55 protein-coding genes and 1 pseudogene (2 of these 56 running past the window's edge) are annotated in these 56,192 nt (G+C 71.9%); 23 read left to right on the top strand and 33 right to left on the bottom strand.

Translation table 11 applies throughout. The features are described from left to right. The 3 genes in view from RB608_RS13245 to RB608_RS13235 are tightly spaced (at most 11 nt apart) and all read right to left on the bottom strand, a layout consistent with a single transcriptional unit that may run on beyond the window. On the bottom strand, window positions 1-493 hold the 5' portion of the coding sequence (locus tag RB608_RS13245) for an ABC transporter ATP-binding protein (protein ID WP_308088422.1). It extends 317 nt beyond the left edge of the window; only the first 493 of its 810 coding nucleotides appear in the window; the start codon lies at window positions 491-493; its stop codon lies off the left edge, out of view. A gap of 9 nt (window positions 494-502) precedes the next feature. Further along, entirely contained in the window at window positions 503-1,366 is an 864-nt protein-coding gene (locus RB608_RS13240; RefSeq protein WP_308088421.1) for an ABC transporter permease, read from the bottom strand. A gap of 11 nt (window positions 1,367-1,377) precedes the next feature. Beyond that, window positions 1,378-2,193, bottom strand: coding sequence for an ABC transporter permease (locus tag RB608_RS13235; RefSeq protein WP_308088420.1), 816 nt, complete (start codon window positions 2,191-2,193; stop codon window positions 1,378-1,380). A gap of 238 nt (window positions 2,194-2,431) precedes the next feature. On the opposite strand from RB608_RS13235, the gene RB608_RS13230 reads away from it, so the two are divergent. Genes RB608_RS13230 through RB608_RS13220 form a run of 3 tightly spaced genes read left to right on the top strand, consistent with a single transcriptional unit; the run spans window position 2,432 to window position 4,763 of the window. Beyond that, entirely contained in the window at window positions 2,432-2,815 is a 384-nt protein-coding gene (locus RB608_RS13230) for a hypothetical protein (protein WP_308088418.1), read from the top strand. 17 nt (window positions 2,816-2,832) lie between these two features. After that, a complete protein-coding gene (locus RB608_RS13225) occupies window positions 2,833-4,146 on the top strand; it encodes a deoxyribodipyrimidine photo-lyase (RefSeq protein ID WP_308088417.1) in 1,314 nt (437 codons plus the stop codon). Continuing rightward, window positions 4,143-4,763: a serine aminopeptidase domain-containing protein gene (locus RB608_RS13220; protein WP_308088416.1), complete on the top strand. Its 621-nt coding sequence runs from the start codon at window positions 4,143-4,145 to the stop codon at window positions 4,761-4,763. Before RB608_RS13225 ends, RB608_RS13220 begins: the two co-directional genes overlap by 4 nt. Before the next feature lie 76 nt (window positions 4,764-4,839). Here RB608_RS13220 and RB608_RS13215 read toward each other — a convergent pair whose 3' ends face one another. Both RB608_RS13215 and RB608_RS13210 read right to left on the bottom strand, forming a co-directional pair. After that, window positions 4,840-5,100: a metal-sensitive transcriptional regulator gene (locus RB608_RS13215; RefSeq protein ID WP_308088415.1), complete on the bottom strand. Its 261-nt coding sequence runs from the start codon at window positions 5,098-5,100 to the stop codon at window positions 4,840-4,842. Then, the gene (locus RB608_RS13210) at window positions 5,097-5,525 is read right to left on the bottom strand and encodes a DUF302 domain-containing protein (RefSeq protein ID WP_308088414.1); all 429 of its coding nucleotides are present in this window, start codon (window positions 5,523-5,525) and stop codon (window positions 5,097-5,099) included. The genes RB608_RS13215 and RB608_RS13210 overlap by 4 nt, the downstream gene beginning before the upstream one ends. Before the next feature lie 96 nt (window positions 5,526-5,621). On the opposite strand from RB608_RS13210, the gene RB608_RS13205 reads away from it, so the two are divergent. Beyond that, window positions 5,622-7,778: an MMPL family transporter gene (locus RB608_RS13205; RefSeq protein WP_308088413.1), complete on the top strand. Its 2,157-nt coding sequence runs from the start codon at window positions 5,622-5,624 to the stop codon at window positions 7,776-7,778. Window positions 7,779-7,941: 163 nt separating this feature from the next. On the opposite strand, the gene RB608_RS13200 is transcribed toward RB608_RS13205, so the two are convergent. The 6 genes and pseudogenes from RB608_RS13200 to pcaH all read right to left on the bottom strand — a co-directional run bounded on the left by RB608_RS13200 (window position 7,942) and on the right by pcaH (window position 12,768). Further along, complete coding sequence (locus RB608_RS13200) at window positions 7,942-9,123, bottom strand: 4-hydroxybenzoate 3-monooxygenase (protein ID WP_308088412.1); 1,182 nt, start codon at window positions 9,121-9,123, stop codon at window positions 7,942-7,944. Continuing rightward, window positions 9,120-9,500, bottom strand: coding sequence for a 4-carboxymuconolactone decarboxylase (gene pcaC / locus RB608_RS13195; RefSeq protein WP_308088411.1), 381 nt, complete (start codon window positions 9,498-9,500; stop codon window positions 9,120-9,122). Before pcaC ends, RB608_RS13200 begins: the two co-directional genes overlap by 4 nt. Continuing rightward, window positions 9,500-10,345, bottom strand: a pseudogene (locus RB608_RS13190) (alpha/beta fold hydrolase); the annotation flags it as partial. The pseudogene RB608_RS13190 and the gene pcaC, both read right to left, overlap by 1 nt. After that, window positions 10,242-11,408, bottom strand: a complete 1,167-nt coding sequence (locus RB608_RS13185; RefSeq protein ID WP_308088409.1) for a lyase family protein — start codon at window positions 11,406-11,408, stop codon at window positions 10,242-10,244. The gene RB608_RS13185 and the pseudogene RB608_RS13190, both read right to left, overlap by 104 nt. Then, entirely contained in the window at window positions 11,405-11,977 is a 573-nt protein-coding gene (gene pcaG, locus RB608_RS13180; RefSeq protein WP_308088408.1) for a protocatechuate 3,4-dioxygenase subunit alpha, read from the bottom strand. Before pcaG ends, RB608_RS13185 begins: the two co-directional genes overlap by 4 nt. Then, window positions 11,974-12,768 carry a protocatechuate 3,4-dioxygenase subunit beta gene (gene pcaH, locus RB608_RS13175; RefSeq protein WP_308088407.1) on the bottom strand — a complete coding sequence of 265 codons (795 nt, stop codon included), beginning with the start codon at window positions 12,766-12,768 and terminating at the stop codon, window positions 11,974-11,976. The genes pcaG and pcaH overlap by 4 nt, the downstream gene beginning before the upstream one ends. 67 nt (window positions 12,769-12,835) lie before the next feature. On the opposite strand from pcaH, the gene RB608_RS13170 reads away from it, so the two are divergent. Next, window positions 12,836-13,582: an IclR family transcriptional regulator gene (locus RB608_RS13170; protein WP_308088406.1), complete on the top strand. Its 747-nt coding sequence runs from the start codon at window positions 12,836-12,838 to the stop codon at window positions 13,580-13,582. 21 nt (window positions 13,583-13,603) lie between these two features. Here the strand turns inward: RB608_RS13170 and RB608_RS13165 are convergent, their stop codons facing one another. From RB608_RS13165 to RB608_RS13155, 3 genes are read right to left on the bottom strand one after another with little or no spacing between them, the layout of a single operon-like run. Then, complete coding sequence (locus tag RB608_RS13165) at window positions 13,604-14,002, bottom strand: low affinity iron permease family protein (RefSeq protein ID WP_308088405.1); 399 nt, start codon at window positions 14,000-14,002, stop codon at window positions 13,604-13,606. 40 nt (window positions 14,003-14,042) lie between these two features. Beyond that, a complete protein-coding gene (locus RB608_RS13160) occupies window positions 14,043-14,546 on the bottom strand; it encodes an RDD family protein (protein WP_308088404.1) in 504 nt (167 codons plus the stop codon). Next, window positions 14,543-14,950, bottom strand: coding sequence for a hypothetical protein (locus RB608_RS13155; protein WP_308088403.1), 408 nt, complete (start codon window positions 14,948-14,950; stop codon window positions 14,543-14,545). The genes RB608_RS13160 and RB608_RS13155 overlap by 4 nt, the downstream gene beginning before the upstream one ends. 123 nt (window positions 14,951-15,073) lie before the next feature. On the opposite strand from RB608_RS13155, the gene cls reads away from it, so the two are divergent. From cls to RB608_RS13130, 5 genes are all read left to right on the top strand, one after another. Continuing rightward, a complete protein-coding gene (gene cls, locus RB608_RS13150) occupies window positions 15,074-16,546 on the top strand; it encodes a cardiolipin synthase (RefSeq protein ID WP_308088401.1) in 1,473 nt (490 codons plus the stop codon). 75 nt (window positions 16,547-16,621) lie between these two features. After that, complete coding sequence (locus RB608_RS13145; RefSeq protein WP_308088400.1) at window positions 16,622-17,113, top strand: hypothetical protein; 492 nt, start codon at window positions 16,622-16,624, stop codon at window positions 17,111-17,113. 150 nt (window positions 17,114-17,263) lie between these two features. Continuing rightward, window positions 17,264-17,470, top strand: coding sequence for a hypothetical protein (locus RB608_RS13140; RefSeq protein ID WP_308088399.1), 207 nt, complete (start codon window positions 17,264-17,266; stop codon window positions 17,468-17,470). A 70-nt stretch (window positions 17,471-17,540) separates the two neighbouring features. Beyond that, window positions 17,541-17,747, top strand: a complete 207-nt coding sequence (locus tag RB608_RS13135) for a DUF6458 family protein (RefSeq protein WP_308088398.1) — start codon at window positions 17,541-17,543, stop codon at window positions 17,745-17,747. 16 nt (window positions 17,748-17,763) lie between these two features. Next, window positions 17,764-18,147, top strand: coding sequence for a VOC family protein (locus RB608_RS13130; RefSeq protein ID WP_308088397.1), 384 nt, complete (start codon window positions 17,764-17,766; stop codon window positions 18,145-18,147). A gap of 620 nt (window positions 18,148-18,767) precedes the next feature. On the opposite strand, the gene RB608_RS13125 is transcribed toward RB608_RS13130, so the two are convergent. From RB608_RS13125 to RB608_RS13075, 11 genes are all read right to left on the bottom strand, one after another. Further along, window positions 18,768-19,511: a prepilin peptidase gene (locus RB608_RS13125; RefSeq protein WP_308088487.1), complete on the bottom strand. Its 744-nt coding sequence runs from the start codon at window positions 19,509-19,511 to the stop codon at window positions 18,768-18,770. A gap of 53 nt (window positions 19,512-19,564) precedes the next feature. Continuing rightward, complete coding sequence (locus RB608_RS13120) at window positions 19,565-21,811, bottom strand: hypothetical protein (RefSeq protein ID WP_308088396.1); 2,247 nt, start codon at window positions 21,809-21,811, stop codon at window positions 19,565-19,567. Continuing rightward, window positions 21,808-22,443, bottom strand: a complete 636-nt coding sequence (locus tag RB608_RS13115) for a prepilin-type N-terminal cleavage/methylation domain-containing protein (protein ID WP_308088395.1) — start codon at window positions 22,441-22,443, stop codon at window positions 21,808-21,810. Before RB608_RS13115 ends, RB608_RS13120 begins: the two co-directional genes overlap by 4 nt. Further along, complete coding sequence (locus RB608_RS13110) at window positions 22,437-22,907, bottom strand: type II secretion system protein (RefSeq protein WP_308088394.1); 471 nt, start codon at window positions 22,905-22,907, stop codon at window positions 22,437-22,439. Before RB608_RS13110 ends, RB608_RS13115 begins: the two co-directional genes overlap by 7 nt. Then, on the bottom strand, window positions 22,907-24,112 hold the full coding sequence (locus RB608_RS13105; protein ID WP_308088393.1) for a type II secretion system F family protein: 1,206 nt from the start codon (window positions 24,110-24,112) through the stop codon (window positions 22,907-22,909). The genes RB608_RS13110 and RB608_RS13105 overlap by 1 nt, the downstream gene beginning before the upstream one ends. Before the next feature lies 1 nt (window position 24,113). Beyond that, on the bottom strand, window positions 24,114-25,859 hold the full coding sequence (locus RB608_RS13100) for an ATPase, T2SS/T4P/T4SS family (RefSeq protein ID WP_308088392.1): 1,746 nt from the start codon (window positions 25,857-25,859) through the stop codon (window positions 24,114-24,116). Between the two features lie 13 nt (window positions 25,860-25,872). Next, window positions 25,873-26,973, bottom strand: a complete 1,101-nt coding sequence (locus tag RB608_RS13095) for a type IV pilus twitching motility protein PilT (RefSeq protein ID WP_308088391.1) — start codon at window positions 26,971-26,973, stop codon at window positions 25,873-25,875. A gap of 86 nt (window positions 26,974-27,059) precedes the next feature. Next, entirely contained in the window at window positions 27,060-27,422 is a 363-nt protein-coding gene (locus RB608_RS13090) for a prepilin-type N-terminal cleavage/methylation domain-containing protein (RefSeq protein WP_308088389.1), read from the bottom strand. A gap of 324 nt (window positions 27,423-27,746) precedes the next feature. After that, a complete protein-coding gene (locus RB608_RS13085) occupies window positions 27,747-28,382 on the bottom strand; it encodes a hypothetical protein (RefSeq protein ID WP_308088388.1) in 636 nt (211 codons plus the stop codon). Next, on the bottom strand, window positions 28,375-28,623 hold the full coding sequence (locus tag RB608_RS13080) for a type II toxin-antitoxin system HicA family toxin (RefSeq protein WP_308088387.1): 249 nt from the start codon (window positions 28,621-28,623) through the stop codon (window positions 28,375-28,377). The genes RB608_RS13085 and RB608_RS13080 overlap by 8 nt, the downstream gene beginning before the upstream one ends. A gap of 167 nt (window positions 28,624-28,790) precedes the next feature. After that, a complete protein-coding gene (locus RB608_RS13075; RefSeq protein WP_308088385.1) occupies window positions 28,791-29,222 on the bottom strand; it encodes an Lrp/AsnC family transcriptional regulator in 432 nt (143 codons plus the stop codon). Between the two features lie 90 nt (window positions 29,223-29,312). Between RB608_RS13075 and RB608_RS13070 the strand changes: the two genes are divergently transcribed. Further along, window positions 29,313-30,209: a phenylalanine 4-monooxygenase gene (locus tag RB608_RS13070; RefSeq protein ID WP_308088384.1), complete on the top strand. Its 897-nt coding sequence runs from the start codon at window positions 29,313-29,315 to the stop codon at window positions 30,207-30,209. Window positions 30,210-30,282: 73 nt separating this feature from the next. On the opposite strand, the gene RB608_RS13065 is transcribed toward RB608_RS13070, so the two are convergent. After that, on the bottom strand, window positions 30,283-31,203 hold the full coding sequence (locus RB608_RS13065; protein ID WP_308088383.1) for a LysR family transcriptional regulator: 921 nt from the start codon (window positions 31,201-31,203) through the stop codon (window positions 30,283-30,285). A gap of 76 nt (window positions 31,204-31,279) precedes the next feature. On the opposite strand from RB608_RS13065, the gene RB608_RS13060 reads away from it, so the two are divergent. Both RB608_RS13060 and RB608_RS13055 read left to right on the top strand, forming a co-directional pair. Beyond that, window positions 31,280-32,656, top strand: coding sequence for an FAD-dependent oxidoreductase (locus RB608_RS13060; protein ID WP_308088381.1), 1,377 nt, complete (start codon window positions 31,280-31,282; stop codon window positions 32,654-32,656). Window positions 32,657-32,818: 162 nt separating this feature from the next. Continuing rightward, on the top strand, window positions 32,819-37,249 hold the full coding sequence (locus RB608_RS13055; protein WP_308088380.1) for a hypothetical protein: 4,431 nt from the start codon (window positions 32,819-32,821) through the stop codon (window positions 37,247-37,249). On the opposite strand, the gene RB608_RS13050 is transcribed toward RB608_RS13055, so the two are convergent. Next, window positions 37,234-40,083 carry an AAA family ATPase gene (locus RB608_RS13050; protein WP_308088379.1) on the bottom strand — a complete coding sequence of 950 codons (2,850 nt, stop codon included), beginning with the start codon at window positions 40,081-40,083 and terminating at the stop codon, window positions 37,234-37,236. The genes RB608_RS13055 and RB608_RS13050 overlap by 16 nt on opposite strands. Window positions 40,084-40,166: 83 nt before the next feature. On the opposite strand from RB608_RS13050, the gene RB608_RS13045 reads away from it, so the two are divergent. Continuing rightward, window positions 40,167-41,126: a 2-hydroxyacid dehydrogenase gene (locus RB608_RS13045; protein WP_308088378.1), complete on the top strand. Its 960-nt coding sequence runs from the start codon at window positions 40,167-40,169 to the stop codon at window positions 41,124-41,126. Here the strand turns inward: RB608_RS13045 and RB608_RS13040 are convergent. The 3 genes from RB608_RS13040 to RB608_RS13030 all read right to left on the bottom strand — a co-directional run bounded on the left by RB608_RS13040 (window position 41,120) and on the right by RB608_RS13030 (window position 43,354). Beyond that, window positions 41,120-41,485: a DsrE family protein gene (locus RB608_RS13040; RefSeq protein WP_308088376.1), complete on the bottom strand. Its 366-nt coding sequence runs from the start codon at window positions 41,483-41,485 to the stop codon at window positions 41,120-41,122. The genes RB608_RS13045 and RB608_RS13040 overlap by 7 nt on opposite strands. 148 nt (window positions 41,486-41,633) lie before the next feature. Then, entirely contained in the window at window positions 41,634-42,692 is a 1,059-nt protein-coding gene (locus RB608_RS13035) for an alpha/beta fold hydrolase (RefSeq protein WP_308088374.1), read from the bottom strand. A 32-nt stretch (window positions 42,693-42,724) separates the two neighbouring features. Next, on the bottom strand, window positions 42,725-43,354 hold the full coding sequence (locus RB608_RS13030) for a TetR family transcriptional regulator (RefSeq protein ID WP_308088372.1): 630 nt from the start codon (window positions 43,352-43,354) through the stop codon (window positions 42,725-42,727). Window positions 43,355-43,438: 84 nt separating this feature from the next. Between RB608_RS13030 and RB608_RS13025 the strand changes: the two genes are divergently transcribed. Continuing rightward, on the top strand, window positions 43,439-44,857 hold the full coding sequence (locus tag RB608_RS13025) for a DHA2 family efflux MFS transporter permease subunit (RefSeq protein WP_308088371.1): 1,419 nt from the start codon (window positions 43,439-43,441) through the stop codon (window positions 44,855-44,857). A gap of 2 nt (window positions 44,858-44,859) precedes the next feature. Further along, complete coding sequence (locus RB608_RS13020) at window positions 44,860-45,237, top strand: VOC family protein (RefSeq protein WP_308088370.1); 378 nt, start codon at window positions 44,860-44,862, stop codon at window positions 45,235-45,237. On the opposite strand, the gene RB608_RS13015 is transcribed toward RB608_RS13020, so the two are convergent. Then, complete coding sequence (locus RB608_RS13015) at window positions 45,215-46,432, bottom strand: alpha/beta hydrolase (protein ID WP_308088368.1); 1,218 nt, start codon at window positions 46,430-46,432, stop codon at window positions 45,215-45,217. The genes RB608_RS13020 and RB608_RS13015 overlap by 23 nt on opposite strands. A 76-nt stretch (window positions 46,433-46,508) precedes the next feature. On the opposite strand from RB608_RS13015, the gene RB608_RS13010 reads away from it, so the two are divergent. Then, window positions 46,509-47,114 (top strand): helix-turn-helix domain-containing protein, encoded by a 606-nt coding sequence (locus tag RB608_RS13010; protein ID WP_308088367.1) that lies wholly within the window; start codon window positions 46,509-46,511, stop codon window positions 47,112-47,114. 18 nt (window positions 47,115-47,132) lie between these two features. Here RB608_RS13010 and pruA read toward each other — a convergent pair whose 3' ends face one another. Together pruA and RB608_RS13000 are read right to left on the bottom strand one after the other, a co-directional pair. After that, window positions 47,133-48,770 carry an L-glutamate gamma-semialdehyde dehydrogenase gene (gene pruA, locus RB608_RS13005; RefSeq protein WP_308088366.1) on the bottom strand — a complete coding sequence of 546 codons (1,638 nt, stop codon included), beginning with the start codon at window positions 48,768-48,770 and terminating at the stop codon, window positions 47,133-47,135. Window positions 48,771-48,799: 29 nt separating this feature from the next. After that, the gene (locus RB608_RS13000) at window positions 48,800-49,741 is read right to left on the bottom strand and encodes a proline dehydrogenase family protein (protein ID WP_308088365.1); all 942 of its coding nucleotides are present in this window, start codon (window positions 49,739-49,741) and stop codon (window positions 48,800-48,802) included. An 82-nt stretch (window positions 49,742-49,823) separates the two neighbouring features. Between RB608_RS13000 and RB608_RS12995 the strand changes: the two genes are divergently transcribed. The 6 genes from RB608_RS12995 to RB608_RS12970 all read left to right on the top strand — a co-directional run. Further along, window positions 49,824-50,987 (top strand): helix-turn-helix domain-containing protein, encoded by a 1,164-nt coding sequence (locus RB608_RS12995; protein ID WP_308088363.1) that lies wholly within the window; start codon window positions 49,824-49,826, stop codon window positions 50,985-50,987. A gap of 119 nt (window positions 50,988-51,106) precedes the next feature. Continuing rightward, window positions 51,107-51,580 carry an HNH endonuclease gene (locus RB608_RS12990; RefSeq protein ID WP_308088362.1) on the top strand — a complete coding sequence of 158 codons (474 nt, stop codon included), beginning with the start codon at window positions 51,107-51,109 and terminating at the stop codon, window positions 51,578-51,580. Window positions 51,581-51,622: 42 nt separating this feature from the next. Next, on the top strand, window positions 51,623-52,327 hold the full coding sequence (locus RB608_RS12985; RefSeq protein WP_308088360.1) for a lysoplasmalogenase: 705 nt from the start codon (window positions 51,623-51,625) through the stop codon (window positions 52,325-52,327). A 77-nt stretch (window positions 52,328-52,404) separates the two neighbouring features. Continuing rightward, window positions 52,405-52,992, top strand: coding sequence for a HutD family protein (locus tag RB608_RS12980; protein ID WP_308088359.1), 588 nt, complete (start codon window positions 52,405-52,407; stop codon window positions 52,990-52,992). A gap of 67 nt (window positions 52,993-53,059) precedes the next feature. Then, the gene (locus RB608_RS12975) at window positions 53,060-54,685 is read left to right on the top strand and encodes a GMC oxidoreductase (protein ID WP_308088358.1); all 1,626 of its coding nucleotides are present in this window, start codon (window positions 53,060-53,062) and stop codon (window positions 54,683-54,685) included. 52 nt (window positions 54,686-54,737) lie between these two features. Then, window positions 54,738-56,192: the 5' portion of a DNA polymerase ligase N-terminal domain-containing protein gene (locus RB608_RS12970; protein WP_308088357.1), read on the top strand. It continues 111 nt past the right edge of the window; 1,455 of the gene's 1,566 nt are visible here — the first part of the coding sequence; its start codon is at window positions 54,738-54,740; its stop codon lies off the right edge, out of view.

The following is a 56,192-nucleotide window of genomic DNA, read 5'->3' as shown; positions in this document are numbered from 1 at the left end:
TGCGCATGCCGCCGGACACCTCGCTGGGCAGCTTCGCCGCGGCACCCTCCAGGCCGACCTCCTGGAGCCGGTCCATGACGAGGTCGCGGATCTCGTGCTCCGTCATGTCGGTGTGCTTGCGCAGCGGGAAGCAGACGTTGTCGAAGATGTTCATCGAGCCGAACAGCGCGCCGTCCTGGAAGAGGACGCCGAACCGCTTGCGCAGCTCGTAGCGCTCCTGCTTGCTGATCTTCCAGATGTCCTGGCCGAAGATCAGCACCTCCCCCTCGTCCGGCTCCAGCAGGCCGACCAGGTGCTTGATGAGCACACTCTTGCCGGTGCCCGACGGTCCGAGGATCGTCGTGATGGCGTTGTCGACGAAGTTGAGGTTCATCCCGGTCAAGATGTCGTAGGGCCCGAAGCTCTTGTGGACGTTGCGGACCTCCATCGAGTGCTGGTCGCCGGGCAGGTCGGGACCGCGGTGGGCGGCACCCGTGGGAGCAAGGGTGGTCATGCGATGTCCTTAGTTGCCGATGGGCGCGTTGGGTGAGAGGCCCCAGAAGAGCTGGGTCCCGAGGGCGCCGATCAGGTGGATGAGCACCATGTTGAGGACCATGGATCTGGCGGTGTTCTTGCCGACCTCGACGGATCCGCCTCTCACCGTGTAGCCGTAGTAGCAGGCGACGAACACGATCGCGGTCCCCATCGCCATGCCCTTGGACAGCGAGAAGAGGAAGTCCATCGGGTTCTGGTAGAGCCAGAAGACGTACATGTGGCCGCCGGGTGAGACGCCGCCGACGTAGTAGACCGTCACGAGGATCTCGCCGAGCGACATCATGCCGAGGCTGACGGCGTACAGGAACGGCATGGACAGCCAGGCCGCGACGATCCGGGTGCCGACGAGGTAGCTGCGCGAGTCGACGCCCATCACCTCGAGGGCGTCGACCTCCTCCGCGATCCGCATCGAGCCGATCTCGGCGACCAGGCCACAGCCGATCTTCGCCGCGAGGATGTAGCCCCACATGTAGGGCACGAGCTCGCGGACCGCGCACCAGGCGTTGAAGATGCCGGAGTAGATCGGCGCTCCGACCTGCTTGAGCGTGTAGATCGCCTCGGTGCCGCACATCGTCCCCATGACGAACTGCATCGCCCAGATGATCAGCGCGCTCGACAGCACCAGGATGCCGGCCTGTCGCACGATCTCGGTCCAGTGCACCCGGACCTCGGGCAGGCTGCGCGTGACCTGCCACGAGAAGCGCAGGATCTCGCCGCCCGTGGTCAGCGCGGCCCGGACCGAGCCCATCGCGCTGGCCACGGACAGCTCGCTGTCGCTGGGGGTCGGCGCGCTCGGCCGGGTGCCGGCGTCGCGGTCGGGAGTCGTCGTCACGTCGCGCCGCCCTACTTGAAGACCTGGATCTCGGGATTGAGCCCGAGCAGGATGTTGGTGAAGACGACGTTGACGACCCAGATCAGCGCGAAGGCGATGACGACGGCCTGGTTGACGGCCCGGCCGACGCCGATCGCACCGCCCTTCGCGTACATGCCCTTGTAGCAGCAGACGACGCCGATGATCAGGCCGAAGAGCGTGGTCTTCACGACGCTGCCCCAGATGTCCGGCGTGGTGAGGTTCGCGAACAGGCTGTTGTAGAACGCCCACGGATTCGCGCCGAGCAGCGGTACGGCGGCGATGAACCCGCCGAGGAGGCCGAAGCACAGTGCGACGATGTCGAGCAGGCCGGTGATCAGCGTGCAGGCGACGATCCGCGGCAGGGCGAGCGCCCGCACCGGGTCGACGCCGAGCACCTCCATGGCGTCGATCTCGTCCCGGATCCGCCGGGCTCCGAGGTCGGCGGTGATCGCCGAGCCGACCACGCCCGCGACGACCATCGCGTTCACCCACGGCGCGAACTCGCGGATGCTGGCCATGATGAAGAACGAGCCGAGCCGCTCCGGCATCCCGAAGAGGGCGTAGATGTTGCCGCCCTGCAGGCCTGGGGCGCCGAGACCGAAGAAGGTGCACGACACCGCCATCGGGATCCAGCACTGCTTGAGGATCAGGAACATCTGGTCGACGGTGTCGCGCCCGTAGTCCCAGGGTCCCCGGATCGCCATCCAGGTCACCGTGCCGCCGAGCCTGGTCATCTCGCCGAGCTCGGACACGCCGGCTGCCAGGCTGCCCGGCCGGGGCGCAGCCCTGCGTGTGGAAGTCCCCATGACATTCCCCATGAATCGTCACCGCCTGCTTCGGGTGGGAGTCCGGTCAACCTCTCAGCGTTGCGTGGGGAGCGTCATAGTCGTGGGCCACAAAATCCGCAGGGGTCTTTGTCGGTGGTGGGCAAGGCCCCCTCGGAGACCCGGCGCGCCCGGTTGTCGGCGACGACCAAAGTGCGCGGGAGTCCTTGTGCGCGGGCGTGATACCGGGGCCCGGCGGGCGCGACCTAGCGTGGGCGGCGTGCCTCCCACCGCCGCTACCGCCACGTCCACGGGCCGGATCGACGTACCCGGTGCCGTCCGGGGGGCCTCGACCGGCTTCAGCGTGCTGATCCTCGGCGGATTGCTCGCCCCCTTCCTCACGCTCGCCTCGACGGCGCTCGCCGCGGGCTGGCTCGCCGCGGTCGCGATCGTCGCCTTCGCGGTCGCGGCCCGGCACAGCCGGCGCGCCGGCAGCCCCGGCCTGCACGGCGCGGTGGCGGCTCTGATCGCCTATGCACTGGTGCTGCCGCTCATCCTGCCGTTCGAGCAGGGCCGGGAGCCGCTGCAGATCGCACTGACAGTGCTCACCGCGCTGGTCGTCGGCTCGCTCGCCGGCACCGTGTTCGCCCGTCGCGCCCACTGACCTGCCAGCATGGCGGGGTGAGTTCGAGCATCCTGTGGTTCCGGCGGGACCTGCGGCTCGGCGACCACCCGGCGCTGCTGGCCGCCGCCGCGGACGGCGCGGTGCTGCCGCTGTTCGTGCTCGACCCCGCGCTGTGGGGACCGGCCGGTGACGTCCGGCGGGCCTACCTGCTGCGGACCCTGCGAGCGCTCGACGCCGACCTGCGACAGCACGGCCGCGGCCTCGTGGTCCGGTCGGGGCGGCCGGAGTCGGTCGTGCCCGCGGTGGCCGCGGAGACCGGTGGCCGCGCGGTCCACGTCAGCGCCGACTTCGGCCCGTACGGCGCCGCACGCGACGAGCGGGTCGCCGTAGCTCTCGGTGAGGTTCCGCTGGTGCGGACCGGCTCGCCGTACGCCGTCGCGCCCGGGCGGGTGCTGACCCGCGACGGACGGCCCTACCAGGTCTTCACGCCCTTCCACCGTGCGTGGATCGACCACGGCTGGCGCGCGCCGGCCGACTCCGACCCGGCCGCCGTGGCGTGGGCGGGCGCGCCGTCCGACGACCTCCCTCCCGAGCCGGACCTGCGGGACGTCGACCTGCCCGAGGCGGGCGAGGCGGCGGCGCTCGCCCGCTGGGAGGCCTGGCGCGGGACGCCGTACGACGACGTGCGGGACCGCCCCGACCTCGACGCCACCTCCCGGCTCTCCCCCGACCTGCGCTGGGGGACGATCCACCCACGCACGGTGCTCGCGGGCATCGATGCCGACGATCCGCACACAGCCACCTTCCGCAAGGAGCTGGCGTGGCGGGAGTTCTACGCCCACGTGCTGCACCACTGGCCGGACTCGGCGCGTGCGTACTTCCGGCCCGAGCTGCGCGACCTGCCCTATGTCACCGGCGCCGAGCTGGACCGCCGCCTGGACGCGTGGGCGCGGGGCCGCACCGGCTACCCGATCGTGGACGCCGGGATGCGCCAGCTGCTCGCCGAGGGCTGGATGCACAACCGGGTGCGGATGATCGTCGCGTCCTTCCTGGTCAAGGACCTGCACGTCGAGTGGCAGCACGGCGCCCGCCACTTCATGGCCCACCTCGTCGACGGGGACCTCGCGAGCAACCAGCACAACTGGCAGTGGGTCGCGGGCTGCGGCACCGACGCGGCGCCGTACTTCCGGATCTTCAACCCGACTACCCAGGGCCGGAGGTTCGACCCGGACGGCAGCTACGTGCGCCGTTGGGTGCCCGAGCTCGCCGACCCGACGCTCGGCGCCTACCCCGAGCCGATCGTCGACCACGCCGAGCAGCGCGCGGCGACGCTGGAGGCCTACCAGCTGCTCAGGAGGCACGGCCGATGACCACTCCGTCGTTCACGGACAGCTGGGTTCCCGATCGGGCCCGGGCGATCGCACTGGTGCTGCACGGCGGTGCCGAGCACGGCACCGACCCGGTCGACGCGCGCAGCCTGTCGTGGCGTCGCGGCCGGGCGCTGGCCCGGCACCTCGCCGCGGTCGTGACCCACGACGATGTCGGCGTCCTGCTGCTCCGCTACCAGGTCAAGGGCTGGAACGCCGCCGGCGGCGAGATCCCCGCCCCCGTGGCCGACGCCCGCTGGGCCCTCGACGAGATCGCCCGCACCCACGACCTCCCGGTCGCCGTCCTCGGGCACTCGATGGGCGCCCGCACGGGCGTCGCCGTCGCCGATCACCCGTCCGTGCGGGGCGTGGTCGCCCTCGCCCCCTGGCTGCCGCCCGGCGACCCGGTCGCCCCGCTCGCCGGCAAGGTGCTGCGCGCCGCGCACGGACGCCTGGACCGGATCACCTCGTCGCGCGCCACCCGCGCCTACGTCGCCCGGGCCGCCGACGTCGCCGACGCCGAGTTCACCGACATGGGCGCGGTCGGGCACTATCTGCTGCGGCGGGTCCCGCTGTGGAACGCGTACGCCGCCGCGGGGGTCCGCGAGGTGCTGGCCTGACGCAGCGGTTCACCTACCGAGTTCGTCGTCATCCGGGCCGGTCGACGACGAATTCGGTAGGTGAACCGCACCCACCTCAGGCCAGCGCCAGGAAGAGCTTCTCCATCTTCTTGGCGTCGACGCTGTCGGGACCGCCTTCCACGAGGCACTTCTGCAGCCCGGCGGCGACCAGCGCGTAGCCGCCCCGGCCGACGGCCTTGTTGACGGCCGCGAGCTGCATCAGGGCGTCCTCGCACTCGGCGCCGTCCTCGAGCATCCGGATCACCGACGCGAGGTGACCGTTGGCCCGCTTGAGGCGGGTGATGATCGCCTTGATCTCCTCAGGCTCCAGCTTCATGCGGTCGCTCCCGTCTCTCCGGTCGGCGCGGTCAGGGCCTCCATCATCCCGGTCAGGCGGGCGCGGGCGTCCGCGGCCACCTCGGCCAGCTCGGGATCGGGCACCAGGGACGCCAGCAGCCCGGGATCCATCACGTCGACGCGGGTGCGGCCCTCCCCCGCGTCCGCGACCACCACATTGCACGGCATCAGCGCGGCGACGCGCGGCTCGACCTCCAGGGCGCGGTGCGCGAGCTGGGGCCGGCAGGCGCCCAGGATCAGCTGCGCCGGCACCTCCACCCCCAGCCTGGCCCGGAGCGTGGCCCGGATGTCGATCTCGGTGAGTACGCCGAACCCGGCGTCACCGAGCAGGTCGCGGATCCGCGCCACCGTGTCGTCGTACGACGCCGCGAGGGTGGTGCTCAGCGTGAAGTCGGTCGTGTCCATCGGGCTCTCCTTGTCGATTCGTTATCCCCCCTGGGGGATCTGCTACGGTCTTCAGCATAACCCCCCGGGGGGATAATCTGGAAAGGAGGCGCCACCGTGGCGCAGACGACACCGGCCGCACCCGAGGCGGCCTCACCCGCCTGGCGTCCAGGGCCGCTCGGCCGCCTCGGCATCTGGGTGACCGAGCACCGCCGCACCGTGGGCATCGCGTGGGTCGCGCTCGTGATCGGGCTCGGCATCTTCGCGCCGGCGGTCGAGAAGAACCTGTCCGGCGCGGGCTGGCAGGCGAACGGCTCGGAGTCCGTGGCCGTGCGTGACCTCGCGCAGGAGCACTTCGGCGGCAACGCCAGTCACGCGATCCAGGTCGTCGTGCACAGCACCGACGGGCCGCTGGACCGGGGCGACCGCGCGCAGGTGCTCGCCGAGGTGACCCAGGTGCTCGAGGACGAGCCGCGGATCGCCGAGGTGATCGCGCCGATGCCCGGCGCCAGCCTCTCCCCCGACGGTCGCACCGCGGTCGTGCTGGGCGGCGCGGGCGCGGACACCAACGAGATGGTCCGGGTCGCGACCGACCTCAAGGAGGAGCTGCAGCACCTGTCGACCGACACGGTCCAGGTGAACCCGACCGGCTCGTCCCTGCTCTGGTCGGACTTCAACGAGGCCAACCTCGAGGCGATGCTGACCTCGGAGATGGTCTCCTGGCCGGTGACGCTGGCGATCCTGGTGCTGGCCTTCGGTGCGCTCGTCGCCGCCGGCCTGCCGCTGCTGCTCACCCTCGCGGGGCTGGTCGCCTCGGCCGGCTCGCTGGTGCTGATCAACGAGCTGGTGCCCGTCTCGATCTGGGCGATGAACTTCGCGATGATGTTCGCCCTGGCGCTGGGTATCGACTACGCGCTCTTCCTCGTGGTCCGCTACCGCGCGGCCCGGATGGGCCGGCACGGCTCCGTCCAGCAGGCCGTCGCCGAGACGATGGACACCGCCGGGAAGGCGGTCCTGCTCTCGGGCGCGACCGTGCTCGTCTCCCTGTCCGCGGTGCTGCTGGTGCCGTCGCCGTCGTTCCGCTCGATGGCCGGCGGGATCATGATCTCGGTCGTCTTCGTACTCGCCGCGACGCTGACCCTGCTGCCGCTGGTGCTGTTCAAGCTCGACGACCGGATCAACCGGTTCGCCCTGCCCTGGGTCGAGGTCGGCGAGCACCGCTCCCCCGCCTTCGCCCGCTGGGGCGCGCACCTGTGGCGCCGTCCGGTGGCCTGGGGCGTGGGCGCGACCGTCGTCCTGTTGATCCTCGCCGCCCCGATCGTCGGTCTGAAGACCGGGATGCCGTCGATCAAGGTGCTGCCCGACGACGCCAGCGCGCGGGTCGGCTACGCCCAGGTCAAGGAGGCCTTCGGTCCCGGTGCGCCGGGGATGCTGCAGGTCGTCGTTGACGAGGCGGACGCGAGTACGGCGACCGCCGTGCTCGACGACGACGCCGGCATCCAGGCCGTCCTCCCGCCCATGCCCGCGGCCGACGACAGCGGTCTCGCGATGATCCAGGCGGTCCCGACCGTCGACCCGTCCGACCCGGCCCTGCCGGGGACGATCGACCGGCTGCGCACCGACCTGCCGTCGTCCGCCCTCGTGGGCGGTGCTGCGGTCGAGAACATCGACCTGACCGACCAGCTGCAGCGCTCCACCCCGCTGGTGATCGGTGTCGTACTGCTGCTCGGCTTCCTGCTCCTGCTCGTCGCCCTGCAGGCACCGCTGATCTCGCTGCTCGGCACCCTGGCCAGCCTGCTGTCCACCGCCGCGGCGTTCGGCGTCGCGCGACTGCTGTTCCAAGACGGCCACGGCTCGGGCCTGCTCGGCTTCGAGCACCAGGGCTTCCTCGACGCCTGGGCCCCGGTGTTCTTCTTCGCGATGATCTTCGCGATCGCGATGGACTACACCGTGTTCCTGCTCGCCTCGGCCAAGGAGCACTGGGAGAAGTCGGGCGACCCCCGCGAGGCCATGGTCGGGGCGGTCGCCCACTCCGGCCGGGTGATCTTCGCGGCCGGCGGCGTGATGGTCGCGGTCTTCTTCACCTTCGCCCTGTCCGGGCCGCTGCCACCCAAGGAGATGGGCGTGATCCTCGGCATCGCGGTCCTGCTCGACGCCTTCCTGATCCGCCTGGTCCTGCTGCCCGTCCTGCTCCGGCTCTCCGGCCGCGCCGCCTGGGCCACGCCCACCTGGCTGCGCCGGATCCTGCCCACCATCACCTTCGCCCACGACTGATCCGCCCCGACGAACCGAGAGGAAACACCATGACCGCCTTCTGCGCCGCCTCCTCGGGCGCTGACCCGGGCTCTCGTCGTACCCGGCATCCGGGCTCCCGATCCGCCGGATCCGCGACCCGAATGCCGGGTACGACGCCCTGGCCGGCGGACGGGGAGCAGCCTCAGGAGGGCCAGCCGGTGTAGCCCTCGGCGAGGTAGGTCGACCCGGCGGTCGAGGACACGATCGAGGTCAGCTCCCCGACCTGGCGGCGTACGTCGAAGTCGCTCGCGTCGGGCAGGCGGTGCAGCATCGTGGTCATCCAGTAGGAGAAGTGCTGGGCCCTCCAGACCCGCCGCAGGGCCCGCTCGGCGTAACGGTCGAGGGCGCCGTCGTCGCCCGCCAGGTGGAGCTCGAGCTCCTCGGCGAGCACGCGCACGTCGGCCAGCGCGAGATTGAGGCCCTTCGCCCCGGTCGGCGGGACGGTGTGCGCGGCGTCGCCGGCGAGGACGAGGTTGCCGTGCCGCATCGGCTCCTGGACGAAGCTGCGGAACGGCAGCACCGTCGTGGAGGTGATCGGCCCTTCCTTCAGCACGTAGCCGTTGGCGCCGACCCGGGCCTGCAGCTCCTCCCAGATCCGGTCGTCGGACCAGTCGGCGACGTCCTCGGCCGGGTCGCACTGGGAGTACATCCGCTGCAGGCTCTCGGTGCGCTGGCTGATCAGCGCGAAGCCCCGCTCGGAGTGGCTGTAGATCAGCTCCTCACTGCTCGGGGGCGCCTCGCAGAGGATGCCGAACCAGGCGAAGGGGTACTCGCGGAAGAACTGTCGCCGCCGCGCCTCGGGGAACTCGTGGCGGCAGATGCTGCGCGACCCGTCGGCACCGACGAGGATCCGCGCGCCGACCTCGTTCGGTACGCCGTCGGCGTCGGTGAACCGCAGCAGCGGCCGGTCGGTGGTCAGGTCGGCGACGGAGACGTCACCCACGCCGAACCGCACGTCGCCGCCGTCGCGCGCCCGGGCGTCGGCGAGATCGACGAACACGTCGGTCTGCGGGTACAGCTGGACCGACGCGCCGACGAGCGCCTCGAAGTCGATCCGGTGCCCGCCGCCGCCGAACGCGAGGTCGATGCCCGCGTGCCGGTAGCCGTCGCGCAACACCCGCTCGGAGACACCGGACTCGACCAACAGCCGGACACTGTCCTGCTCCAGGATGCCGGCCCGGTGGGTGCTCTCGATCGCCGCCCGGTCGCGGATGTCGATCGCGATCGAGTCGATCCCGGCCCGCTGCAGCAGGTGGGCGAGCATCAGGCCCGCGGGCCCGGCGCCGACGATGGCGACCTCGGTGGTCGTCGTCGTGGGACTCATGGATCCAGCTCCTCGAGGACGCTCTTCGCGACGGCGAAGGCGTGGTTGGCGGCGGGGACGCCGCAGTAGATCGCGGCCTGCAGGATCACCTCGCCGATCTCGTCCTCGCTCAGCCCGTTGGTGCGAGCGGCACGCACGTGCATCGCGAGCTCCTCCCAGTGCCCGAGCGCGATGAGGGCGGTGAGCACCGCGACCGAGCGGGACCGGCGGTCCAGGCCCGGCCGGGTCCAGACGCCGCCCCACGCGTAGCGGGTGATCAGCTCCTGGAAGTCGTGCGTGAACGGGGTCTTCGCGGCCTCGGCCCGGTCGACGTGCGCGTCGCCGAGCACCTCGCGCCGGACCTCCATCCCCGCGTCGAAGGGGTCGTCGTAGGTCATCGGGAGGCCTCCAGGAAACGGGTGATCAGGTCGGCGGTGGCGGCGGGGTCCTCGGCGGGCGGCAGGTGGGCGACGCCCGGCAGCACGACGTCGACCTGGTCGGCGGTGACGACGACGTCCGCGGCGCCCCCGGCGACCAGCAGTGGCACGCCGGTCGCGTCCCGCACGGCGATGCGGTCGCGCACGTCGTACCCGGCCAGGGCCTCGCAGGCCAGCGCGTAGGACTCGTCGTCGACGTCCCGCAGCGCGAGGAGCAGTCCGCTGCCGGTGGCGGGGTCGCGGTCGAGGAAGCCGGGTGCGAACCAGCGGGCCGCGGAACCCTCGACCAGCGCGGCGGTGCCGGCCCTGCGGACGTACGCCGCCCGCTCGTGCCAGCCCTTCGGCGTACCGATCCGGGGAGCGGAGGCGAGGGTGACGACCGCGCCGAACGGGCCCGGATCGGCGGCGATCGTGAAGCCGACCGCGCCCCCGAGGGAGACGCCGGCGTAGGCGAGTGGCCGACCGGCCGCTGTCGCCCCCGCGCGCTCGCGGACCGCGGCGGCGAGGTCGTCGACCGTGAACGCCGTGGTGGTGGGCGCTGCGGCGCCGTGGCCGGGGAGGTCCCAGCCGACGACCTGCCAGGACGGCGGGAGCAGCGCGGCGCAGCGACGCCACAGGTCGGCGACGCCGGTGCCGAGGGACGGGCCGACCACGAGGACACCACCGGCCTCCGTGCCGCCGGACAGCCGGGTCAGGGTCAGCTCAGCCACGGATCCGCGCCCAGCGGGTGATCGCGAGGTCGACGAGCCGGCCGGCGTCGCCGGTGTGGCCGCGGCCGTCCAGCAGGCCCCTCGCCGTGGCCGCATCGACGCGCACCGCCATCGCGGCGGTGTCGACCTGCAGGCCGGCGACCAGCTCGGCCGCCTGGCCGGCCGCGGTGGTGGCGAGCTCCAGGAGCAGCGCCAGGACGGGCCATTCGGCGTGCCAGGCGCCGTCCGGGCGCTCGTCGACGGCACCCGCGGCAGCCAGGTGGAGCTGGGCGGCGAGACCCGGCGCCTGCCGTGCGGCCGCCTGGACGAGGACGGCGAGGACCGGGTTCTGCTTGTGCGGCATCGTCGAGGAGCCGCCGCGCCCCGCGACCGCGCCCTCGTGCACCTCGGCGATCTCGGGACGGCCGAGCAGCAGCACGTCCGCGGCGACGACCCCCAGGGCGTCGGTGACCGTGGTGAGCGCGTCGCCGATCGCGGTGACCACGCCGCGGCGGGTGTGCCAGGGCAGGTCGCTCTCGCCGAGGCCGAGCGCGGCGGCCAGGGCGGCCGGCGCCGCGGCGGCACCCGGTCCGGCGAGATCCGCGAGCAGGGCACGGGTGCCCGCGGCGCCGCCGTACTGGACCGGGAGGTCGAGACCGTCCAACCGGGCGGTGGCCTCGCCCACCCCCGCCAGCCACTGGGCGGCGCGCAGGCCGAAGGTGGTCGGGACGGCCCACTGGGTCAGGGTCCGCGCGACGGCGACATCGTCGCGGTGGGTCCGGGCGAGGACCGCGAGGGCGTCGCCGGTGGCCACCAGGTCGGCGCGCACCCGCGCGACGGCGTCGCGGGCGAGCAGGACGAGCGCGGTGTCGAGGACGTCCTGGCTGGTCAGGCCGTGGTGTACGGCGCCCGCCGCCTCGCCGGCCGCGTCGCGCAGCAGCGCCACCAGGGGTACGACGGGGCTGCCGGCCGCCTCGGCCGCGACGGCCAGTGCCGGCAGGTCCACGTCGAGCCCGGCCGCGGCGTCGGCGACCCTCGCGGCCTCGGCGTCGGTGGCGACCCCGGCGGCGACGAGCGCGCGTGCCCAGGCCGCCTCCACGCGGAGCAGGGCGGCCAGGACGGCCGTGTCGTCGGCGACGCCGGTGGCCCGGTGCGCGCCGGGGCGGAGCAGGCCGCTCACTGCCCGCTCCTCGGACCGTCGTGCCGCGGGTAGCGCAGGAACACCGTCTCCCGGTCGCCCTGCAGGTGGAGGTCGAAGCGCAGGTCACCCTCCTCGTCGCGGACGACCCGCAGGGTCGCGGCGTCGGCGGCGGGCAGGCTCGCGAGGAAGGTGTCGGACTCGCCCGGCAGGTAGGCGCGGGTGAACAGCCGGTCCAGCAGGCCGCGGGCGAAGACGACCACCGCGAAGAACGCGGCTCCCCCGCCGACCCCGCCGGGCACGACGGTCGTGAACGCGTAGCGTCCCGACGCGTCGGTCGCCGCCCTGCCCCAGCCGGTGAAGCGGCCGTCGCGACGCAGCGAGCCCTCGCGGCGCGGCGGCCGGCCCGCCGGATCGGCCTGGCGGATCTCGACCAGCGCGTCGGGCACCGGAGCCCCGCTGCCGTCGTACACGGTGCCGTGGAGGCGGACCGCTCCCGCGGAGCCGGGTGGCACGAGGAGACTGTCGCCGGCGTACGGCAGGGCGTCGTGGAAGAACGGGCCGATCGTCTGCCCGGGCGTGGGTGCGAGGGCCTCCCTGGGGATCGTCACTGCTCGTCACGCTCCAACGGGGTCGCGTGAGCGCCGGTCAGCACGATGTCCCACCGGTAGCCGGTCGCCCACTCGTGGGTCGTCAGATCGTGGTCGTAGGTCGCGACCAGCCGGTCGCGGACGGCCTGGTCGGTGATCGACTGGTAGATCGGGTCGAGCGCGAACAGCGGGTCGCCGGGGAAGTACATCTGGGTGATCAGCCGCTGGGTGAACTCGGTGCCGAACAGCGAGAAGTGGATGTGTGCCGGTCGCCAGGCGTTGAGATGGTTGCGCCAGGGGTACGGGCCGGGCTTGATGGTGGTGAACCGGTAGACGCCGGCGCCGTCGGTCAGACAGCGTCCGACGCCGGTGAAGTGGGGGTCGACGGGCGCGGGGTGCTGGTCGCGCTTGTGGAGGTAGCGCCCGCCCGCGTTGGCCTGCCAGATCTCGACCAGCTGGTGGCGCACCGGGCGACCGTCTCCGTCGAGGACCCGGCCGGTGAGCAGCATCCGCTCGCCGATCGGGTCGCCACCGCGCTGGACGGTCAGGTCCGCCTCGACCGGGTCGATGTCAGAGTGCCCGAAGACCGGTGCGACCAGCTCGATCCCCTCGGGGTCGGCGTGACGCAGGTCCTTGGTGGGGTGACGCAGCGCGGAGCTGCGGTACGGCGCGAAGTCGATCCGCGGCTGCGCGCCCGTCGCCGCGGCGGCCTGCGCCTCGGCGATCTCGGCGGTGATCCGCTCCTGCGTGTCGGGGGCCTCGGGCGGGTCGGGCGCCGGCGGTGGGACGATGCTGGTCGCGGTCGTGGGCACGTCCCCACGCTAGGTGCGCGGGTCCGCTCCACGCGATAACGTCCTTCCACTGAGCGAAAGGATGGGCATGGCCGGCAACACCTCCGTCCCCGGCGCGACCGTCGTGTCGCGCGGCCTGGCCCTGCTCTTCGCCTTCGACGACGCCCACCGCCGGCTCACCCTCTCCGAGCTCGCCCGCCGCGCCGACCTCCCGCTCCCCACCGCACACCGCCTGGTCGGCGAGCTGGTCGCCGGCGGCGCCCTGGTGCGACGCACCGGCGGCGAGTACGTCATCGCCCGCCGGCTGTGGCAGGTCGGCCTCCTCGCTCCCGTCGAGACCGGGCTGCGTGAGGTCGCTGCACCCTTCATGAACGACCTCCATGCCACCACCCGCGCAACCGTCCACCTCGCCGTGCGTGAGGGCACCGAGGTGCTCTACCTCGAACGCCTGTCCGGTCGCGCCTCCGTCCCCGTCGTCAGCACCGTCGGCTCCCGGCTGCCGCTCCACGCGACGGGCGTCGGCAAGGTGCTGCTGGCCCACGCCCCCGACGAGGTCGTGACGCAGGCGCTGGCGCGGTTGACCCGGATCACGCCGTACACGATCACCCAGCCGGCTCGGCTGCGCGAGCAGCTCGACCGGGTCCGCCGCGACGGCTACGCCACCACCGTCGAGGAGATGACCCTCGGCGCCTGCTCGGTCGCCGTCGCCGTGCCGGCCGGCAGCCACGTCGTCGCGGCGCTCGGCGTCGTCGTACCGTCGCTCAAGCGGGACCGGGCCCGCCTCGTCGCCGGCCTCCAGGTCGCCGCCCGGGGCATCGGGCGGTCGCTGGCCTGAGCCCCGACGGCGCCAGGAGCGTCAGTGCCGGCCCTCCAGACCCACGGCCTGACGCAGCCTGCGCACGGACTCCTCCAGGCCCTCGTCGTCCCGGGCACGGGAGGCCATCAGGTCCGAGAGCGCCTCGGCGATCACGTTGAGCTTCTCCTGCGACGCCTCCTCCGAGCGCCGGCCGGCGTTCTGGAGCAGCACCAGCAGGAGCAGCGACAGCACCGACGAGCCCGTGTGCAGGGCGAGCTCCCACTTGGTCGCGCTCGACCACAACGGCAGGCTCGCCACCCAGACCACCAGCACCCCGACGATGACGTAGAAGAACGGGGCAGCGCTCACCAGCCGATGGACGACCTCGACGAACCGCTCGAACCACCCCCGCCCGTCACCCTCGCGGCGAGATTGCGCCGCCTCACTCCGCCCGCTCATAGGGCTCAACCTACGTGCCCGGCGCCGGCCTTGCCCGCGGTCAGCCGGCATCGTGCGCCCGCAGGTACGCCGCCAACGGCCCCGGTAGCTGTGCCGGGCGGTCGCCCCAGTCGTAGACCACGGCGGTCCGCGCGAGCAGGTCGTGCAGCGCGCGGTGGTCGCGGCGCAGCACGATGAGCAGTGCGCCGACACCGAGGAAGGACGTGCTCAGCGGGAAGAGCAGGGTCCGGACCACGCAGGCACCCGGACCGACCGGCCGCCCGTCGCGGGTCACGATCTTGAGGCCGACGATCGCCTTGCCCACGGTCCGCCCGCTCACGGCGATGCCGACGACGACGTACGCCGCCGCCCAGGTCAGCAGCGCGACCGTCGCGACGGCGCCGGTGCCCTCCTCGATCGAGACGTCCAGGAGGGCCTGGAGGAGGAAGCCGAGGATCGCCACCCCGATCGAGTACGACGCCAGCACGACGCCCACGTCGATGGCCACTGCCGCGGCCCGGCTCACCGGTCCGGCGTACTGGCCGGTGACCGTCGCGCGGTTCACCGCTCGCCCACCAGCAGGGCGGGACCGACCGGCGCCGGGCCGCGCCGGCGCAGCAGGCGGTCGACGAACCCGCTGACGACCCGGTCCAGGCCGACCACCTGGCTGCGGGCGACGTCGAGGGTGCGCCCGGCGAGGTCACCGGTCGTCTCGGCGACGATGTCGGAGATCCCGGCGCGCTGGACGAGCGCCTCGACGTCGGCGCGCGCGAGCAGCCGCTCGACGTCGACCCGGTCCAGGAGCCGGTTCACGTCGACCCGGTCCAGCAGGTGGTTGACGTCCACCTGGTCGAGCACGGCGTCGATATCGATGTGCTCGAGGATCTCCTCGACGGGCATCGCGTCGACGACCTTGCCGGTCACCGCGCCGGCGACACGACCGAGCAATCCGGGTTCTGGGGGTGTCATGCGGTCAGGATTCCATGGTCGTGCCCGGAAGCTCGCCCTCGAGCGACGCCGACCCCGACAGGTCGGATGCGAATCGTCGCCCGGCAGGCGAGGAGTTCCCGGGCGCGGCCATAGGGTTCAGCCATGAATTGGCTGGTTCCGACGTCGACACTCGGCTGGATCGTCTTCGGACTCGACATGGCGCTGCGGCTCGCGGCGCTCGGCATCATCCCCGGCAACCGCAAGCCGTCGACGGGCATGGCGTGGCTGCTGCTGATCCTGATCGAGCCGATCATCGGGTTCTCGATCTTCCTGCTGTTCGGGCGGATCAGGCTCGGCACCCGCCGGATCAACCGCCAGCGCACGGCGATCGCCGCCATCCGCGAACGCAGCGACGCACTGCCACTGGCCCTCGACACGACGCGCCTGTCACCGTCGATGTCGGGCGTCACCACGTTGAACCAGCGCCTCGGCGCCCTCCCGATCACCGGTGGCAACGAGGTCGAGCTGTGGTCCGACTATCGCGCCCTGATGACCGAGATGGCCCGCGAGATCGACCGGGCGCGCAGCCACGTGCACGTGCAGTTCTACATCACGGCCTGGGACGACGTGACCGACCCGGTCTTCCAGGCGATGATCCGCGCGACCGCCCGCGGCGTCGACGTACGCCTCCTCTTCGACCACATCGGCTCCCGCCGCATCCCCGGCTACCGCGGGATGGTCAAGCGGCTGCGCGGTACGAAGATCGCGTGGCACCCGATGCTGCCGATCAAGCCGCTGCGGGGCCGTTTCCGCCGCCCCGACCTGCGCAACCACCGCAAGATCCTCGTCGTCGACGGCAGCGTCGGCTTCACCGGATCGCTCAACCTCACCGAGCCCAGCTACAACAAGCCCGCCAACCAGAGGCTCGGCCGCGAGTGGGTGGAGCTGATGGTGCGGCTGGAGGGCCCGGTCGTCGGCGCGCTCAACGCCGTCTTCGCCTCCGACTGGTACGTCGAGACCGGCCAGGTGGTCGATCTGGTCGCCGTCCACGGCGAGCAGGACCGCCGTCCCGAGGAGGTCTTCGACGTCCCGTGCCAGGTGGTGCCGAGCGGCCCCGGCCTGGTCGCCGAGAACAACCTGCGGATGTTCACCACGCTGCTCTACGCCGCGCGGGAGCGGATCTCGCTGACCTCGCCGTACTTCGTGCCCGACGAGTCGCTGCTCTACGCCGTCACGACCGCCGCCGAGCGCGGGATCGACGTCGAGCTGTTCGTCAGCGAGGTGTCCGACCAGTTCCTCGTCGGGCACGCCCAGGCGTCGTACTACAAGGCGCTGCTCGAGGCCGGTGTGCGGATCTACCTGTACCCGGCGCCGTACATCCTCCACTCGAAGCACTTCACGATCGACGATCAGGTCGCCGTGGTCGGCTCCAGCAACATGGACATGCGCTCGTTCGCCCTCAACTACGAGGTGTCGCTGATGATGCCGGATCCTGCCGTGGTGGCGAAGATGCGCCGCATCGAGGACACCTACCGCACCCTGTCGAAGGAGCTCACGCTCGAGGCCTGGGGCGAGCGCTCCCCCGGCGCGAAGTACGTCGACAACGTGGCCCGGCTGACCGCGGCGCTGCAGTAGCGGCGGGCCGCCGTGGCCGCGGACCCCGTGTTAGCGTGCCCGACGGAACGCATCCGGCCCACTCGGGAGACCTCCATGAGACGAATCGTCGGCATCGCCACTGTGCTGCTCGCCCTCCTCGCCGGGGTCCTGGTCGCCGGGCCGGCGCAGGCCGCCACCGAGCGATCGGGCGCCCTGCCCAAGAAGGGCACCTATGCGATCACCGTCTCCGACCTGTGGGTCCCGACCGACACCGCCACCTTCACCTGGCGGGTGACCAAGCGCGGCGTGATCAAGCCGTGGAGCACCGTGATCACCCGGCGGTGCGTCGTCACCACCTCCGGACCCGACGGCCCGACGACCACCATCACCACGGTCGACGTGCCGATCGAGGTCGGCCGCACGAAGATCAAGAAGCGTCGCGGCACTGCGCTGATGACCTTCGCCGGGCCGTACCAGTCGAGCGGCACCATCGGTGTCGAGTTCACGGGCAAGAAGGTCACCGGCACCTTCTCCCTCTACGTCCAGGGCGTGCCCGACGGCAGCTGCGAGCGGCTCACCGGTCCCCTGACCGGGCACCGGAGATGACCTCGGGCCCCACCGTCCCGGGTCCGTAGTCCGACCGGGCGGTCGCCGTGCCCCGTTCGGTCCGATCTGGCCGCCGGCCGTTGCCGCGCGGCCCGCCGACCCCGATGCTCGGAAGGGACAACGGTCCGGCCCTGAGCCCCGGAGGAACCCATGAGCGCCGTCGCAGCCAGCCCGGTCGATCCCACCTGCGGAACGGAGGTCGACCCGCGGGTGCCCCCCGAGCTCGAACAGGCGCTCCTCGAGATCGCCGCGTCCGAGCGGGCGCTCGACGACGTCCTGCGGCGCGCGTCCCGGCTGCACCGGAGCAACCTCGACCACACACCCCGCTCCTGTCTGGTCTGCTTCACCCGTCGCTGAGGCTCAACGCGCCCAGCGGTCCATGGCGGTCGGGGCGTATCGCAACGCCGTTACCGGGCACCGCGGGTACATGTACATCGGACTCGGCATCATCCTGCTCGTCCTGGGCCTGATCCTCGCCCTCGACGTGATCACCGTGGACATCGACTACGTCAACGACGACCTGCTGGGCACGATCCTGATCGTCGCCGGCGTGCTGGCGATCGTCCTGTCGCTCGTCATCGCGCCGCCCTGGCGCCGCGACCGGATCGTCCATCACGACGACGGCCGCCGCTGAGGGTGCACAATGACGCATGGCCAGTGAGCTGACGCCGTACCTCCACGTGCGCGACGCACGGGTGGCGATGGCGTGGTACGTCGACGTCCTCGGCGCCGAGGTGGTCTACGAGCCCATCGAGATGGCCGACGGCCGGCTCGGCCATGTCGAGCTCGCCATCGACGGCGCCCGCTGGATGATGTCGGACGAGTTCCCCGACCTGCACGCCGAAGCGCCGCGGGGCGACCGTGGCCTCCCGGTCACCCTCCATCTCACCGTGCCCGACGTCGACGCCCTGTGCGCGCGGGTCACCGCCGCGGGCACGCCGCTCGACCGCGGCCCCGAGGACGCGCCCCCGGCGGGCCGGGTCGCCTCCTTCCGCGACCCGTTCGGCCAGCGCTGGTTCCTCAACCAGCCCTGACCTCGTCCGACGCATACCAGTGGGCCCAGGTCACGTCTCCCTAGGTGCGTCGGTGGAAGCGGATGTCGCCGTTGGCGAGTCCGTCGTGGTCGTGGATGCGGTGATGGTGGTGGTTGCAGAGGCTGATGGCGTTGTCCAGGTTGGTGGTGCCGGTTGACGATGACGGTGGTGGCGTCGCGGCCGTGTTCGGGGAGCTGGTCGGGGGCGATCACGCCGAGGATCCGCCGTCCGAGGCGTTGGAGGTCGCGGGGTGGGTGGTGGGCGGCGTACGTACCCGACCAGGGTCTGCTCCGCCGAGACAGCCAGGTCGGCGCCGGCCTCGGCAGGGAGGTCGGTGGGCAGGTCGTCGACCGCGCGGATGATCACTCGGGCCTGGGCTGTGGACACGGTCCCGGCCCGCATCCCGGCCGCCACGGCCGGGTGCGGGTCCAGGGCCCGGGCGAGGTGGGGGTCGGCGCGGGTCGCCCGGGGGTCGGCTCGGGTGGCGTGGGCGAGCCAGGCCGCGACATCGCGGGCCGCGTGCTCGGTCGCGACGTCGTCAGCGGTGACGAGGATCCGGGCCTTCAGCTCCGCGATCTGGGCCTCGGCTCGGGTCAGCTCGAGACAGAGACGGTCCACGCTCAGCGGCCGAGCGACGCGAGGTAGACGTCGCCGAGCCCACCGGCCCCGAGGATCGCGCTCCACGCCCCCAGCACGAGGAACGGGCCGAACGGCAGCGCCGTCCTCCGCCCGGCCCGCCCGGCGGCCATCAACAGCACCCCGGCCACGGCGCCCAGCACGAAGCCCAGGAACGCGCCCACCAGGAAGGTGCCCCAGGTCAGGTACGCCGTCATCGCGCCCACGAGCCCGGACAGCTTCACGTCGCCGAACCCCATCCCGCCGGGCGCGACGTACCAGACGACGAGGAAGAAGGACCCCAGCACCGCCGCCCCGATCGCGGCACGCACCAGCGCGGTGCCGTCCCCGCCGAGCGCCAACAGCACCGCCAGCGCCGGGTACGACGGCAGCACGATCGCGTCCGGCAGCCGGTGCACGTCGAGGTCGATCAGGGCGAGCGCGATCGCCACGGCCGCGAAGGTGAGATAGGCGGGGAGCAGCCGCAGCCCCGCTCCGTCCGCTCCGAACCGCACCGCCACCAGCAGGAACGCCAGCCCGGTGCCCGCCTCGACCAGCGGGTAGCGCGCGGCGATCGGCGCCGCGCAGTCGAAGCACCTCCCCCGCAGCGCCAGCCAGCCCAGCACCGGGACGTTGTGCCGGGCGCGGATCGGATGCCCGCAGCCCGGGCACGCCGACGGCGGGCTCACGATCGACTCCCCCGCCGGCACCCGGTGCACCACGACGTTGAGGAAGGACCCGATGGCCAGCCCGAGGAGACCCGCGATCGCCGGGGCCGCGATGTCGAGGAACTGTTGCTCGCTCAGTGCTGGTGGCTCCAGCTCAGGACGGTGACCTCGCGGTCGGCGCTGGTCGCCGGGTCGCCGTCCTTGTCCCAGATCTGGGCACGGACCTTGAGGGCGAGCCGGTCGGGGTCGTCGGAGCACGACCCGCTCGCTGGGCAGACGTAGACCTTCAACTGGACCAGGGTCCCGTTGATCCCCATGCCCGGCGTGTTGTCGGGGAGCTCGATCAACGCTCCCGTCTCCTTGTACGCGCCGTTGAGGTTGGCGTACAGCGACCGGGCGATGACGCCCCAGCGGAAGACCTGGAAGTCCGTGTTCGCGACCTCGAGGTAGATCCGCCCGAGCGGGACATAGGTCGTGCCCTGGAGGTAGACCTCCGACTTCTTGTGGGTGTTGATGAGGTAGCAGCCGCTGCCGACGGTCGTGACGCAGTTGGTGGGGATCGTGGCGGGCCCGCGCAGCTTGGGCACGTAGTACTCGAGCTCCAGCCGGACATGGTCCAACTGGACGGACTGGTTCCGGTTGGCGGTCGCCGTGAAGGCGATGGCCGCTCCCGTGTAGCCGCGGTCGTGCACCGACTTCGCCAGGGCGTCGTAGACGGTCGGCTGGGTGGCCTTGAGGTCGATGGTCTGCGAGGTCAGCGAGGTCGGCTTGCTCAGCGAGACGGCGGGCAGCGCGGTACTGCCGGGCGCGGTGGGGGTGATCGCGACGGTCGAGGCCGGGAAGCCGTTGGCGCCGGACGCGGCCTTGTGGCGCACGAGCAGCCGCGCGGCCTTGAGCACCGCACCCGGTGGGACCTCGGCCGGCGGCGCGAAGCCACCCATGGTGACGGTGCGGGTCTCGTTGCCGTTGTCGCCGCCGCCCAGTCGGGTCCAGGTCGCCACTCCGTTGCCCTGGTCCCGCAGCGCCGCCGCGGTCAACGGCGCGAAGGTCGTGGGGTCGCTGCCGGTCGCGGTCACGGTCGGCACCGCCGTCGGCACCAGCGCGCCGGTCGCTCCGGTGAGGCTGGTGAGCGACGGGTTCGCGCCCTGCCCGTTGTCGTTCTTCAGCCCGTAGACGACGATCGGGGCCCGATCGGCGCGATAGGTCGCGCACAGCTCCGCCTTGGTGTCGCTGTCGAAGTAGATCGAGCTGTCGCCGCCGAAGACGAACTGAACGCCGTGGGACGTGGCGTCGTCGATCGGGTTCTCGCAGGCGCCGGGGATCGGCGTGGCCGCCGTCGGGGTGCCACCGCCGGGCAGCTCGCCCCCGATCACCTTCCGGTTGCCGATGGCCCAGACGTCCGTGTTGGCATCGGACGGCGGGACGGCCGCACTCTCGTAGAGCGGGTCGCCGTTGCTCGACCGGTTGTGGAAGTCGAAGTAGTAGCTCCCCGTCCGGAACCAGAGGATCTTGTCGCAGCTCGTCGTCAGGTCGGTCAGCGCCTTGACGTCGTCGTAGTAGCCGGGCTGGAACTCGACGTAGGCGCCGCCGGCCGGGCAGGCCGGGACCGGGCGCCACGGCGGGATCGTCGTGACGTCCGGCGGATAGTCGGGATCCGACGGGCCGGTCCCGGTGCCGCAGTTCGCGGTGTACGTCGCGGTGGTGCTCGAGCTCAGTGTGATGTTGACGCAGGACTGCCCCCGTGCCCACACATTCGCGTCGTTGACCCTGATCGTCCCCTTGGCGTCGATCGTCGAGTTCACGCGGATCCCGCCGCGCACCGAGAGGACCTTGTTGAAGTTGTACAGGCCCGTCTCACCGGCGTCGTTGCCCAGCATGATGATGGCGTCACCCGGGCTGTTCGCGTTGGTCACGTGTCGCGCCGTCCCCTGCGCGCCGGTGGCGTCCTCGGGCTCGCAGGTCACGAACGCGGACGTCCCGGCCTCCCCCGTCGCCTTGGGCGGCGGGTAGAAGTCGGGCAGGAGCAGGGCGTCGTCCTCGCTCACCACGTCGGCGCTGTCGTATCCGAAGCAGCCGTCGCTCAGCTCGTTGTTGAACCGCCAGCCGGCCGGGGGCACGACCGACGGGTCGTCGTCGGAGCTGTCCCAGTAGCCGGTGCGGAGACCGTTGAGGACGACCTGGGCGGCCGCGTCGGCGGCGTACGTCGAGCCGGCCACGTTGCGCAACGCCACCGTGGCGCGCAGGCTGCCGTCCCCGCGGGTGAGGACCAGTCCGGTGACCACCGCGACCACGGTGATGATGATCAGTGCGATCACGAGGATCGCGCCGCGCTCGCCGGCGTCGCGCGCCAGCCCGAGCCGCCTGAGGAAACGTCGTCTCATGTCTGCCTCCGCTCGCCGGCGATCGTCTCGCTGATCGTGGTCCGGCCGTAGCCCTCGGAGTCGCTGATGCTCAGCGTCATCGTGATCCTCGTCGGGACCCGGCCGGTGGCGTCGCCACAGCCGGTGACCCCGCCACCCGTGCAGATGACGTCCGGTGCGACGGTGAGGTTCGTCGCCACGACGGTGGTCGACGGCGCCGAGCCGCAACGGATCCGGACGAGGTCCTTCCGGCCGCCCCCGTTGTCCCGGACGGCATAGGTCACCTTCACCAGGTCGGGCTCCTTCTCGGAGACCGTCGAGGAGTACTCGCTCCAGGCCAGGGTCACGACGGGTGCGCCATCGCCCGGGCACCGGTCCAGGCCGACCGACTGCTTCGTCGGGTACGAGTGGACCGCCTCGTCGTCGTCGTAGTCCTTGCTGCGGACCCCGATGCTGGACACGTCCCGCTGCCAGTAGGCGGTCACGAACTGGAGGTCCAGGGACTCGGTCATCCGAGAGCGGGTGTCGGTCGTCGTCCGCAGGTAGCTGATCACCACACCGGTGAGCCCGGTGACGATGACGCCCATGATGGCGACGGTCACCATGACCTCCATCAGGGTGAAGCCCGCGTCGCCCCGCGCACGCCTCAGCACGACGTGTCCCCCGGCGCGCAGGGATCGCGCACGACGACGGTCAGCACCTCGGTCGAGCGGCCGTCGTCGCTGCGCATCCGCAGGGTCAGCCGCTGCACCCCGCTGTCGCCGCCGGGGCAGCCGTCCTCGGATCCGTCGCCGCGCAGCGGCACCGACGCCTCCTGGGTGGCGGAGTAGCCGGCCGGCACGTCGAAGCCGATCACGGCCGCGGCGTACGCACCGGCGCCGGCGCAGGGAACGTAGTTGTCGTCGGCCACGTAGGCCTGGACGGCTTCGGCGTAGTTGCGCACGTAGGCACCGCCCGTGCTCTGCTTGCGATGGATGTCGGACGTCTTGATGCTCATCTCCACGCCGGCCAGGATCGCGACCGCGGCGATGCTCAGGATGGAGAGCGCGACCAGCACCTCGATGAGCGTCGCCCCGGCGTCGGAGCGGTCGCGCGTGAGCCGGCCGGGAAGGTCCATCAGATCTCGACCTGCTGGAAGATGCCGTACATCGCGGACACCAGGGCCACGGCGACGAACCCGACGATGCCGCCCATCACGATGATCACGATCGGCTCGAACAGCGCCGTGAGCTTGTTGATCTTGTAGTCGAGCTCGTCCTCGTAGTACTCCGCCGTCACCTCGAGCTGGGTGTCCATGGAGCCGGTCTCCTCGCCGACCCGGAGCATCGCGGTCGCCGTGCCGGGGAAGAGGCGGGTCCGGGCCAGCGGGCCGGCGAGTCCCTGGCCCTCGAGCATCTGCTCGGTGACGCCGTTGAGTCGCTTGACGAAGACCCGGTTGCGCAGCGAGTCGGTCGCGACCCGGATCGCCTCGGGCAGATTGACCCCGGCGGCCACCATCGAGGCCATCACCCGGCAGAACCGCTCGACCAGCGCGTACTGGATCGTCTCGCCGAGCACCGGGACCCGGAGCAGGAAGGCGTGCCAGACGTACCGGCCGCGCTCGAACCGCTGGGACAGCAGGAACAGCAGCCCCCAGGCGACGAGGCCGGCGACGATCGCCCACCACCAGTGGCCGAGGAAGTCGGTGAAGGACAGCAGCATCCGCGTGGGCAGCGGGAGGTCGGCATCGAGCTCGGCGAAGAAGTCCTCGAACTTCGGCAGCACGTAGATCGCCAGCACGAGGACGGTGACCACCGACATGGCCGCGACGGCCATCGGATACATCATCGCGGACTTGATCTTGCGACGCGCCTCGAGGTCGCGCTCCAGGTAGATCGCCAGACGCGACAGGACGACGTCGAGCTCGCCGGTCAGCTCGGCCGATCGGACGATGCCGCGGTAGAACTCGGGGAACACCTTGGGATAGCGCTCCAACGTGTCGGAGAACCGCTCGCCGGTCCGCAACCCGTCCTCGACGTCGTGCATCATCCGACGCACCGAGGAGTTCTCGCTCTCGGCGCCGATCGAGTGGACCGCGTCGAGGATCGGCAGACCGGCACGGAGGAACGCCGCGATCTGACGGGAGAGATGCATGACCTCCTCCTTCTTGATCCGCGGCCCCGATATCTCGTACTGGAGCAGACTGGTCTTCTCGGTGACCCGCAGGTCGCGCAGCTCGCGCTGGAAGAGCGCGACCTCGGCGTCACCGCGGCTGGCGGCCTTCTGGGTGCCTCGGACCCGCTTGCCCTCCAGGTCGACTCCGGCAAAGGCGTACTTCGGCATCTCAGGCTCCCGCGACGTAGATCGAGCGCATGACCTCGGCGGCCGTCGTCGTGCCGTCGGTGACCAGGCGGACCGCCTGCTCCTGCAGGGTGCGCATCCCCTGGTTCCGGGCGAGCTTGCGCATCTGGTCGTGCGGCGCCCGGTCGACGATCAGCTCGCGCACCTCGTCGGTCACCACCAGCATCTCGTAGACGCCGATCCGCTCCAGGTAGCCGGTGTGGGCGCAGAAGTGGCATCCGGTGCCGTGCCGCCAGCCGCCGAGGGGCTCCTGGCCGTCGAACTGCCGGACGAAGGCGACCTCGTCGGGCGCGGGCCGGTACGGCGCCAGGCAGGACGTGCAACTGCGGCGGACCAGTCGCTGGGCGACCACCGCGGTCACCGAGGACGCGATGAGGAAGGCCTCGATGCCCATGTCGAGCAGGCGGTAGAGCGCAGAGACGGCCTCGGTGGCGTGCAGCGACGACAGCACGAAGTGGCCGGTGAGGGCGGACTGGACGGCGATCCGGGCGGTGTCGACGTCGCGGATCTCGCCGACCAGGATCACATCCGGGTCCTGGCGCAGGATGGACTTCAGCCCGCCGGCGAACGTGATCCCGGCCTGCTCGTTGATCTGGATCTGGTTGATCGAGTCGAAGGTGTACTCGACCGGATCCTCGATCGTCATCAGGTTCTTCTCGGGGCTGTTCAGCTCGCCGAGCGACGCGTAGAGAGTGGTGGTCTTGCCACCGCCGGTCGGGCCGGCGCAGATGACCATCCCGAACGGCGAGTGGATCAGCTGGGTGTAGCGCGCCGCCGTGTCGGCCGGCATGCCCAGCTGCTCCAGCGCGAAGAGTGGGCGGCTCTTGTCGAGCACCCGCATCACGATCTTCTCCCCGCCGACCACCGCGGTGGTCGAGACCCGGATGTCGATCTCGCGTCCGTCGACCGCCATGGAGATCTGGCCGTCCTGGGGACGTCTCCGCTCGACGATGTTCATCCCACCGAGGATCTTCACGCGGCTGACGATGGCCGGCCCGATCGACGCCGGCAGGTCCAGCACCTCGGTGAGCGCGCCGTCGATGCGGTAGCGCACCCGGACCCGCTCCCCCGTCGGCTCGACGTGGATGTCGGAGGCCCGGTCCCGCAGCGCCTGCGTGATGACCGACTGCACCACCCGGACGACCGGCGCCTCCTCGTTGGCGCTGACGTCGAGACCCGCCGCCTCCCGGCGCAGCACGTCGCGCGCCTCGAACGCCTGGATCTGGCCACCCACGTCCTGGGTGGCCCGGTACGACCGGGCCAGGCCGCGGTCCAGGTCGCGACGCGTGGTGACCAGCGGCCGGACCGGCCGCCCGAGGACGGCGACCAGCGCCTGCATCCGCTCCGGGGCCGGGTCCAGCACCGCGACGATCACGGCGTCCTCGTCCAGGGCGATCGGCAGCGCGTCGAAGGTCACCGCCTGGTCCCGGGTGAGCAGGGCGACCGCGTCGTCGGCCGGCGCCAGGTACCGGAAGTCGGCGACACCGACCCTGTGGTGCTCGGCGAGCGTGCGTGCCAGCACGCCGTCGGTGATGGCGCCGCTGGCCACCAGCCGCTGCCCGAGGTCGCCGTCGTGGTCGCCCTGGTCGCCGCCGCGGACCGCGTCCACCTGGTCGGGCCGGACCCGGCCGGCGTCGACCAGGATCCGGCCGAGCCGCTCGTCGTCCTCGCCGGTGCGCGGGACGGCGACGGGCGCGTCGACCTTGCTGTGCCTGCCCTTCAACCTCATCGGAATCCTCCCGTCACCGGACCGCACCGGCGGCGTACCGCGGCCGGGCCTCGATGTCCTTGGGATAGAGACTGCGCGCGGCGGCCTCCTGCTCCGTCACGATCCCCTGCTGGATCAGGTGCGACAGCGACCTCTCGAGCGTCACCATGCCGTCCTGGGCGCCGGTGACCAGGGAGTTGCGCAGCTGGTGCGTCTTGCCCTCCTTGATCAGGTTGCGCACGGCGGGCGTGGCGACCAGCACCTCGTAGGCCGCGATCATGCCGCCGCCCGCCCGCGGGATCAGCCGCTGGTAGACGACGCACGACAGCGCGGCGGCGAGCTGGACCCGGATCTGGGACTGCTGCTCGGCCGGGAACACGTCGATCATCCGGCCGAGCGACTGCGCGGTGTCATTGGTGTGCAGGGTCGCGAACACCAGGTGACCGGTCTCGGCGACCGTGAGCGCGAACTGGATCGACTCGAGGTCGCGCATCTCGCCGACGAGCAGCACGTCCGGGTCCTCTCGGAGCACCGAGCGGAGCGCGTCGCGGAAGCTCGCGGTGTCGGTGCCGACCTCGCGCTGGTTGACCGCCGCCCGCTGGTGGTCGTGGACGTACTCGATCGGATCCTCGACCGTGATGATGTGGCAGCCGCGGTTGCGGTTGATCAGATCGACGAGCGAGGCGAGCGTGGTCGACTTCCCGGATCCGGTCGGGCCGGTCATCAAGATCAGCCCCTGGTGGCGCATCGACAGCTCGCGCAGCACCTGCGGCAGACCGAGGTCGTCGGGCGTCGGCACGGCGCGCGGGATCATCCGCAGCGCGACGGCCGTCAGCCCCCGCTGGGTGAACGCGTTGCCGCGGATCCGGGCGTGCTCGCGCCAGGAGAAGGAGAAGTCGTACTCGTGGCGCGACTCCCACTCTTCCTGTTGCTCCGGCGTCAGCACCTCGGACAGCAGGGCGTCGGCGTCGTCAGGGGTGAGCGATGCCTGTCCCGGAGCGGGAGTCAGGGTGCCGTCGACCCGGATCATGGGCGGCAGGCCGGCGGTCAGCATCAGGTCGGTGCCCTGGGCGTCCCAGAGGATGCCCAGGAGCCGGTCGACGCGGTCACCGATGCGGTGCGGGTGGTGGAACACGGGTGCTCCTCAGCTGGGTTCCGATGATCGGCTGTGGAGGACCGTCGCCCGAGCAACGGCCCACCCCAACGAGAGTCCGAGTTCGATCAGCAACCAGCCGGCGCCGGGTTCAGCGCACCCGTCGCAGTGATCGCCGTGGCTCCACTGATCGATGACGGGCCGTTGGGCGGTCCCTCAGGAGCCGCACGGAGGAATCCACCAGCGACGAGGGCGTCGACGTCGGCCGGATACGAACCGGTCTCGGCATAGGCGGCTTCTACGGCCGTCTCGACCGTACGGATCTCGGTCTTGCAGGCGGTCGTCTCGCTGTTGTTCGTGATGCCCCGCACGGAGAACACCACGATGGCGGCGAGGACGCCGAGGATGATGATGACGATCAGCAGTTCGATGAGCGTGAAGCCGCGGTCGTCGCGGCGCGCCTCGGAGAGGCGATCAGTGATTCGGCGCATGCCAAAGCCTCCAGAAGGAGAGAGGGGTGATGGATGTGAGAGCAGCCCCCGAGCGCTGTGTCCAGGAAACGCCTGCGCGGACCTCTCGTCCCGACAATCCGACTTTCTTTACCGCAGGAGCCGAAACACCCCAAATATTGGGGAAAACTCACTCATCGACCCTGCGGCAGCGCCTCTCATGTGCTGGAGCCGGGTCGACGGAGCGCGCGTACGACGACGGGCAGGTGCCGGACCGCGACCGCGGCGAGCCGGCTGTCCCGGCCTGGCCACACGGATGAAGACCTGCGCCAGGACTCTCGCCGCCCACGCCTTCGTGATCGTGGGTCAGGCAGCGACCGCGACCTTGCGCCGCTCGGGTGAGGAGGCGATCGACACCATCATCTCGCCGATCGTGGTCTCGCGGGTCCAGCCGAACTCATCGGTCTGCGGCCAGCCGACCGCAGCCGGAGCGCCGGCCGTCGCCACGGAGGTTCCGAAGATCATCCGGTTGGTGACCATCGTGCAGATGGTCAGGATCTCGCCGTTCGGATCCATCTGGTCGATGATCCAGCCGAGCCGGTCGCTGGGGAGCGCACAGACGAATCGTACGATGCCATCGGGCGAAACCTCGCGCCCGCTGTCGACGTCGCTGAGGACCATCTCGGGCGTGGCCTCGAGAATCCCGATCAGGTGCTGTGCCAGGGTGACGCGCTCATCGACGTGCGCTTGGTCGGTCGACCAGCGAACCGAGTACTCCTGCCCGTCCGGAAGGACACTGAAGTACTCGTTGTGGCTCTCGACCTGACCGCGAACTCCTGCCTTGCGCAGTGCGTCCTGGTAGTCGGCGAGGAACTCGGACTGGGTGGCTCGCCCGAACGCGAAGCCCGGCATCTGGGGCGAGTACATGCTGAGGCCCGCCCCGTCTCGACGCTCGTCGACCATCAGGACATGGGTCGTTTCCTTGACGGCACGGTCAGGCACGGCGAAACACCTCCTTGGCTTCCTCGACGCTGAGTCCGGCGCTCACGAGGATCTTGCGGACCATCCAGCCACCGATCTCCTCGTTGTCATGGTAGGCGAACACCAGCGGCGGGCGCCCCGGGCTCGTCAGCCGGCGGTGGGAGCCGCCCGGGTTGCCGGCGACGGCATAGCCGAGTTCGTGCTCGAGCAGCCGCCGGAGACGGCGCGCCTTGAGCGTTCCGAAGCCAGGAGCTCGCCCCATGCCGTTCCTCCTGCATCATTCCGCCGCCATCCGCCATCGCCACTGACCCTACGGAGATCGCTCGACGGACGACGTTCAACTCCACAGCCCCGGCGTCCCCGGGGCGGTGCGGACCGGCCGGGCGCTGCGGGCGGGACATGCCCGCAGGCGTGCCGCAGAACGGTGGCTCAGGCCTGCCCGACGTGCTCCTCGAACACCAGCACCGTCTGGGTCGCGACCACCTCGGGCAGTGCCTGGATCCGCTCCAGCACGAGCTCGCGCAGGTGCTCGGCGTCGCGGGCGCGGACCAGGATCACGCAGTCGAAGTCACCGGCGACGAGGGCGACATGAGCCGCCTCCTCCAGCGCCCAGGCCTTCTTCCGGAAGGACTTCCAGGTGTTCTGCTTGATCCGGACGTGGATGTAGGCCGGCAGGCCCAGCCCCAGGGCCGCGTGGTCGACGTCGATGGTGAAGCCACGGATCACCCGGGTCTCCACGAGCCGCTTGACCCTCGCGTAGGCGCTCGCGCGGCTGATCCCGAGCCGTTCGGCGACCTCTCGGATCGAGGTCCGCGAGTCGGCACGCAAGATGTCCAGGATTCCATGATCGACGCGGTCCATACAAGACAGATTGCCATGCCTGACCGGCCCGTGACAGCCATTCGTCTGGTTTGGCTCGCAATTGCATGGACCACGTCACAGACTGCTGTCATGTTCGAGGAAGCCCAGTACTTCGCACCGGTGACCGCCGACGAGGACGGCTCGCTCAAGGTCCATCTCGGCGCCGACCATCCCGGATTCGCCGACCCGGCCTACCGCGCCCGACGCGACGCGCTCGCCACGCTCGCCAGCAACTGGCGTCCCGGCCAACCCTGCCCGACGGCGGTCTACACCGACGACGAGCACCGGGTCTGGCAGGTGGTCAGCGAGGCGCTGGTGACCAAGCACCGCGCGTACGGCTGTCGTGAGTTCCTCGACGGCAAGGAGTCGCTGGGCCTGCCGATCGACCGGATCCCCCAGCTGGCCGAGGTCGGCGAGTGGCTCGCGCCGCTGACCGGGTTCAGCTACCGGCCGGCCGCCGGCCTGGTCCCGCTGCGGGAGTTCTACGGCTCGCTCGCCGACAAGGCGTTCTGGTCGACCCAGTACGTCCGCCACCACTCGGTGCCGCTCTACACGCCCGAGCCCGACGTGCTCCACGAGGTCGTCGGCCACGGCAACACTCTGGCGAACCCGCGCTTCACCGCCCTCTACGAGCTCGCCGGCCGGGCCTCGCGCCGGGTGCGGACCACCGAGGCGCTGGAGTTCATCAGCAAGGTCTTCTGGTTCACCCTCGAGTTCGGCGTGCTCTGGGAGGCCGGCGAGCTCAAGGCGTACGGCGCCGGCATCCTCTCCTCGCCCGGCGAGATCGAGGCGTTCCGCGGGATGACCATCCGACCGCTCGAGATCGCCACCATGGGCACCCAGCTCTACGACATCACCGACTACCAGGACGTCCTCTACGTCGCGGAGTCCTTCACCCAGCTGGAGGACGTCGTCGGCGGCTTCTGGGCCTCGTGCACCGACGACTCGATCGCCGAGATGCTCGCCCGCACCCCGGCCCACGCCTGACCCGACTCCGTCGCACCGGACATCCGGGTCGTGCATCGACCGGACCGGGGACAGGTATGTCCGGTGCGACGGGTCAGGGACGACGCGCGGCCCAGGCGACCAGCTCGCGGGCGGGACCCTCGGGCGGGTGCGGACCGCCCTTCCAGACGGCGTGCAGTCGGCGGGTGAGGTCGAGCCCAGTCACCGCGACCCGCACCAGGCGGCCGGTGAGGAGGTCGTCGCGCACGGCGTGCGCGCCGACCGCCGCGGGGCCGGCTCCGGCGGCGACCGCGGCCCGCACCGCCGCCGTACTCGACAGCTCCAGCGCCGGCGTCGCGCGCGGCCGGTCGGCCAGGGCCCGCTCCAGCACGGTCCGGGTCCCCGACCCCGCCTCGCGTACGACGAGCGGCGTGGCCGCGAGCGTCTCGGCGCTCACCCGGCGGCGGGCGCGCAGCGCCCAGGGGTGCTGCGGGCCGACGACCACCACGAGCTCGTCGGTGCCGACCAGGCGCCGCCGCAGCCCGCGGGGCGCCTCCGGGCCTTCGACGAAGCCGAGCACGACGTCGCCCGCCTCCACGAGCTCGGCGACCCGGGCGGTGTTGGTCGCCGTCATGGTGACCTCGGTCGGCTGCTGCCCGCGCTGGACCTGGTGGGTCCGCAGGCCGACCAGCCAGCCGGGCAGCAGGTGCTCGGCGATGGTGAGGCTGGCCGCGATGTCGAGGTGGCCGCGCCGGTCGACCCGCAGCGCCGCGATGCCGGCATCGAGCTCCTGGGCCGCGTCGAGCACCCGGTCGGCCCACTGGACCACGAGCTCACCGGTCGGCGTGAGCTCGGAGCCCCGCTTGCTGCGGGCGACCAGGGGCTCGCCGACGAGCGCCTCCATGGTCCGCACCCGCGAGGACGCGGCCTGTTGGCTGATCCCGAGCTCGGTGGCCGCAGCCCCCAGGCTGCCGGTGCGGGCGACCACGACCAGCAGCTCCAGCGCCCGCAGGTCGGGGACGTGAGGTCCGAGCATGCTCACAAAGTAACCTTGTGAGCACCCAACCACAACCTCGTTCTGTGAGCCCGCGCGAGCGACCAGACTCGCCAGCATGACTCTTCGCGTCGCGATCGTGGGCGGTGGCCCGGCCGGCATCTACGCCGCCGACATCCTCACCAAGTCCGAGACCCCGGTCTCCGTCGACATCCTCGAGCGGCTGCCCGCGCCCTTCGGCCTGGTCCGCTACGGCGTCGCGCCGGACCACCCCCGGATCAAGGAGATCATCAAGGCCCTGCAGCGGGTGATCGCGAAGCCGGAGGTCCGCTTCCTCGGCAACGTGGAGTACGGCGTGGACGTGAAGCTCGAGGACCTGCGCGAGTTCTACGACGCCGTCGTGATCTCCACCGGCGCCATGGCCGACCGCGACCTCGGCATCGCCGGCGAAGAGCACTCGCTCGGCGCCGCCGACTTCGTCTCCTGGTACGACGCGCATCCGGACGTCCCCCAGGAGTGGCCCCTCCAGGCGACCAGCGTCGCCGTCCTCGGCGTCGGCAACGTCGCCCTCGACGTCGCCCGCGTGCTCGCCAAGACGGGCGACGAGATGCTCGTGACCGACATCCCCGCGCACGTCCACGCCGGCCTGAAGGCCAAGACCATCACCGACGTGCACGTGTTCGCCCGCCGCGGCCCGGCGTACGCGAAGTTCTCGCCCCTGGAGCTGCGCGAGCTCAACCACTCCCCCAACGTCGAGGTGATCGTGCACCCCGAGGGATTCGACGTCGACGAGCACGGCATGGCGCACATCGCCGAGCACAAGTCGCAGAAGATGGTGCTCAACACGCTGACCAGCTGGGTCGGCGCCGACCCCGTCGGCAAGCCGCACCGGATCCATCTGCACTTCGCCGAGGCACCCGTGGAGATCGTCACGGACGAGGCGGGCCGGGTGACCACGTTGCGCACCGAGCGCACCCATTCGCCGAACGCCGACGGCCGGGTCGAGGGCACCGGTGAGGTCACCGACTGGGAGGTGCAGCAGGTCTACCGCGCCATCGGCTACCGCAGCAGCCCGCTGCCCGGCCTGCCGTTCGACGACCGCGCGGCCGTGATCCCGAACGACGGCGGCCGGGTCCTCGACCTCGACGGCGACCCGATCCCCGGCACCTACGTCACCGGCTGGATCAAGCGCGGGCCGGTCGGCCTGATCGGCCACACCAAGAGCGACGCCGCCGAGACCGTCGGCCAGCTGCTCGCCGAGACGACGCCGACCGCCACGGCGCGTCGCCCGGAGGACGTCGACGCCTACTTCGCCGAGCGCGACGTCGCGGTCGTCCCCCACACCGCCTGGGAGCGGATCGACGCCCACGAGGTCGCGCTGGGCGAGGCAGAGGGCCGGGCCCGGGTGAAGGTCGCTACCCGCGCCGAGATGCTGGCGGCCGGCCGGGTCCGGCCCGTCGCGCCGACGCAGATCAACCCCTCAAGTTTCCCCTGACGTCTTCTTCTGACGGGAGTGGCGGAGCGCTCTGTTCCCTACAGTCACGGTACCTCTGCTCCCCCACACGAGGCGGTTCTCGTGATCTCCCTCTTGCCGCGCATGCACCCTCGTCCGGTCTCCCTGTTGTCCGCGGTCGTCGCGGTTACGCTGTTGCTCGGCGTGACCGCGGTGGCCAGTGGCCTGGTCGGTGGCGGCGGGTCGGGTGGTGACGTCGGGACCAGGCGCGCGGCCGCGCCTGCCACCTGCGGGACGGAGGAGGCCGAGCTCGCCGCGGCCGGCGTCGCTCTCACCCAGGCCCAGCAGGCGGTCGAGGAGCGGAGGAGCAGGCTCAAGGCCAAGAAGAAGAAGGTTCGGCAGGCCAGGGCTCGACTGACGACCGCGAAGGTGCATCCGGGCGCGTCCGGCCCCGCCGTCAAGAAGGCCACGAAGCGGCTCAAGTCGGCGCAGAGGAAGCGCCGCGCAGCCAGGGGCCGGCTCGTGCAGGCCCGGGTCGCGATGACCACGGCCGGCACCCGGTCGGCGGATGCGCTGGCCGGTCTCCAGGCCTGCACCGTCCGGGTCGCGGAGAGCAACTCCACACCGCGACTCGTCTCCGCCGAGCTCCAGGGCACCGATCAGGTGCTGCTGACGTTCAACCGGCCGATGGGAGAGAGTGCTGGCGCGGTCGCGGCGTACGGCTCCAGCCCCTCGCTCAACGTCACCGGCGCCGCCCTGCTGCCCGGGTTCGACCGGGTCCTGTTGAGCACGGACCCGCTCTACGCCGTGCCCTACCGGATCACCCTGTCCACCGACGTCCTGGACGCGGGCGGCGAGCCGATCGACCCGGCGCACCGCACCGCGTCGGTGACCGGGACCATCGCGGTCAACGCCCTCCGTCCTGCCGTGACGAGCGCATCCTCGACCGGCAACCGCACCGTCGTCGTCCAGTTCAGCAAGCCGATGGGCGACAGTGCGGTGCGTCCCGGCGGCTACGAGGTCGTCCTGGAGCCGGGCAGCACCGGCGGCGTGCCGGTCAGTGCCGCGCGCTTCACTGACGGCAGCCGGCAGAGCGTGGAGCTGACGACCGGCGCGCAGAGCGAGGTCGACTACCGGGTCCGCGTCGGCGATGTCGTCGACCTCACCGGCCTGGCACTCGCCGAGCGCTCCGGCTCTCTCGGCGGACCGATCGACCCCACCTCCGCGGTGTTCCGGGGCACCCCCGCCAGCGCGAGCGGGCTCGTGGACTCCGATTGCGACGGCCTGACCGACGCCGAGGAGCTGCGCGGCTACCAGATCCACGTCGAGCTCGGCAACGGCCAGGCCCACACCCGAGTTGTAACCAGCAATCCCGGCACCGTCGACGCTGACTGTGCGGCTCCCCGACCCGAGCACGATCTGGACGGCGACGACGTGCTCGACTCCGCCGACACCGACGGCGACGGTCTGGGCGACGCGGCGGAGAAGTCGCTGGGCACCGATCCCCGCGACTCCGACACCGACGACGACGGGCTCACCGACGACGTCGAGTTCAACGAGACCTACTCCGACCCGACCGGTCAGGACACGGACGGAGACAGCCTGACCGACGGGTTGGAGATGAGCTTCTTCCGCACGTCGGCGATCCTCGCCGACACGGACGGCGACCAGATCGACGACGGCACCGAGACGAGCCTGGCCACCCGCAGACCACGCGTCTCCGACCTTCCCCAGCCCGCCCTGGAGATCGGCGAGATGCGCCTGGACCTGGACGTTCGCTTCATCGACCGAACCGGCACCGAGAGCAAGCAGGTCGACACCGAGGAGGTCAGCACGACACTGACCCAGACCGACAGCAAGGAGTTCGCCAGCACCGACTCCCGCACGTTGGAGGCCGGCACCAAGCTGTCCCAGACGGCCTCCTTCACCATCGGCTACGACAGCGGCCCGTCGGCGGAGGCGACCTTCAGCACCACCTCCGAACAGAGCTTCAACTCGACCTTCCTCGCCTCCTTCACTGAGACCTCCAAGCAGGAGACCGAGCAGGAGCGGGCGAAGACGCTGACCTCGGAGGTGGAGAAGGCCGACTCGGCGGATCGGACCCGGGAGGTGCACGGTGCCTCGGTCCAGACAGCGGTGACCCTGAAGACCGCCGGTGACATCGCCTTCACCATCCGCAACCTGCAGGTGGTCGCCCTGATCCAGGATCCGCAGAACCCTGCCAAGCTCACTCCGGTGGCGACGCTGCTGCCCATTCAGGGCTCTGCGTCCGAGTTCAACCTCGGTCCGCTGGTCCCCGAGCGGGGCCCGGTGATCTTCGAGAGCACCCAGGTCTTCCCGACGCTGGTCGACGACCTGATGCGCAACCCGCGCGGGTTGGTGTTCAAGTTCAGCAACTACGACACCACCGACGAGCTCGGCCGCAACTTCGCCTACACGTCCCAGGACATCAACGACCGTACGGCTGCGCTGACGATCGACTACGGCGGTTTCGATGCCGACGACGACGGTGTCGGCGACCTGACCGAGAAGCGCCGCGTCGCCACCGGCACCGGGCGTCTCGTCGACACCAACGCAGACGGCGTGGTGGACGAGGGCGACCGGCGCGCCGTCTTCGACCCCGACGGCAACAGCCTCGGCATCACCCTGCGCGAGGCGTTGGCGGCGATCGGACTCGAGGAGTACGACGAGACCGCGCACCCGACCGCGTCGTTGACGCAGGCCGAGATCGACGGCAGCTACTCGGTGATCCGGCGCGACGACGGTGGCGACCGGATCTTCCGGGTCCGGCGCACCGGCATGGAGCCGGGCGTCGCGAAGCAGTGGGAGATCATCACGCCGACCGGCATCGACCAGTCCCTGACGTTGGACTCGCTCATCATGGACGCCGGCCAGAGCATCACCCTGGCCTTCCTCGCCGACACGGACCAGGACCGGCTCCCGGCGCTGCTGGAGAGCGTCCACGGCTGTGTGGACAGCCCGACCGACAGCGACGCCGACGGCATCGCCGACAGCACCGACACCGACGGTGACGGCCTGGACGACCGGTTCGAGGTCCTGGTCGGCTGGAAGGTCGAGTCGCAGCGTGGGTCCCGCAACGTGCAGTCGCGGTGCACGAGCGAGGACACCGACAACGACCGTCTCACCGACGACGATGAGGCGCCCGCGGCCGTCGAGCGAGACGACTCCGGTCTCATCGTGATCGGCACCGGCCGCGCGCCGAGGCGCGAGACCACGGGATTGGAGGATCCCCTGATCGGGTGGGCCCTGTCGGACCCGATCACGGACCCCACCAGCGCCGACACCGACGCCGACGGCCTCACCGACGACTACGAGCTGACCGAGCGGCGGCTGCCGCTGGTCAGCCCGCCGGCCACCCCGGGCCAGATGACCGAGCTGCAGGCGACCAGTCCGGAGCACTTCGACAGCGACCGCGACACCGCCTCCGACGGCGTCGAGGAGACCGTCGGCGGCGATCCCCGGGTAGCCGACTTCGAGAACTTCGGTGACAGCGACCAGGACGGCGTGGTCAACGCGCTCGAGGGGATCGGCTACGACGTGGTCACGCGAGGCGTCAGCACGGGCGGGACCTGCGACTCGGTCTGCGCCGACGGCGCGACCAGCACGGTCTCGGTCACCAGCGAGCGCGATGTCGCCGACACCGACGGCGACGGCCTGAACGACGGGGAGGAGCGGAGCCTCGGCACCCACCCCCGCTCCGTCGACACCGACGGCGACGGGCTGAGCGACTTCGAGGAGGCGCGGGGCTTCACCCTGCGCGACCTCGGCGTCGTGGTGACCGATCCGCTCGACGCCGACAGCGACGACGACAAGCGGTCCGACGGTGCCGAGGCCGGGCGCGGCGGTGGACGGCTGATCATCCGGGTGCTCGGCGAGGCTCCCTACGAGGCGTTCACGAGTCCGAACGACGCGGACCAGGATCTGGACCAGCTCGTCGACGGCGACGAGGCCGTGGCCGGCACCAATCCCGGCAACTTCAACACCGACGGCGACAACCGCTCCGACTACAGCGAGGTGCGTCTGGGCGGGCGACGCCCCCTGGTGCCGGATCTGAGAGTCCGGGTCAACTTCAACGGCCTCGAGATCGAGGAGGACGGCGACGGCGGCAGCAGTGCCGGCGACTTCGAGTTCGCCATCGGGGTGCGGAAGCCGAACGGGCAGCTGTGGTGCGAGCACCAGACCGGCTGCGGCGCACCGGAGCACATGCCCTTCACGAGTTGGACAGGTGGTCCGTTCGGTATCGATCTCCGGGACTGCGACGGCAACGACCTGTACGACGGCGTGTGTCGCTGGTCCCCGCGACGGATCAACTTCCAGAGCGGCTACCGGGTGGCGGGACTGGACAACGAGATCGTCGTCGGCAGTGTCAGCACCAGCGACATCGAGCTGGAGTCGTTCTCGCTGACCGGCTTCCTGCGGGAGTACGAGGGCGACGACGTCGACTGCAGCACGGTCTATCCCAATCCGCAGTACGAGGACCACTCTGGCACGATCAGGGGCACCGACCTGACCGCGGGGACCACGCTGATGAACATCACCCGTAACTTCGGCTGCAGCACCGGCGGCGACAACAAGGTGGAGTCCAAGCTCCTGGTCTCCTACACGGCCGACTGAGCTGCCGGCGGGCCCGCGAGGGCCGCGGGCAGTTGGGCGCGCGAGCTCAGGCCGAGCTTGCGGAACGAGTGGCGTAGGTGGGTCTCGACCGTCTTCTCGGTCACGAACAGGGCCTGGGCGATCTCTCTGTTGCGAGCCCCGGTCGCCGCCAGCTCCGCCACCCGCCGCTCGGCGGGGGTCAAGGCCTCCGCCGCACGGGTGGGCGCGGGACGCGGTCGACCTCCCGCGGCGACGAGCGCCTCGGTCGCGCGGGCCGCCAGGTGCGTGGCACTGAGCTGGCGGGCCAACCCGAGCGCACGGGTGAGCTCCGTGCGTGCGTCTCTCCCCTCGCCGCGCGCCAGCCGGGCCCGGCCCAGCTCGAAGTACGTCCGGGCGAGCGTCAGGCGCGCGAACGACCGCGTGAGCAGTGTGCGGGCCTCCTCGAGCAGCACGACGTCCCCGATCTCGCCCCCGGCACCGGCCCGGCTGAGCAGTGCGGCGCCGACGACGTGGTCGGCCCCGAAGCGCCCGGCCAGGTCCAGGTCCTCCTCGGCGAGCTCGACGGCCTCCTGGTGGCGCCCCAGCCTGGCCAGCACCTCGACCGCCGCCGCACGCCACGGGTTGAGCGCCGGGTTGGTCTGGCCCGCCCGCTCCTGCCGCTCGCCGCAGCACAACAGATCCTCCAGGCCGGCGTACAGCTCACCCTGCGCCACCCGCACCCGACCGCGCGCGAGAAGGATCGTGTTGAGGGGGGTCAGGTCCGGCAGCGGGCCGACCATCAGGCCCGCCTGTCGCAGGTGGGCCTCGGCCTCGTCGACACGACCCTGGGCCAGCAGCGCCTCGGTGAGGAAGCCGAGGAGGTACGGCGCGCCGAGCTCACCCTCTTCGATGAGCTCCTGCATGGCGCACCCGTCCGTCTCGGCCACCAGCACGTCGCCCTCCAACATCGCGAGCTGGCCGCGCAGCCCGATGCTCGCCCGCAGCTCCGGGAGCACGCCGTCCTCCTGGGCCCGGACGATCGCCAACTCCACATGGCGGCGAGCCTGGCCGACGCGACCGCATGCACCTAGCAGCGGCACCGCCATCAGCGCCACGCTCGGAGCGTCACGAGACAACGACCCGTCGGCCAACGCCTGCTCGACCAGGGTCGCCCCCTCGTCTGCGGGACGACATGCGGCGATCGACTCGAAGGCCCGGATCATCAGGCTCATGCGCTGCGCGAAGGCACCCTGTCGTACCGGCCGATCCGACTCCGCCGCCAGCAACTCGCGCACCGATGCACGCTGGACCGGGTCCCACGTGCTGAACATCAGGCGGCGTGTCTCGATCTCGTCCACCAGCGCACGGTCGGTCTCCACCTCGGCGACTGCCCGCAGCTCGACCGCGGCCCGCCGCAGGACGTCGACGGCCTCGCTCAGACGGACGTCGTTGACCAGCGCCTGGGCGAGATCACGGGCGATCACGGCACGTTCGCGAGGCGCGCCGGCATCGTGGATCGCCCGGCGAAGGCTGTCCACGGCGTTCGGGTCGCCGGCCGCCAGCTGCGCACGGCCCAGGGCCGCCCAGATCCGCACGCGTCGCCCGCGCGGCGCAGGTTCCGCCACCGCTCGGCGCAACAGCGTGATGGCGACGTCCGGTGCGCCCCGGTCCGCCGAGATCCTGGCCGCGCGCTCCAGGGTCTCGACCACCCAGGGGTCGGCCGCCGGACGCACCGCCATCAGGTGTCCAGCGGCCGCGACGGGGTCGGACCGCTCGGCGAGGATCGCTGCGGCCCGCCGACCGAGCCGGTCACGGTCCGGGCCCGCTATCGCGTCGCTGATCGCCGAGCGGATCAGCGGCTGCGCGAACGTGCCCCATTCCTCGGACCTGAGCAGCTCGGCGGCCACCAGTTCGTCGATCGCCCGCCGAGCGCTCGCGGCGGACACGCCGATCAGGCTGCCGATCGCCGCCGGTCCGCCGATGTCGCCGACCACCGCGAGCGCCTCGGCACACTCCCGGGCGGCGGGGCTCACGGCATCCAGCCACCGCCGGACCCGGCTGCCCAGCGCGTCCGCCCCCAACCGCCGTACCAGCTCCGGCGAGAACGTCTCCGGTGCGGCCCCCGTGTCGCGCAGCGCCGCCAACGACGCGTGCAGGGCCAGCGGGTTGCCGGCCGTGCACGCATGCAGCGTCGCGGCGAGCCCGGGCACGTCCGGCGCTCCGAACTCGGCGCGGACCAGCACCGCCGTGGCCTCGGCGCTCAGCGGGCGCGGCAGCAGGACACGGTCCGGCGAACCCAGCCCGGCGGCCAGCTCCGCGGCGCCACCGACGTCGCCCCGCCGCGTCGCAGTGGCGAGCGCCACCGGAAGGCCGTCGATCCGCCGGGCCAGATGCAGGAGGAATCCCAGTGACGCCGGGTCGGCCCAGTGGACGTCGTCGACGGCCAGCAGGAGCGGGGTACGGTCGGCCAGCGCCGCGACCAGCCAGTACAGGGCGTGGCGCGCGCTGGCGACCGAGATCGGCGCGTTCCGGTCGCTGTCCGACGCCACCGGCCATGCGTGGCCCAGCACATCGAGCGCCTGGCGGATCAGCGGGGTGTCGCCGACCGGATCAGCGCCGGCGAGCTCTGGCGCCAACAGATCCCGAACCACCCCGAAGGGAACCGCGCCGTCCAGCTCCTGCAGTCGCACCGACAGGACCCGCAGCCCGGCGGCCCGGCCGGCCACGACCGTCTCATGCAGCAACGCCGACTTACCGATCCCGGGCGGACCGGCGATGAACAGCGCCGAGCCGCGTCCGGCCGCGGCATCGACGACGAGTGCCTCGATGACGTCCAACTCTCGAGACCGCTCCAGGATCCCGAGCTCCTCGTCCACCCCGACAGGATCGCCGACCCCGGGACCCGCGCACAACCGACCGGGCGTGCGCCGTGCGGGCGGCGCCTCGTAGATTGCCGTGCGTGACCCACACCGGCACCGTGCTCCGCGTCCCACCGATCAGTCCACAGCTGCACGACGCCGTCGGCGAGCGGTACGCCGCGCTCGACCTACCCGCCGCCCCCGCCGCCCGGGCCGCGTTCCTCGCCGAGCACGGCGCCGACATCGTCGGCATCGTCTGCAGCAACGTCAGCCCCGTGGACGCCGACCTGATCGCCGCCCTCCCCCGGCTGGGCGTGATCGCCAACCACGGCGTCGGCTACGACAACATCGACATCCCCGCGGCCCTGGACCGTGGCATCGCGGTGAGCAACACCCCCGACGTCCTCGACGACGCGGTCGCCGAAACCGCCCTCGCCCTGCTGCTCGCCGTACGACGCCAGGTGGTCGCCGCCGACCGCTTCGTCCGCGACGGCAGGTGGCTGGACGGCAGCTTCCCGCTCACCGACCAGGTCGCGGGCAGCCGGGTGGGCATCCTCGGCCTGGGCCGGATCGGCCAGGCCGTCGCCACCCGGCTCGAGGCCTTCGGCTGCACGGTGAGCTATCACAACCGGCACCGACTGGCGGACGTCCCCTACGACTACGCCGCCTCGCCCGTCGAGCTCGCGGCGGGCGTCGACAGCCTGGTCGCGGTCGTGCCCGGCGGCGCGGGTACCGCCGCACTGATCGACGGCGAGGTCCTCGACGCCCTCGGCCCGACCGGGGTGCTGATCAACATCGCCCGCGGCTCCGTCGTCGACGAACCGGCCCTCGTCGCCGCACTCCGCGACGGCCGCCTGGGCGGCGCCGGTCTCGACGTCTACGCCGACGAGCCGCGGGTGCCCGCGGAGCTGACCACGATGGACAACGTCGTCCTGCTCCCCCACCTCGCGTCCGGCACCCACCCCACCCGGGCGGCGATGCGCGCGCTCACCCTCGACAACCTCGCCTCCTGGCTCGCCGACGGCACCCTGCGCACGCCGATCCCGGAGCTGGCTCAGTAGCTGAAGGACGTCGCGCCCTCGTCGCCGATCCACTGCCACATCGGGATCGTGCCGCCGATCTCCGCGCCCTTGATCAGGCGCTCCGGGTCGAGCGCCTTCGCGTTGAAGCACAGCGGACAGACCAGATAGGTGCCGCCGGCCGCGAGGAAGCGCTCCAGCAGCTCGGGCAGCGACGGGCAGCCCTCGCAGGAGCGACCGACCGCGACGCCGGGCACGGCGAGCCGGACCGCCTCCTTAGTCAGGAACATCAGGGTCGGGCGCCCCTGCTCGGCCGCGCCGAGCGCGACCAGGAACGCCACCGTGACCCGCTCGGGGTCCTCCATCCCGGTGGCCAGGCTGACCACTGCCTTGTTCGACATCGTCGTCTCCTTCGTCGGCACGGCGGGTGTTCGCCGATGACCCGACGCTAGGAACCGCGAGCACCTGCGGGCATCGGTGCCGACACGCATCCGCGCCCGCCTGCAGGCCGCGAACGGCCGCCGACGCGTACGCGCAGCAGGCCGACGGTCAGGCCTGCGGGGTGAGTCCGAGCACCCGACAGACCGCGGCGGCGCGCGCCGTACGGCCGGAGAGGCCCAGCTTGAGGTAGACGTTCTGGAAGTGCCGCTCGACGGTGCGCACACTCAGCGTCAGCCGGTCCGCGATGGCGGTGTTGTCGAGGCCCTCGGCGGCCAGCAGCAGGAGCTCGCGCTCCCGCGCGGACAGATGGTCGACCGGTACGACGACCCGGTCGGCCGCGAGGAAGGCGGCGACCTCGTCGCGGAAGACGGGCCAGGCCGGCTCGTCGGCGAGCAGCACGTGGTTGCGGGAGTCGAGCATGACCAGCCGGGCGTCGGGGATCCCCGACGCGAGCCGCGGACCCCAGCCGGGCGCGACCCGGTCGCCCTCGGCGTGCAGCACCAGGGTGGGTGCGGCGATCCCGGGCAGCAGGTCGCGGACGTCGACGGCATGCCGGGCGATCCGGCTGCAGACGGCGTTGTCGGTGTTGGTCGAGGTGCGCTGCAGCTCGTCCATCCAGACCATCTGCTGCTCGGTGGCATCGGGGATGAAGGCGTTGGTGAACACCCGTCGGAACAGCGGGTCGGGGCGCGCCCACCCGGCGCGGATCATCGCCCGGAACGCCTCCTCCGCCGCCTCGTCCTCCTGCTGGATGCCACCGCCCGCCATGCCGCCGTAGAGCACCAGCCGGCTCACCCGCTCGGGGTGCGCGTGCGCGTAGGCGACCGCGACCGGCGCCCCGCCGGACATCCCGAGCACCGCGAACCGCTCCAGCCCGGTGGCCTCGACCAAGGTCTCCAGGTCGGCCAGCCGGCGCTCGAGGGAGAAGTCGGAGACCTGCCACTCCGAGAGCCCGAACCCGCGCTCGTCGTACCGCACCACGGTCGCGAGGGCGCCGAGGTCGTCCAGGAAGTGCCGCCACACCGGGCTCTGCCAGTCGTACTGGAGGTGGCTGAGCCAGCACGAGACGATCAGCAGGGGCGGACCGGACCCGTGGCGCGCCCACGCGAGCCGCACGCCGTCGTCGGTGCGGCAGAAGCGGACCCCCTGAGTCGCGGCAGACGCCACGAGGGCAGCGTACGCCCACGGCGGGCCCGAGGTCAGGCGTCGGCCGAACCCGCCAGACCGGCCTCGACGACGTCGATGGCTGCCCCCGCATCCGTGAGGAGCCGCTTCGCCAGCCGGGCGTCGACCCTGCCCTCGGCCGCGGCCCGCTGCACCTCGCGGGTCATCCCGCGGGTCGTGCCGACCAGCGCGGACGCGACGGACCACGAGCGCAGGTCGTCACCGAGCTCCTCGACGAGTAGCTCCCGCAGCGCGGTGACGGCCCGGTCGGCCTCGAGCCGCTCCCGGGCCTGGAGGCTCGGACTGTCCCGCACGATCCGCGCGATCCGGGACAGGCCGGCGAGCACCGGCGAACCCGGGTCGGCGAGCACACCGCGCGGCTGGACGACGTACTCCCGGAAGGCGCTGACGACGCGCTGGCCTGCGGGCCGGTCCCGGACGGCGGCGAGCAGGCGCTCGTTGAACGCGGCCATCCCGTCGTAGATCAGGTCCTCCTTGACCGGGAAGTAGTTGAACACCGTGGCGGTCGAGACGTCCGCGGCGGCGGCGATGTCGGCGACCGGCACCTGCTCGAACCCGCGCTCGGCGAACAGGACGATCGCGGCCTCGGTGATCCGCTGTCGCGTCTCCTGCTTCTTGCGCTCGCGCAGTCCCGGCTCGGCCATGGCGCCACCCTACCCTTGACTTTGTGTCACTCCAAACTTAGAGTCGCTATAACTTTAGATTCGCCATACGAAAAGAGCGCGGTCATGAGCCAGACCGCCACCCCCGCCGCCCCGAGCGCGGCACCGCTCGACCGGACGGCCCGCACCGTCATCGCCGTGGTCGTGCTCGGCATGATCACCACCGTCCTCGACGCGACCATCGTCAGCGTCGCCACCGACCGCCTCGCCGCGGAGTTCTCCGTCTCCCTCACCACGATCCAGTGGGTGATGACCGGCTACCTGCTCGCCTTCACCGCCACCATCCCGCTCGCCGGCTGGGCGATGGACCGGTACGGCGCCCGCCGGGTCTGGCTGCTCGCCGTCGGGGTCTTCACGGCCGGCTCGCTGCTGTGCGGTCTCGCCTGGTCGGCCCCGTCGCTCATCGCCTTCCGCGTCCTGCAGGGCGCCGGAGCCGGACTGGTCAGCCCGGTCGGCATCGCCATGGTGGCCCGCGCCGTCGGGCCGCGGCGGATGGGCCGGGCCATGGCCGTCGTCGGGATCCCGATGATGCTCGGCCCGATCCTCGGCCCGGTCCTCGGCGGCGTGCTGATCGACAGCGTCGACTGGCGCTGGATCTTCCTGGTCAACATCCCGGTCGGCCTCGCCTGCCTGGCCTGGTCGGTCCGCGTCCTCGCGGACCCGCGTGGCGCCGGTCGCGGTCGGCTCGACGTCGTCGGCCTCGCCCTGCTCTCCCCCGGCCTGGTCGCCCTGGCGTCCGGCGTCACCTCGCTCGCCAGCCCCACCGGCTCCACCTCAGAGGCGGTCACCGGGATCGTGGGCGGTGCCGTCCTGCTCGTCGCGTTCGTCGCCCACGCCCTGCGCACCGCGCAGCCGCTCGTCGAGCTGCGCCACTTCGCCACCCGTGGCTTCGCGACCGCGACCGCGGTCCAGTTCCTCGCGGTCGGCGTCCTCACCGGCGCGGGCTTCCTGCTCCCGCTCTACCACCTCCTCGCCCGTGGCGAGTCCGAGCTGCAGACCGGCCTGCTGCTCGTGCCCCAGGGCGTCGGCGCGGCCCTCGCGATGGCCCTGACCGGCCGGCTGGTCGACCGCGGCCGCGGCCGTGCCGTCGTACTGGCCGGCGTGGGGCTGCTGGTCGCCGGCTTCCTCGGCTACACCGCGGTCGGCAGCGACCCCGGTCAGGCCTACCTCGGGTTCGCGCTGTTCGCGATCGGGCTCGGCGCGGGCTGCATCTTCGCGCCGACCAGCGCGGCGGCGTACGCGGCCCTCGACCATGCCGCCATCCCCCACGCCACCACGACGATGAGCATCGCCCAGCGCACCGGCGGCGTCGTCGCCACCGCGGTCTTCGCCACCGTCCTGCAGCACCGGCTCTCGACCGCCACGGCGCCCGCCGACGCCTTCGGCGTCGCCTTCTGGTGGCCGCTGGCGATCGCCGCCCTCGCCGTCGTCCCGGCCCTCCTGCTGCCGGCGCCGAAGGCGCACACTGGAGAGCAAGGAGCCTGACCATGACCATCGAGCTCAACCACACGATCGTCCACGCCACCGACCGCGACGCCACCGCGGCCTTCCTCACCGACGTCCTCGGCCTCCCGGAAGCCCGCGTCTACGGGCCGTTCCGGGTCGTCGAGCTCGGCAACGGCGTCAGCCTCGACGTCGTCGCCCACCCCGGCCCGGTCACCGCCCAGCACTACGCCTTCCTCGTCGGCGACGACGAGTTCGACGCGATCCACGCCCGTATCGTCGAGCGCGGCCTGACCTTCTGGGCCGACCCGTTCCATCGGCAGGAGGGCGCGGTCAACCGCAACGACGGCGGCCGCGGGCTCTACTGGTCCGACCCCGACGGCCACAACCTGGAGATCATCACCGTGCCGTACGGCGGGTGACCTCGTGGCCCGCCGGGGAGCCCCTCCCGCCCGGTCGCGGGCGGGCGCGGCCGGTGCGGACCCAGGCGGCGAAGGCCTCGATGCCGTTGATGAGGGTCTCGAAGCGCACGGAGTGATAGAGGTCGAAGCCGTGCTGGGCGCCGGGGAGCTCGGCGTACACGACAGGACTGCGCGAGACCCGGCGCAGACCCTCGACGAAGGGACGGTTCACGTCCGGGGAGACGAGGCTGTCGTGGTCACCGTGAGCGATGAGGTACGGCGGGGCGTCGGGCCGGACGTGTCCCAGCGGCGACGACTCGGGGCCCTGGCCGAAGTACCGGCCCAGGTAGCCGTTCAGGATGATGACGCCCGCAACCGAGGTGTCGACATCCTCGAAGCCGGGCTGGAGATCCGGGTCGTCGGCGGTCAGGCCGGCGATCGAGGCCATGTGACCGCCGGCCGAGGTGCCCGACGCGAAGATCATCGCCGGGTCGGCGCCGTACTCCTCGGCGTGCTCGCGGGCCCAGGCGATCACCCGCTTGTAGTCGACGAGGTGCTCGGGATGTCGGACCGCGGGCCGGAGCCGGTAGTTCGCGCTGATGCAGACCCAGCCCTGGCTCGCCAACCGGTAGATCAAGGGCAGCGCCTGGCTGTCCTTGCGGCCCATCGAGTAGTGGCCTCCGTGCAGGTGGATCAGGATCGGGCCGCCGGACGGGCGGGAGCGGTGGTGGTACACGTCGAGCAGGTTCCGCTTGCCGGCGTCGCCGTAGCTGAGGTTCTTCACGTGGGTGACGTCTCGGCGACGGGTGACGAACGGCAGGAACAGGATGCGCCCGAGCGGAAGCCCCCGGCGCAGTCCAGCCCTCAGCGCCGGGTCGGTCTCGCTGCGCCAGCCGGCGCCCAGGCCCTCGGCAAGCGCTCGCTCGACGGCCGGCCCGGCCAGCATCGTCCGCCGGGCGATGACCGCGAGCCCGAGCACGACCAGCAGGGCGAGCCCGAACACCGCCCAGCCGCCCGGTGTGCCGATGTCACCTTGGGCGAAGGCCAGCGCAGTCGCCGGGAGCAGGAGGTAGAGCCCCGCGATCGGCACCTCGTTGATGAGCAGCGTCAGCAGGAAGCTGGCCAGACCCAGCGGTTCCGGCCGGTACACCGGACGGATCGCCAGCAGCGTGACCGAGCCGACGAGCAGAACCGAGATCAGGTAGCCGACCGGCATGTCCGGGCCTCCTTGCTTCACATCGTGTGCACTTTTTAAAGTACACACCATGTGCAGATATGGCTACCCTGATGCCATGGCCAGCATCGAGACCCCGCGCAACGCCCGCAGCCGCCGCACCGCGCAGGCACTGCTCAAGGCCGCCAGGGAGCTGATCGAGCAGGAGGGCCTCGCGGAGGTCACGATGGCCGCGGTGGCGGAGCGGGCCGGAGTCTCCCGGCGCGCGATCTACCTGCACTTCGCCTCCCGCGGCGAGCTGCTGGCGGCGCTCTACGACTACCTCAACGAGGTCGAGGACCGCGATGCCGCCTTCCTGCCCATGTGGGAGGCGGCGGACGGGGTCGCCGCGCTGGACGCCCGGGCCCAGGTGGTGGCCGGCTTCATCCCACGGATCATGCCTACCGCACGCGCGCTCCAGCAGGCGGCCCGGCACGACCCCGACGCCGCGCGGCACTGGGAGCTGGCCAGCCGGGTCCGCTACGAGGGATGCCGACAGATCATCGAGCGCCTGGCCGGCGAGGGTCGCCTGGCCCCGCGATGGACGACGACGACAGCAACGGACATGCTCGTCGCGCTGAGCTCGTTCGACGTGGTCGGCATCCTCCTCAACGAGCGCGACTGGACCGAGGCCGAGCTCGCCGACCACCTCGCGGCTGTGTTCCGCCAGGTCTTCGTCGTCTGAACAGCCGCGCTGCCGGGATCACCCCATGTGCGGGTAGCGGTGGTCCGTCGGCGGGACGAGGGTCTCCTTGATCGAGCGGGGCGAGGTCCAGCGCAGCAGGTTGAGGGCCGAGCCGGCCTTGTCGTTGGTGCCGGACGCGCGGCCACCGCCGAAGGGCTGCTGGCCGACCACGGCACCGGTGGGCTTGTCGTTGACGTAGAAGTTGCCGGCCGCGAAGCGCAGCTCGTTGCTCGCCCAGTCCACCGCGTGCCGGTCCGTCGCCAGGATCGAGCCGGTGAGGGCGTACGGCGCCGCGGACTCGGCCTGCTTCACGATCTCCTCGAAGGCGCCGGGCCGGCTGTCGTCGTACACGTGGACGACGAGGATGGGGCCGAAGTACTCGGTCGAGAACATCTCGTCGGCCGGGTCCTCGGCGACCACGACCGTCGGGCGGACGAAGTACCCGACGCTGTCGTCGACCTCTCCGCCCGCGACGATCTGCAGCCCGGACGTGGCGCGAGCCCGCTCGATCGCGGCCTTGTGCTTGGCGAACGCGCGGGCGTCGATGACGGCGCCGGTGAAATTGGCGAAGTCGGTCGGGTCGCCCACGGGCAGGGCGTCGGTCTGGGAGGCCAGGTCGGCACCCATCCGGGCCCACAGCGACGCCGGGACGTACGCACGCGAGGCGGCCGAGCACTTCTGGCCGGAGAACTCGAACGCGCCGCGGATCAGCGCGGTGCGCAGCACGTCCGGGTCGGCGGACGGGTGCGCGATGACGAAGTCCTTGCCGCCGGTCTCGCCGACGAGCCGCGGATAGGTGCGGTACGACGACAGGTTCTCCCCGACCGTGCGCCACAGGTGCTGGAAGGTCGGCGTGGAGCCGGTGAAGTGGATGCCGGCCAGGTCGGGGTGCGCGAGCGCGACCTCGGAGACGGCGAGGCCGTCGCCCGGCAGCATGTTGATGACGCCCGGCGGCAGGCCGGCCTCCTCCAGCAGCTCCATCGTCAGCGACGCGGCGAGCTGCTGGGTGGGCGACGGCTTCCAGATCACCGTGCTGCCCATGAGGGCGGGCGCGGTCGGCAGGTTGCCGGCGATCGCGGTGAAGTTGAAGGGCGTGATCGCGTAGACGAAGCCCTCGAGCGGGCGGTGGTCGGTGCGGTTCCAGATGCCGGGGGCGTTGGCGATCGGCTGCTCGCCGAGGATCTGCCGGGCGAAGTGGACGTTGAAGCGCCAGAAGTCGATCAGCTCGCAGGCGGCATCGATCTCGGCCTGGAAGGAGGTCTTCGACTGGCCGAGCACGGTAGCGGCGTTGAGTCGCTGGCGCCAGGGCCCGGCGAGCAGCTCGGCGGCGCGCAGGATGACGGCGGCACGCTCGTCGAACGGCAGCGCCTGCCAGCCCGGAGCGGCTTCGCGAGCCGCGGCGATCGCGGACTTCGCGTCGTCGGCGGTGCTGTTGCGCAGCACGCCGAGCACCTTCTGGTGCGCGTGCGGCTGGACGACGGCGATCTCCTCACCGCCGCCGGCGACCTTCTCACCGCCGATGTGGGCGTCGAGCTGACGCGTCGTGCCGCCGAGCGCGTCGAGCTGCGCGACGAGCGCGTCCCGCTCGGCGCTGCCCGGGGCATAGGTCAGGTTGGGCTCGTTGACGGGGGCCGGCGGGGTGGTGATGGCGTCCATGTCGGGGTCCTCTCGGAAGAAGGCGGGGATCAGCGGGATCGGTGCGCGAGGGCGCGGAGGAAGAAGGCGACGTTGGCAGGGCGCTCGGCCAGCCGTCGCATGAAGTACCCGTACCAGTCGGTGCCGAACGGGATGTAGACGCGCATCCGGTGGCCGTCGTCGACCATCCGCTGCTCGAGCTCGGGGCGCACGCCGTAGAGCATCTGCGCCTCCCAGCCGTCCGCGCCGCGTCCGGCGGCCAGCGCCCGCGCGACCGCGCGGTCGAGCATCGCCGGGTCGTGGGTGGCGATCATCGGGTGGCAGTCGGAGCTCATCAGCGCGTCGATCGCCCGCTCGTAGGCCCCGTCGACCTCGGCCTTGCGCTGCAGCGCGACCGAGGCGGGCTCGCGGTAGGCCCCCTTGACCAGCCGGATCCGGGCGCCGGTGCCGTCGAGGTCGGCGATGTCACCGGGGGTGCGCCGCAGGTTGGTCTGCAGCACGTTCCCCACCAACGGGTACGACGCGCGCAGGGCCGTGCCGATCGCGAGCGTCGAGTCGACGGTGGTGTGGTCCTCCATGTCGAGGGTGACCGTGCAGCCGAGGGCGGCGGCCGCGGCGGCGATCTCGGCCGCGTGGTCGGTGGCGATCGTCGTGCCACCGGGCAGGGCCTGGCCCATCGCGGAGAGCTTGAGCGAGACGTCGGCACCGGCGGCGCAGCCCGCCTCGGCGAGCGCGGCCAGCAGGGCGAGGTACGCGTCGCGCATCGCCCGGGCACCGGCCAGGTCGAGGACGTCCTCGCCGAGCACGTCGAGGGTGACCGTGCGGCCCGTGGCGATGAGGCGACGGGTCGCGGCGACCGCGTCGGCGGCGGTCTCGCCGGGCACGAACCTGTCGACGACCTTGCGGGTGACGGGGAACGACTCGACCGCGCGGCGGGCGCGGGCGCTGCGCGAGGCGCGGTTCAGGGTCTGGCTCAGGGCCTGGTCGAGCATGTCTCCACGCTAGGAGCGTCACCGCTCACACGAAACGGACATCTGTCACAGGATTCTCAGGCCGCGATGAGACACTTGTCTGATGAGCTCGCTCGATGACCTCGTGGAGGACATGGCCCGGCTGACCGATGCACCGTGCACGCTCGAGGATCCGGACTTCCGGCTGATCGGCTTCTCCGACCACCGCGGCGACGACGTCATCGACTCGATCCGGCAACGCTCGATCCTGCAGCGACGCTCCACCGAGGACGTGCTCGTGTGGTTCCGCGGCCAGGGCATCGAGGACTCCCCCGGCCCGCTGCGCACCCCTGCCGACGAGGCGCTCGGGATCGTCGCTCGGCTCTGCGTCCCGGCCCGGCACCTGGGCCGGGTGCACGGGTACTTCTGGCTCATCGATCCGGACGGCCGGATCGCCGAGTCGACCTGGCCGGAGGCGATCCGGATCGCCGAGTCGGCGGCGCTGCTCCTCAACGTGGCCGAGCGCCGCCAGGCCCACCGCGACGCGCTCTTCCGCGAGCTGGTCGAGGGCGGCCGGCTCGCGGCCCGGGAGTCGGCGGCCGACCTCGCCCAGGCCGGCGGCCTCGACCTGCACGAGCCCGTCACCTGCGTGCTGCTCGAGCGCCCCGAGCTGCTCGACCAGGTCGCGAGCCGTCCCTCGCGCCCCGGCGTGGTGTGGGTCCGCTCCAGCCCGGGCGTGGCCTGCGCCGTCACCCGCGCCTCGCTCGTCGAGCCCGCGGGCGGCCTCACCGACCTGCTCGGCGCCCTCGGTCTCGGCCGCCGCGTCGACAGCCTGGACCGGGTCACCCGCGCCGCGACCGGCCCCACCGTGCCCGGCATCGACGCGCTGGCCGCCGCCCACCGCGGCGCCCGGGTCGGCCTCCGCGTCGCCCGGACCGCCGAGCCGGGCGCGGTCGTGCGCTGGGAGTCCCTCGGCCCGCTCGCCCTCCTCGGCGTCAGCCGCGACGACGATCTGGCGGCGGCCGTGATCGACCCACCGGTGCGCGCGTTCCTCGCCACGGCGGCCCCGGACGTCCTGCACACGGTGCGGGTCTGGCTCGACGAGGCTGGCAGCGCCTCGCGTACGGCGACCCTGCTGGCCGTGCACCGACAGACCGTCTACCACCGGCTCGGACAGGTCGAGCAGGCCACCGGCTACGACCTCGCGCGAGGCGCCGATCGGCTCCGGCTGCACCTCGCCCTGGCGCTCGCGCCCTTCCTCCCCCGCACGGAACCGGCAATTCGGTAGAGCGTCCGGGCCGCGCCGACGTACATTCGACCGTCGGGCCTCGCGCAGAGGTCTTCTGTCCTTCACGCCTTCGTGGCCGAACGGAAATGCGGACCTTGTAGGAATCCGACTGGCGCCGCATGACGAGCGACCGGAAGGAGGTGACGGCGGCCATGACCACCGTGACGCTGCTGAACGCCTCCTACGAACCGCTCGGCACGGTCACCTTCCAGCACGCCGTGCGGATGCTGTTCCGCGAGGTCGCCACCGTCGAGGAGGCGCACGAGGACCGGATGATCGGGCCGCACCCGTGGCCGCGGGTGATCCGGCTGGTCCGGTACGTCGCGGCGAAGTGGATGTACCGCCCGGCGGCGTACTCCCGGAGCAATGTGCTCAGGCGCGACCGCCACGCCTGCGCCTACTGCGGCCGGCACGCCTCGACCATCGACCACGTCCTCCCGCAGAGCCGCGGTGGCGGCTGGACCTGGCTCAACACGGTCGCGGCGTGCGGCCCCTGCAACGGACGCAAGGCCAACCGGACGCCCGCCGAGGCGGGGATGCGGCTGCGGCTCGACCCGTTCGTCCCGACCCGGGCCCAGCTGGCCGTCGCCTGAGGCTCTCCGGGCCGGCCGCCGGCACGCCCTACAGTTCGGGGCGTGCACAGGTCCACGAGACTCAGGCTGGCCTACGTCGCCCTGGCGGCGGCCGACACCGTACTGGCCGGATCGCGGAGGCCGTCGGCGCACCGGGCGCGCCGGGTCACCAAGCCGCTCCTGCTGCCGACCCTCGGCGCGGCCCTGGCCGCGGACCCCCGCGCCGACGGGTCGCCGCTGCGGACGACGACACTGGTCGCGCAGGCCGGCGGCTGGGGCGGCGACGTGCTCCTGCTGGGCCACGGCGAGCGGATGCTCGCGGCCGGGGCATGCTCCTTCGGTCTGGGCCATCTGGCCTACCTGGCGGGGTTCCGGCGCCACCGCGATCGGCGGACGCCGACCCGGAGGGCACCCACCACCCGGGTGATCGCGAGCCTGTGGGCGACCAGCGGACCCGTCGTCGCCGCGGCCGCCGCCCGCCGGGACCGCCGCCTGGGCGGGGTGCTGCTCGGCTACTCGGCGCTGCTCGCCACGATAGCCGCCGGTGCCGCCCACCTGGACCCCACGCTGCCGCGGGACGCGCGCCTGCTCACGGCCGCCGGCGGCGCGACCTTCCTGGCCTCCGACGCGGTCCTCGGCGCCCGGACGTTCCTGCTGCCCGATGCGCCGCAGCGGCTGGAGTCGGTCGTGATGGCGACGTACACCGGCGCGCAACTGCTGCTCGCCGAGGGCACGGCCCGGGCCGGTCGCGAGCCCCGGCACCCCTGAGCAAGGTCTCGGATACCAGACGGCAGCTCGGGCATCCGGTCCGAGGACGTGGCCGGCGTGCGGTGGACTGGACCGCGATGACCACGACGATCACGCGCGCCGCCGACCTGCCGTCCGCCCGATGGCGCAACGGGCAGGGCCGGACCACCGAGATCGCCCTCGCGGGCCCGCCGGACGCCTTCACCTGGCGGGTGAGCCTCGCCGAGGTCGCGCGGGACAGCGACTTCTCACCGTTCCCCGGCATCGACCGGATCATCACGCTGGTCGAGGGCACCTCGATGACGCTGCACCTGCCCGGCCGCACCCACGTGCTGCGCCCGGACGAGCCGTTCGGCTTCGACGGAGGCGTGCCGGTGCGCTGCTCGGTCGACCGACCCACCCGGGACCTCAACGTGATGACCCGCCGCGGCGCCGCCCGGGGCCGCCTGGACGTGTACCGGCTCGCTGCCGACGACGACGCCCTCGTCGTACCTCGGGCGGACACGGTGGTGCTCGTCGTCCTCGACGGGACCGTGACGCTCACCTCGGACGGTGGCGCGACCCTCGGGACCGGGGATGTCGCGATCGCCGACGAGCCCCTCGTGCTCGGCGGCACCGCCCGCGTGGCCGTCGCCCGGATCGACGCGGACCCCGCGGCACCCCTCCCCGGAACTACTTGCCAGTAGGTAGTGACGAACCCTCTCCAGAGGAGGTAGAACACGTTCTGATTCTACCTACTGTGATGGAGGTCACATGTCGCACAGCCCCCACCCCGTGTCGTCTCGGCTCACCCGGCGCGGATTCATCACCGGCACCGGGGCGGCGCTCGGCGCCGCGTCGCTCGGTCTGCCGGCGCTGTCGAGCCCCACCTCCGCCGCCATCGGCAACGGCGCCCAGGTCCCCGTGCTCGTCATCGGCACGGGGTACGGCGGCGCGGTGGCCGCACTCCGGCTGGCCCAGGCCGGCGTCCCGGTCGAGATGGTCGAGATGGGCATGTCGTGGGACACCCCCGGCTCCGACGGCAAGATCTTCCCCAAGGTCACCTCGCCCGACAAGCGCGCCTACTGGCTGCGCACCAAGACCAAGGCACCGGTGAGCAACTTCTTCGGCTTCCCCATCGACGCCAACATCACGAAGTACACCGGCATCCTCGACGCCGAGGAGTTCGCGGGCATCACCGTCTACCAGGGCCGCGGCGTCGGCGGCGGCTCGCTGGTCAACGGCGGCATGGCGGTCACGCCGCAGCAGTCGCGGTTCAGCTCGATCCTGCCCTCGGTCGACGTCGCGGAGATGTACGGCACCTACTACCCCCGCGCCAACGCCGGCCTCGGCGTCGGCTCGATCGACCCGGCCTGGTTCGAGACGGCCGAGTGCTACAAGTACGCCCGCGTCGGCCGCAAGCACGCCCAGCGCTCCGGCTTCGCCTGGACCTTCGTGCCCGACGTCTACGACTGGAACTACATGAAGGCCGAGCAGGCCGGCACCGTCACCCGCTCGGCCCTCGACGGCCAGGTCATGTACGGCAACGACCACGGCAAGAAGTCGCTCGTGCAGACCTATCTCGCGCAGGCGCTCGCCACCGGCCGGGTGAACGTGTCGCCGCTGCACCGGGTGACGTCCGTGGCCCCGGCCGCGGGCGGGGGTGGGTACACCGTCGCGATCGAGCAGATCGACACGTCCGGCAACGTCGTGGCGACCAAGAACGTCACCGCCGCGAAGGTGTTCTTCGCCGCCGGGAGCGTGGGCACCAGCAAGCTGCTGACCAAGCTCAAGGCGACCGGCGTCCTCCCCGCGCTCAACAACGAGATCGGCAAGGGCTGGGGCGACAACGGCAATGTCATGTGCGGCCGGGCCAACCACATGTGGGACCCGACCGGCCCGCTGCAGTCGACGATCCCCTGCTCGGGCATCGACAACTGGGACGCCGGCGGCGCGTTCGCCGAGGTCGCCCCGCTGCCCACCGGCATCGAGACCTACGCCTCGCTCTACCTGTCGATCACCAACACGACCCGGCGCGCGGAGTTCACCTGGAACGCCGCGGCCGGCAAGGTCGACCTGTCCTGGCAGACCGCCTGGAAGCAGGACTCGATCACCATGGCCAAGACGATCTTCGACAAGATCAACAGCAAGGAGGGGACGATCTACCGCACCGACCTCTTCGGTGTCTACAAGGTGTGGCAGGACGGCCTGACCTACCACCCGCTGGGCGGTGCCGTGTTGAACAAGGCCACCGACAACCACGGTCGCCTGCACGGGTACGACGGCCTCTACGTCATCGACGGGGCGCTGATCCCGGGCAACACCACGGTCAACCCGTTCGTCACGATCACCGCGCTGGCCGAGCGGAACATCGACCACATCCTGGCCAACGACATCTGAGTCGCATCCGGGTCAAGCGCATGGCAGGGGCGGTCGCGGGCACCGGTCCTCCATGGGCGATCTGTTGGCGACCTACCGGCGCAAGCGCGACTTCACGCGCACCTCGGAGCCGGCCGGTGCGCCGCCGTCCCCGGACGGCGGCGCCCGGTTCGTCGTGCAGCGGCACCGGGCGAGCCGGCTCCACTACGACCTGAGGTTCGAGATCGACGGCGTGCTGGTCAGCTGGGCGGTGCCGAAGGGGCCCACCCTCGATCCCGGCATCCGGCGGCTGGCCGTGCACGTCGAGGACCACCCGATCGAGTACCTCCACTTCGAGGGCGTCATCCCCTCCGGCGAGTACGGCGGCGGCGACGTCATCGTGTGGGACACCGGCACCTGGGAGCCGGTGAGGACCGACGACCCGCGCGCCGCGGTCCGCGACGGCGAGCTGCACGCCGAGATGCACGGGCACAAGCTGCGCGGCCGGCTGGTGCTCGTGCGCACCGGCGCCGAGGGCAACCGCGAGGCATGGATGTTGCTGCACAAGCGGGACGACCGGGCCGTCGAGGGCTGGGACCCCGAGGACCATCCGCGGTCCGTGCTCAGCGGGCGCACCAACGCGGACGTCGCCGCGGATCCCGATCGGCGCTGGCGCTCGGACGCACCGGCCGCCGACGCGGCAGAGACCCTGCTGCCCGAGCCGCTTCCCGACGCCGCCGTCGACGAGCTCGCCTCCCTCGGGAAGCAGGGCACCTGGGAGCTGTTCGGCCGGCGGCTGAAGGTGACCAACCTCGACAAGGTGCTCTTCCCGGGCGACCCGCCGGTCACCAAGCGCGAGCTTCTCGCCTACACCGCACGGATCGCGCCGGTCGTGACGCCCTACGTCCGCGACCGCGCGCTCAACCTGCACCGCTATCCCGACGGCGTCGGCGGGCAGGGCTTCTGGCACAAGCAGCGCCCCGAGCACGCGCCCGAGTGGCTCGGCGCCTGGGACAACCCCGACGCCGACCCCGGCGAGACGACGACCTATGTCGTCGCCGACGAGCCGGCGGCCCTCGTCTGGGCCGCCAACTTCGGCGCCCTCGAGTGGCACCCCTGGACGTCGCGAGTCCAGGACCCCTACGAACCGACCTACGCACTCGTCGACATCGACCCCGGCGAGCGCACCACCTGGGCGGAGGTGCTCGCCCTCGCCCGTCTGCACCGCACCGCGCTCGACCATCTCGGGGTGACCGCGCGGGCGAAGGTGACCGGACGACGCGGCATCCAGATCTGGGTCCCCGTCGTGGCGGGCTACACCTTCGAGGACACCCGCGGCTGGGTCGAGCGGCTCTCGCGCACGGTCGGCAAGGTCCTCCCGGACCTGGTCAGCTGGAAGTGGGAGGTGAAGGCGCGCGGCGGCCGGGCCCGGCTGGACTACACCCAGAACGCGATCAACAAGACGCTCGTCGCGCCGTACTCCCCCCGCCCCGCGGCCGGCGCCCCGGTCTCGGTGCCGATCGGCTGGGGCGAGCTCGACGATCCGGAC

Source organism: Nocardioides sp. LHD-245, assembly GCF_030929495.1.
Lineage (GTDB): Bacteria > Actinomycetota > Actinomycetes > Propionibacteriales > Nocardioidaceae > Nocardioides.
This window is presented reverse-complemented; position numbering and strand designations above follow the sequence as displayed.

What these genes read in the sequence shown, in the direction of transcription:
- RB608_RS13110 (WP_308088394.1), bottom strand. Translation starts at nt 22,907, where the DNA reads ATGGACCTTCCCGGCCGGCTCACGCGCGACCGCTCCGACGCCGGGGCG.
- RB608_RS12975 (WP_308088358.1), top strand. Translation starts at nt 53,060, where the DNA reads ATGTCGCACAGCCCCCACCCCGTGTCGTCTCGGCTCACCCGGCGCGGA.
- RB608_RS13210 (WP_308088414.1), bottom strand. Translation starts at nt 5,525, where the DNA reads ATGGACACGACCGACTTCACGCTGAGCACCACCCTCGCGGCGTCGTAC.
- RB608_RS13025 (WP_308088371.1), top strand. Translation starts at nt 43,439, where the DNA reads ATGAGCCAGACCGCCACCCCCGCCGCCCCGAGCGCGGCACCGCTCGAC.
- pcaC (WP_308088411.1), bottom strand. Translation starts at nt 9,500, where the DNA reads ATGACCTACGACGACCCCTTCGACGCGGGGATGGAGGTCCGGCGCGAG.
- RB608_RS13105 (WP_308088393.1), bottom strand. Translation starts at nt 24,112, where the DNA reads ATGCCGAAGTACGCCTTTGCCGGAGTCGACCTGGAGGGCAAGCGGGTC.
- RB608_RS13155 (WP_308088403.1), bottom strand. Translation starts at nt 14,950, where the DNA reads ATGACACCCCCAGAACCCGGATTGCTCGGTCGTGTCGCCGGCGCGGTG.
- RB608_RS13015 (WP_308088368.1), bottom strand. Translation starts at nt 46,432, where the DNA reads ATGCCGGTCGGCTACCTGATCTCGGTTCTGCTCGTCGGCTCGGTCACG.
- RB608_RS13200 (WP_308088412.1), bottom strand. Translation starts at nt 9,123, where the DNA reads ATGAGTCCCACGACGACGACCACCGAGGTCGCCATCGTCGGCGCCGGG.
- RB608_RS13080 (WP_308088387.1), bottom strand. Translation starts at nt 28,623, where the DNA reads ATGGGGCGAGCTCCTGGCTTCGGAACGCTCAAGGCGCGCCGTCTCCGG.
- RB608_RS13100 (WP_308088392.1), bottom strand. Translation starts at nt 25,859, where the DNA reads ATGAGGTTGAAGGGCAGGCACAGCAAGGTCGACGCGCCCGTCGCCGTC.
- RB608_RS12980 (WP_308088359.1), top strand. Translation starts at nt 52,405, where the DNA reads ATGACCACGACGATCACGCGCGCCGCCGACCTGCCGTCCGCCCGATGG.
- RB608_RS13070 (WP_308088384.1), top strand. Translation starts at nt 29,313, where the DNA reads ATGTTCGAGGAAGCCCAGTACTTCGCACCGGTGACCGCCGACGAGGAC.
- RB608_RS13065 (WP_308088383.1), bottom strand. Translation starts at nt 31,203, where the DNA reads ATGCTCGGACCTCACGTCCCCGACCTGCGGGCGCTGGAGCTGCTGGTC.
- RB608_RS13020 (WP_308088370.1), top strand. Translation starts at nt 44,860, where the DNA reads ATGACCATCGAGCTCAACCACACGATCGTCCACGCCACCGACCGCGAC.
- RB608_RS12995 (WP_308088363.1), top strand. Translation starts at nt 49,824, where the DNA reads ATGAGCTCGCTCGATGACCTCGTGGAGGACATGGCCCGGCTGACCGAT.
- RB608_RS13060 (WP_308088381.1), top strand. Translation starts at nt 31,280, where the DNA reads ATGACTCTTCGCGTCGCGATCGTGGGCGGTGGCCCGGCCGGCATCTAC.
- RB608_RS13170 (WP_308088406.1), top strand. Translation starts at nt 12,836, where the DNA reads ATGGCCGGCAACACCTCCGTCCCCGGCGCGACCGTCGTGTCGCGCGGC.
- RB608_RS13135 (WP_308088398.1), top strand. Translation starts at nt 17,541, where the DNA reads ATGTACATCGGACTCGGCATCATCCTGCTCGTCCTGGGCCTGATCCTC.
- RB608_RS12990 (WP_308088362.1), top strand. Translation starts at nt 51,107, where the DNA reads ATGACGAGCGACCGGAAGGAGGTGACGGCGGCCATGACCACCGTGACG.
- cls (WP_308088401.1), top strand. Translation starts at nt 15,074, where the DNA reads ATGAATTGGCTGGTTCCGACGTCGACACTCGGCTGGATCGTCTTCGGA.
- RB608_RS13145 (WP_308088400.1), top strand. Translation starts at nt 16,622, where the DNA reads ATGAGACGAATCGTCGGCATCGCCACTGTGCTGCTCGCCCTCCTCGCC.
- RB608_RS13235 (WP_308088420.1), bottom strand. Translation starts at nt 2,193, where the DNA reads ATGGGGACTTCCACACGCAGGGCTGCGCCCCGGCCGGGCAGCCTGGCA.
- RB608_RS13090 (WP_308088389.1), bottom strand. Translation starts at nt 27,422, where the DNA reads ATGCGCCGAATCACTGATCGCCTCTCCGAGGCGCGCCGCGACGACCGC.
- RB608_RS13040 (WP_308088376.1), bottom strand. Translation starts at nt 41,485, where the DNA reads ATGTCGAACAAGGCAGTGGTCAGCCTGGCCACCGGGATGGAGGACCCC.
- RB608_RS13140 (WP_308088399.1), top strand. Translation starts at nt 17,264, where the DNA reads ATGAGCGCCGTCGCAGCCAGCCCGGTCGATCCCACCTGCGGAACGGAG.
- RB608_RS13120 (WP_308088396.1), bottom strand. Translation starts at nt 21,811, where the DNA reads ATGAGACGACGTTTCCTCAGGCGGCTCGGGCTGGCGCGCGACGCCGGC.
- RB608_RS13030 (WP_308088372.1), bottom strand. Translation starts at nt 43,354, where the DNA reads ATGGCCGAGCCGGGACTGCGCGAGCGCAAGAAGCAGGAGACGCGACAG.
- RB608_RS13075 (WP_308088385.1), bottom strand. Translation starts at nt 29,222, where the DNA reads ATGGACCGCGTCGATCATGGAATCCTGGACATCTTGCGTGCCGACTCG.
- RB608_RS13000 (WP_308088365.1), bottom strand. Translation starts at nt 49,741, where the DNA reads ATGCTCGACCAGGCCCTGAGCCAGACCCTGAACCGCGCCTCGCGCAGC.
- RB608_RS13220 (WP_308088416.1), top strand. Translation starts at nt 4,143, where the DNA reads ATGACCACTCCGTCGTTCACGGACAGCTGGGTTCCCGATCGGGCCCGG.
- RB608_RS13010 (WP_308088367.1), top strand. Translation starts at nt 46,509, where the DNA reads ATGGCCAGCATCGAGACCCCGCGCAACGCCCGCAGCCGCCGCACCGCG.
- RB608_RS13215 (WP_308088415.1), bottom strand. Translation starts at nt 5,100, where the DNA reads ATGAAGCTGGAGCCTGAGGAGATCAAGGCGATCATCACCCGCCTCAAG.
- pruA (WP_308088366.1), bottom strand. Translation starts at nt 48,770, where the DNA reads ATGGACGCCATCACCACCCCGCCGGCCCCCGTCAACGAGCCCAACCTG.
- RB608_RS13165 (WP_308088405.1), bottom strand. Translation starts at nt 14,002, where the DNA reads ATGAGCGGGCGGAGTGAGGCGGCGCAATCTCGCCGCGAGGGTGACGGG.
- RB608_RS13130 (WP_308088397.1), top strand. Translation starts at nt 17,764, where the DNA reads ATGGCCAGTGAGCTGACGCCGTACCTCCACGTGCGCGACGCACGGGTG.